The organism is Peptoclostridium sp. (assembly GCF_009881055.1).
Taxonomy (GTDB): Bacteria; Bacillota; Clostridia; order Peptostreptococcales; family Peptostreptococcaceae; genus Peptoclostridium_A.
Genome location: NZ_WXFG01000033.1, coordinates 1 through 57,671, shown reverse-complemented (window position 1 = coordinate 57,671; position 57,671 = coordinate 1). Strand labels below are relative to the sequence as shown.

The window sequence follows — 57,671 nt, the reverse complement described above, 5'->3', positions numbered from 1 at the left end:
CCTGTTTTTGCCTAGGCTTGAGATTCATGTTGGCTGCAACGGTGTCGCAGAACCTGTCCGGCTCTTCGATGTCAGAAATTGTAAGCAAAATTTCAGGAGTCACCTTGCTTCCCACATTCACATACTCCTCGAAGGCGTCCATTACGCTTCTCATAAGAGCCTCTGTTTCCTTGTCAGGCTCGACTTCCTCGAGGTAATCAACCTCTTCAAGTACCGCCTTGAAGTAAGGCTCTTCCTGTATGACTTCCTTAACTCTTGCCCTTGCTATACCCTCTACAAGCACTCTTATAGTGTCCCCTGGTAGCTTGAGCATCTGCTTTATCTTGCATATTGTTCCCACATGGTAGAAGTCATCAACTGTAGGTATGTCTATTTCGGCTTCCTTCTGGGATGTCAGGAAAATAAGCTGCTCGCTTACCATAGCCTCTTCAAGCGCATTTATAGACTTTTCTCTTCCAACATCAAAGTGAAGAACCATGTATGGAAATATCGCCAGACCCCGAAGGGGTATTAGCGTCATTGTATGCTCTCTGAATACAATATTTTCGTTCATTTAATCACTCCTAACTGCCATATAATAGCCGTAGCTGTAAATCCCCTACTATTATATATTTAGTAAATTTATTTTTCAATAATTATATATCCTATTAATAATACACTATATGCCGCAATCTTTAAACATTTATATGCAAATACTATTGTATGGTATAATCTATAATTAATACGAATGCCGTAAGAAAGGAGGCTTTTCCGTGTTCAAGCTTTTATTGTCGTTTTTCAAAATAGGCTTCTTTACCTTCGGCGGCGGCTACGCCATGATTCCTCTCATAGAGGAGGAGCTTGTGGCAAAACAGGGCATAATCGACTCACACGATTTCGTCGACATGATTTCAGTGGCCCAGAGCTTTCCAGGACCTATAGCAGTCAACCTTTCGCTCCTCATTGGCTACAGGCTTTACGGCCATATCGGAAGCCTCATCTGCTGCTTTGGCGCTGTTTTTCCTTCGTTCATATCGATACTCCTGCTAGCCTGGATATACAGTATCGGCAAAAGCCTGGATGTGCTTGATGGATTCTTTTATGGCGTAAGACCTGTCATGGTGTCTCTGCTGGCATGTTCCTTCCTTGCGCTTTTCAAAAAGATGAACAGATCCCACAAGAATATTGCACTGCTCGCTATATCGTTTTTGCTTGTGACTCTGCTTGATGTCAATCCAATATTCATTATAATCGCAGGAGGTGTAATGAGCATATGGACAAACTGATATCTCTTTACATAACCTTCTTCAAGATTGGGATGTTCACTTTCGGGGGAGGCTATGCCATGCTGCCGCTCATTGAAAAGGAGATAATAGACAGGCATGGGTGGCTTACAAGCACAGAATTTCTGGATCTTCTGGTGCTTTCACAGAGCTCTCCCGGTCCTATAGCCACAAACAGCGCCACATTCATAGGCTTCAAATACTACGGCATCGCCGGCAGCATAGTAGCCACTGTCGCCGTCACATCATTTTCAATAATTTCGCTTGGTCTATTCTCACCCATAATTGAAAAATACAAGGATTCCAAGTATCTAAGAGCTCTTTTTAGCAATCTTAGACCCCTTACGATAGGTTTCATCTTATCAGCTGTGTTCTCGGTATCACTCAAGGGAAGCCTTGATCCAGTTTCAATTGTAATAACTGTCGTATCCTTCCTGCTGCTCTACAGCGGCAAGCTAAGTTCCATAGCCGCCATAGGAGTTTTCGGCATTGTCGGGATAATATTAAAAGGGGCTCTATAGCCCCTTTTGTTTGTTACGCTATTTCACCAGGTTCCTGGCTTTCATCTGTTTTTCCTTTGCTGCTTTTGAAAATCACAAGCGGAGCCTTTGCCTCAGATATGCACTCCTTTGTGATTATTACTTTCTCAATATCGTCCCTTGACGGAATCTCAAACATAACGTCTGTCATAGTCTTTTCAAGTATGCTTCTAAGGCCCCTTGCGCCCGTTTTTCTTTCAATGGCTTTTCTGGCAGTATAGATTAGAGCTTCCTTTTCTATCTCAAGCTCCACATTGTCTATTGCGAATATCTTCTTATACTGCTTCACAAGCGCATTCTTAGGCTCTGTGAGTATCCTTATCAGCGCATCCTCGTCAAGAAGGTCAAGTGTCACTATAGCAGGAAGCCTTCCTATGAACTCAGGTATGAGTCCGAATTTGAGAAGATCCTCAGGCTCAACCTGCTCATAGAGCCTGCTTATGTCCTCAGCCTTGTTGCTTTCTATCTCGGCTCCAAAGCCTATCGACTTGTGTCCTGTCCTCTTTTGGATTATCTTGTCTATACCGTCGAATGCTCCTCCGACTACAAAGAGTATCTTGCTTGTGTCAATCTGCAGGAACTCCTGATGAGGGTGCTTTCTTCCTCCCTGAGGCGGAACATTCGCAGTAGTGCCTTCAAGTATCTTTAGCAGCGCCTGCTGAACTCCTTCACCGCTTACATCCCTTGTAATAGATGGATTGTCAGATTTTCTGGCTATCTTGTCTATCTCGTCGATGTATATTATTCCTCTCTCGGCCTTTTCGATATCGTAGTCTGCCGCCTGTATCAACTTGAGCAGTATGTTCTCGACGTCTTCACCCACATAGCCAGCCTCTGTAAGCGATGTGGCATCAGCTATGGCAAAAGGCACATTGAGTATCCTTGCAAGAGTCTGCGCAAGCAGAGTCTTTCCAGAACCCGTAGGTCCAAGCATAAGGATGTTGCTCTTTTGGAGCTCCACATCATCCTTTGTCTCGGAGCCCGAATTGAATATTCTCTTGTAATGATTGTATACGGCAACCGCAAGCGTCTTTTTCGCAACCTCCTGGCCTATTACATACTCATCAAGTATCTTCTTGATGTCCTTTGGCTTTGGAAGTCCGGTTATTTCATTCTCAACCGCATCCTCGAACTCTTCCTTAATAATCTCCTGACAAAGCTCTACGCACTCGTCACATATATATACGTTCGGACCTGCTATGAGCCTTCTTACCTGGTCTTGTGATTTTCCGCAAAAAGAGCATTTAAGATGCTTTTTGTCATCAAATCTTGACATTTTTTCACCTCTTCATATATTTGGCTACGCCTTATACCCTCTTTTCCAGTATTTCATCTATTATACCATATTCCTTGGCTTCCTGCGCACTCATGAAATAATCTCTCTCAGTGTCGGCTTTTATCTTATCGATGCTCTGGCCTGTTCTCTCAGAGAGTATCTGGTTTAGCTTTTCCTTCATTTTGATTATTCTTTCAGCGTGTATTTGTATATCTGTAGCCTGGCCTCTTGTTCCTCCTAGAGGCTGGTGAATCATTATCTCACTGTTTGGCAGCGCCATTCTCTTGCCCTTGGCTCCGGCTCCAAGCAGGAAGGCTCCCATAGAAGCCGCCATTCCTACGCATACAGTAGCAACATCAGGCTTGATGAACTGCATTGTGTCGAATATTGCCATGCCTGCAGTTATGCTGCCTCCTGGTGAATTTATATAAAGATATATGTCCTTATCTGGATCTTCTGATTCCAGGAACAGCAGCTGAGCCACTATAAGCGATGCTGTTGTATCATTAACCTCTTCTCCAAGGAAAATGATTCTGTCCTTAAGAAGCCTCGAGTAAATGTCGTAGCTTCTTTCTCCTCTTCCGGTTTGTTCTACTACTATTGGTACGAGTGACATTGTAAATACCCCCTTGTTATGACTTTTGTTTGTATAATGCCATACATCTATTATATACCAATAAGGGCGCCAATAAACAAGAGATTTGAAAAAAAACAGCGGCAGTGCTGCCGCTGTCATTGTTCACTATGCTATTTTGGCGTTCTGATAAAGCATTTCTACAGTCTTTTTAACAAGCATGCTTTCCTTTATGCTAGTGATATCCTGAGGTCTAAGAGTCTTCTTAACCTTTTCAAGATCCATGCTGTAAAGCTTTGCCATTTCCTCGAGCTCCTTGTCGAACTCTTCTTCGTTTATTTCTATCCCTTCAGTCTTGTATATCTTCTCAAGCACTAGAGATCTCTTAACGTTCTTAAGAGCCTGCTCCTTCATTTCGTCTTTCATCTCATCTCTATTTTTGCCTACGAACTTGACATATGTATCCATGTCAAGGCCTTGGTATCTAAGCTGCATTTCGAAATCCTTCATCATAGCCTCAGCTTCAGCATCAACCATAACCTCTGGAACCTCAACAGTTGCAGCCTCCACAACCTTTTCAACCATGGCATTCTTCATTTCGGATTCAACCTTCTTGTTTGCATCCTCCTGAAGCTTGCTTTTTATATCGGCTTTAAGCTCGTCAAGAGTGTCGAATTCGCTTACATCCTTTGCAAACTCGTCGTCAAGCTCTGGAAGCTCCTTGTACTTGATTTCGTTTATTTTTACTTTGAAAAGCGCAGGCTTGCCTGCAAGCTCCTCTGACTGGTAGTCAGCAGGGAACTCCACGTTCACGTCAACATCAGAACCAAGAGCTGCTCCTATAAGCTGCTCCTCGAAGCCTGGTATGAATGTGTTAGAGCCTACAACAAGGCTGTAGTTCTCGGCAGATCCTCCCTGGAACTCAGCTCCGTCTACAAAGCCCTTGAAGTCTATAGCAAGCATGTCTCCGTCCTGAACTCCTCTGTCAGAAACATTTACATATCTTGCGTTGTTTTCTCTTTTTATCTCAAGGTCTTTAAGAACCTCTTCATCTCCTACAGCTGCCTCTTTCTTTTCAACCTCTATTCCCTTGTACTCGCCAAGCTCAACTTCTGGCTTAACAGTAACGTTAACAAGCATTACAAGATCCTGTCCGTCTCCTATTTGCTCAACCTCGTCTATTTCAGGCATTGCAACCGGATCAAGTCCAAGCTCCTTAACTGCCGCATCGTATGCAGCCGGGAACACTATGTTTATGGCATCTTCATAGAATATACCCTTGCCATAGTTCAATTCTATTATCTGCTTAGGGGCCTTTCCCTTTCTGAAGCCTGGTATGTGGAATCTTCCCCTTAGCTTGTTGTACGCCTTGTCAACTCCAGCTTGGAAATCTTTGCTCTCTACCACAAGTTTTATTACTACGTTGCTTTTTTCTTTTTTTACTAGTTCTGAACTCATTGATATTCCTCCTTACATTTATTCTATTTGGCCGGTTATTCGCCATTACTTGCAGTTGGTAATCTTCTAACCATTTCAATATTATATCATACAATGCAGCATAAAGAACAAGTTAATTAATCATTTGCACCAAAAAAGCCGCCTTAACGGCAGCTTTTTGCCTCATATCACTGTTATTGTTGCATTTATTGCCTCGTTTTGTATCTCCAAAAAACCTATTGTATGCATGTCGCCCATTCTTGGCCTCGCGGCGCTTCCTGGATTGAAAAAAAGAGTGCCGCCCTCTGTTTCGCAAAGAGCCACGTGGGTGTGCCCAAACACCACAACATCTGCTTTTTCTGCCACCGCCCTTGCTTTAAGGCTTCTCATTCCGAACTTGACACCGTATGCGTGGCCATGGCAGAGCATTATCCGCTTGCCTGAAGCTTCGAATATGATCTCCTCCTCGACATCGTCGTGGTCGCAGTTGCCCTTGACTGCTAATACGTCAATCCCCGTTCCGCGGTGAATAATCACCGAATCCCTGAAATTGTCGCCCGTGTGGAGTATCATATCGCAGCCCTCGAGCATCTTCGAGGCCTTTTCAATCCAGCTTTCGCTGCCGTGAGTATCCCCTACTACTCCTATTTTCATACTAACCCAGCCTTTTTCTGAATTCCTTTTTCATGTTGTCAAGAGCCTTGGCCCTGTGGCTTATCCTGTTCTTGAGCTCAGGCTTTATCTGCGCGAACGTCTGTGACTGTCCGGTTGCTATAAAAAGCGGATCGTATCCAAAGCCGCCTTCTCCCTGAGGGCTCGTTACTATCCTGCCGTTGCATTTTCCTTTCACCGTGAACTCTTCGCCGCCCGGGTATACAACCGCAATCACAGATACGAACTTGGCGCTTCTCTCGTCTTCGCCTGCATTGGCCATCAGCTCCAACAGCTTCCTGTTGTTATCTTCGTCAGTCGCGTCTTCGCCTGCAAACCTTGCAGAATAGACTCCAGGCTGGCCTCCCAGAAAATCAACCATAAGCCCCGAATCATCGGCAATAGCAATCTTTCCTGTGCGCCTTGCAACCTCTCTGGCCTTTATTAGGGCGTTCTCCTCGAAGGTAGCGCCTGTCTCCTCTATCTCCAGATTTGCAAGACCGGCATCTGCCATTGAAAGGAGCTCGAAATTGAAGTCCTCGAGTATCCTTGAAAACTCTGAAAGCTTGCCCTTGTTCTGGGTGGCTATCACAACCTCCATTTTCTTTCTCATTATGAGGTTTGTTATCTCTTCGCCGAGTATTTCCTTTTGAATGTGTATTAGCTCCCTCACGCCTTTTTCGCCGAGGCTGAGCATTTCAAAGAGTTGCTTTTTCTCGAAGGGGTGAGTTTCAGCAGTACCTTGTAGCTCTACAAATTCTCCCTTGTCTGTCATTATTATGTTCATGTCAACCTGGGCCGAGGAATCCTCTTCGTAGCAAAGATCGAGCACTTCGTTTTCTCCTACTATGCCTACGCTGACCGCCGCTATGAACGACTTAAGGGGCATCTCCTGAATCATGCCTTCTGCGTACAGCTTGTAGAAGGCGTCTGCCAGTGCTACGTAGGCGCCTGTTATCGAGGCTGTCCTCGTACCGCCGTCCGCCTGAAGCACGTCGCAGTCTACCCATACTGTCCTTTCGCCGAGCTTTGAAAGGTCGACTACTGATCTGAGGCATCTGCCTATCAGCCTTTGTATCTCCTGGGTCCTGCCCTCTACCTTGCCTCTTGAAGATTCTCTTATCTTTCTTTGGCCTGTAGCCCTTGGCAGCATGGAGTATTCTGATGTTATCCAGCCTGTGCCTGAATTTTTGAGGAATGGCGGCACTTTCTCCTCGATTGAAGCGGTGCAAAGCACTTTAGTGTCTCCTATTTCTATAAGAATCGAGCCTTCAGCGTATTTTGTAAAGTTTCTCGTTATTTTCACTTTTCTTATCTGGTCAAATTTCCTGCCGTCGCTTCTCACTTGCATCATCCTTTCACTTTCTTCCATAAGTTACGCACATTATATATTAACATAAAACAGGCTATTTAATGTATCTATTTTGCTTCGCGCCAGTAGTTTACTTTGTAGGATTTTACTTTCGACGATTCATCTTTTACTGCTTCGCCTGGAGTATCTGTGTTCTCTTGATTGTCTTCATTGACAATATAGAAATCGGACAGTTTCTCGTATTCATTCATCTTCTTATACGTTATATGCTTCACGCCTTCACCATAGAAAAATATGTTTCCTCCTGCTATTAAGCTACCATCAAAACTAAAATTCCCCGTTACAAAGATGTTCCCTGTTGTAAATATTGTTCCTTCGATATTGTTAGGAAGCTCTTTGCTCACAGCAGAGTCGCCTTCCCTTATATACAACTTATTCTTGTCACCCTCATAAATGTATATATCATTTTCTTTTATATATGTGACTTTTCCCTGTCCTTTACCGTTGCTGAACACTATTGATTCTGTTTCCTTGACTTTTTCATTGTCAAATTGATTGAATATGTCATTGTCCCTTGTGCCAACGAGCATCTCTCCCCCCACGTTTATCTTTGCATCACCATTTGTAACAGGTCCCTCTGCACGTGTTGAGATGTTCCCTTTGACTACATGCAACAATACATTGCCATTGTTTCCGTTGTTTCCTTTATTGGCAGGCAGTTCAAGATACTCCATCACAGTGTTAATTTCATCTTCTGCTATATATTTATTTTGCTTTATAATCTTTTCTAGTTTATCTTTGTCATAGCCTACAACTATGCCTCCTATGTATTCCTTTACAGCTTCATCACTTACCTGTGATGTACCATATGTATATATGTCTCCTTCCTGTATTTGGACATTAGCCCCAGTCACAAATATATCGCCCCGAGACAAAAGGGTTTTTGAATATATGTCATTTTTGCTTACGATTTTACCTGTATATTCATATTTCGGCAGGGTTATATCGAGTGATGCCTCAAGTGTTTTTCTAATCTTATTGTAGGATCCTTCGGATTCTATCGAAACAGCTACGCTGCCGCCATTCTCATCCTTGTTATCTGAAATAACATAGTCTGATTTCATGGATATTTTTCTTAGCTTGCCGCTTTCTTCGCCAAATTCCGATTCATATTTGAAATTCTGGATTCTATCCGATATAGCCACAGATATGGATTCATCTTCTAATACGTCTTCTTCAAAGCTTTTATACGCTTCAAGTGTCTTGCTAGGATCAAGCTTTTCGCCTGTTTTTACTCTTTTGCCGTTTTCATCCAAGCTATAGACAGGCTCGTATTTAAGCAGGCTATCATCCAGTAAATTGTCGAGTCCCAATAAAGTTCCAAAGTATACCCTCTTGAACTCGGCTTCTACTATGGCATTTGCTTTCTCTTCGCTTATATCCTCTCCGCTAAGCTTGCCGACAAATTTTCCATCAACCCATTCTCTCGCCTTTTTTTCAGCTTTTGCAGTTTCGTCATCTATGACCCACATGGCGTGCTCCACTGCTGCGTCTGCTGCGTAGAATGCCTTGTTCTTGTCTGAGGCGAGCCTTCCCATCTTAAAGTTGCTCATTGAAAGTCCGATAATAGACGCCCCTAGCATGGTAAGTACAAATACTATGAGCAAGCTGTATAAAAGCATGGAGCCGTTTTCACTATTTATTATTTTTTTTATGCTGCCCATGATATCACCTGCCTTGCATAGTTTTGGCCTATTTTTTTGATTTTCTCGCAAGCGAACTTAGCTCCGCTTCTTTTTCTTCGTTGAAGTATACACTGACATTAATCTCAAGCAACGTTTCAAGCGCAGGGCTTTCTTCGGGATTTTCTTTGTAAGCCTCTGGCTCTGTGTTTGACTCATATTTGGAGTATTCAACCTTGGCAATGTAGCCTCTGGTGTCGCTTATTTGTGAAACCTGGGATGTTACGTCATCTCCAGATTCGTCAAAATATTTTGGTATGCTTTTTCCCTCTCCATCCTCTTGAAAATCAATCTTTTCTGCTCTCTTCGCTTTTTCAGACTCCATTACGTTTTGTGCTACATAGTTTGCCTTTACATGTCTTTTCGTATCGTTGTCATTTTTTACTGATGTTGAAAATACTCTTAGCGTGGCTGCCCCCATGAGTGTTATTATAAATACCGCCACCACCACTTCCACTAAAGTAAATCCTCTGTTTGACTTCATTTAATGAACCTCCGAAAGGCTTGTCGTCTTTAACTGCCCCTTAAAAATCAGACTCCTCAAGGAGCTTGTCCTCTGATGAACTCCTGCTGCTTTGATTGTTCGAGCCGGAGCTACGCGAATAATTCAGCAGGCTTAGTCTTCCTGTCATGAATGGGTCGCTGTTGCCGTAGTTTGACTTTATGTTCCATTCGATTTCAGTCTGCTGTCCGTTTTCATAGTAATATGGGAATTCAAGCTCTATCGTACCTTCAATGTTTCGCTCCGTATTTTTTATAGCTACACTCTTTATGATTATTTTCCTCGTGCTCTTTTCCATCTCCAAAAGCGCTTTTTTTAGGTCTGCGTAGTTTCCTGAAAATGATATTTTAGCACTTAACGCATCTACAAAACGATCCTCTTCTTTTTCCGATTTTTCATCGTCATCGTTTTTAACATTGTCAGCTTCTCCACTTTTTTTGTCAAGCGAATACTCCTGTATGTCTATTTTCTTTCCTTCCTGGAGGAACTTGTCATACTCAGCCATAACCTGCTCGACGGAATAAGTCTCCTCCGTGACTCTCGGTTTTTCGGTTTCATCGCTCGTATCCGAAAAGCTTATCGAGCTAGTCTTTATGCTGCTATCCTTGAATATATTTTCTATGTACACAATTATCTGTTCCTGGTGAGCCAGCTGAGGAATCGCCTGTTGTATCTCCCTGTTCGCCAGCTTCAAAGCCTCCACCCTTTTGGAAAGACTGTCCTTCTGCGCAATTTCGCTGTTAAGGCTGCTTTTGAGCTTCAGGTTTGATTCATAGCGCGCCTTTTGCTCTCTTAGCTCCATGAGCCTTGGCATGAATATGAAGTTGTATATTGCGTATGCAGCTACTATTGCAGCTAGTCCGCCAACCATTATTTTTTCTCTGCTGGAAAGTTTCAATATATCTACCTCCCGAAGCTGCATGTCAGCGTGAAGCTGCAGCCGGAATTTTCTGATGAATCCCTTTCTATGCTTGATACAAAAACCTTTTCAAAATAACCGTCGTCCTTTAGGTTGTGTACAAACTCTGCCACTGAAACCTCGCTGCCCGCTGTACCCTTTATTACTATTTCGCCTTCCGAGCTGCTCGTTACATTTATAAAGCCTATATCAGTCGGAAGGTTTTCCTCAAGTGAAGAAAACATTGACGTGAAGGATTCGTTTTCTTCCTCTATGCGCTGAAGTATCTTTCGTTTCTCTTCCACACGCTTTTCAACCGAATCCAGGAATGCCTGATGCTCGCTAGCAAGCTCCAATGTTCCGGAACTCTCCTCCATATCCGCATTCAGCTTATCAAGACGGCTTATCTCTCTTCCAATTCCTATATACACGCCGCTTGCAAATCCAAGGATTATTATTGCTGCAATCCCGGCTGCGACATAATTCTTCCCAGATTTTCTTCTTCTTAATATCTCTTCGGGGAGAAGGTTTATCTGTTTGCTCTTTAGTTTTTTTATGTTGTGGGGTTTCTTGTCCCCCTTCTTCTTCAATAACATGCTTTATTCTCCCCTTAGTACTGCGCCTATTGCAGGTATTAGCATCGAATAGTCCGAAATCCTTTTTTCATTTTCAACTGAAAGTTTTTCAAAATCATGAGGCACGTTTAATTTTCTCACCGCCGCATTGGTTGTCTCCTCAAGATATTTTTCTATTCCCTCAGCATTTGAAGCCCCGCCTGTTAATACGATGGTGTCTATTTTCGATCCGAATTTTCTTGTCCTGTAATAGTCCATAACACGCCTTACTTCCTGCGATAATCTTTCAAGCGATTCCCGGGAATCGACACTTACTGAGGCAATTTCGATTTCTGCAAAATAATCCATTCCGCTGAACACGACAAACCGCGTATGTTTTCCGCCCATATCGACAAATAGAGTATTCCTCCCATCTTCCAGGACAGCGCTTCTGGCATAGTTCGAAATGCAGCTTGAGTGGATGTCAACCGAATTAACCCTGAGGCCGCACTCTTCTGCAAGATTCAGGTAGCTTTCCACTACCCTTTGAGGCACGGCCGCCACAAGGCATTTAAGCATCGGAATCCCTTCTTCGATAACCTCATCGATTATTCTGTAGTCTATTATGTAGTCTTCTCCCTGACCAAGCAGGAAGCTGTGGGCTTCCATTTTCACTATGTTGCCAATCTCCTTGTTGCCAGCCAGCGGAAATTTTCTTTCTCTTATTATGAGGGCACTTGATGAAAGGCTTATAAAGCATTCGCTATTTTTGCAGCCCAGCTTTGCCACAGCTTTTGAAAGCTCATCTTCGAAAGGGTTGCTCCCAAAGAAGGCATCCATATTGAGAGTTCCGTCTTCTTGAAAAGCTCCATTTGGAGTTTTTATTATCTCGTATCCGTCCGCTTCGAACTTGCCCTTGTTTATCCTGCCAGCCACAAGCTTAATGTTGCGGCTTCCTATGTCAATTCCCACAAGCTTTTTGCGCATGTTTTCCTCCGTTAAATCCTTAATCTTTTCTCAGATTAACCATTGTTGAAATCTCGTAGTCATTAATTCTCTTGCCTTTGACTGATATTGTATATTTTATGCTTTCCAGCTCTTTGCCGATTATTTCAGGATTCCCCCCCGCTTCCGCAGGCTCATCGACTATGTTTTCGAAGCTGAGAAGTATTTTCAGTTCGACCTTTTCAAAGTCCTTGCTTAATTCCGGAGCAAACAATTCTTCATTATCTGTCGAAATAGTATTATCATCTATTTTTATCGTATTAACTTCCACTTTATTTGAGTTTTGATTGTGAGGTCCAGCATCAATCTGCGACAGCTCAGCCATCCTTGTAATGTCAACGATTTTCTCCATAGCGCCTCTTGCAAGCCGCATTGCCTTTATGTTCTCGTCCTCCTTGTGGAAGACCTTGTATCCCGAGCTGAATGTCCCTGCAAGCGGGAGCATTATGACACCTATTACTGCAACAACGCAAAGCAGCTCTATGAGTGTAAATCCTTGTTTTTCTTTTAAAAAACTCATCCGCTTCACCGCAATGCCCCCATTCAAATCGACTTCAAAAAATATAATTCGTTACATCAGATACCACCTTAATATCTCATCGAAGAAAAGTCCTGAAATGAGAACCCCCGCCGCGAGAAACGGTCCGAAGGGTATGTAGTCCTTCCTTCCCTTGATCTTGAAAATAAGAAGTAAAAGTGATACGAAACCGCCTATCATGAAACCTATGAAAAGCGCGAGGAGTATTGGTCCGTTGCCGATAAATATACCCATTGCGGCCATAAGCTTTATGTCTCCGCCTCCCATGGCTCCTTTTGTTATTACCGCCATCAAGAGGAGTATTCCGCTGGCGCTGAAAAATCCTATGAGAGCCGAAAGAAGTGTCACATCCCTTGCAATAAGATTGAGCAGTATGCCCGCCCCTATTGAAAAAACAACTATCTCATCGGGTATTATCTTGTGCTCAAGGTCTATGAAGGATATCGCAAGCAGTATGCACATCATCACTGAATACTTCAGGAAAACTGTCGAAAATCCGAGCATCGAAAAAAGCCATACAAAAGATATACCTGTAAGCAGCTCCACTATCGGATACCTTATGGATATGCTGCCCTGGCAGCCTTTGCATTTGCCATTTTGCAGCATATAGCTCAAGAGTGGCATGTTTTCAAGCGCCGAAAGCTTCCTTCCGCATTTCGGGCAGCGCGAAGGAGGGAATACTATGGACTCATCCCTTGGAATCCTGTATATGCATACATTGAGAAAGCTTCCAATAACAAGTCCGAGTATGAATATGAAACTGTATGAAATGAAATCTGTGTTAGACATTTTTTTCTCCGTTATGTTGTATTTGGAGCGGCAAAGAACATAAAATCATGCACATTGCCGCTCCGATTATGTAATAAATGTTATTCACTAAAAACTCCATCTGAAAATTTTGCCTCATCTCCAGAAGGAAGTACCAACTTTTTGTTGTCGACTTTATAACTGCCTGCCTTAATCATATCATTATCCTCTAAAAAATCAGCTACTTCTGCTGCTGTAGTACCTTCAACTTCTTCACCTGTTTCTGCTTTGTATCTTTCAACTGCCTCATTCAATACAGCAATTGTCTGCTTGTCAGAAGCATCCTTTGCATCTTTTGTTATGCCTCCAATTTTCGGTATTGCCACAACAGCTATCATCCCAAGAACTGCTATGACAACAACAAGCTCAATAAGAGTAAAACCTTTCTTGCTTTTAAGGATTTTATTAATTGTCTTCATCGTTTTCACCTCCTTCCACAAAAACATGATGAGTCTATATGCAGAAGACTATCTGTTCCATTAGGTCTGAACAAATAATCATAGTGCAATCAAATTAACTTCCCAGATACTGATACATGTCGAACATTGGCATTACTATTGCCATTACTATCGTCCCTACTATCACAGCCATTACTACTATGAGTATAGGTTCGAGCAATGCCGTCATCCGTGTTATGGAATCCTCTACTTCCATGTCGTAGTAATCTGCAGATTTTGAAAGCATTTCGCTAAGTGTTCCGGATTCCTCTCCCACCTTGACCATGGATATTAGCATAGGCGGGAATATTTTGACTTCCGAAAGTGACTGTGCAAAACCCTCGCCTCTTTTTATATCGCTCATTACAGCATCCATGCCCTTGGCCACGACCGTGTTGCCCATTATCTTCTTGACTATCCCCATGGCCTGTATTATCGGAATTCCACTTGCAAGAAGCGTAGAAAGAGTCCTTGAAAACCGCGATGACATTATCTTTATGTTCATTTCCCTTACAACGGGGATTGCTATTTTAAGCATGTCGAGCCTGTGCCTGCCCCGCGTGCTCGTCATGTATTTCCCGGCTCCGAACATGGCAAGCATGAGCAAGGCAAACACCATGTACCAATAGTTGCTCATTATTTCTCCGCCTTTTAGAAGCATCCTTGTCAGCAACGGAAGCTGCGCTCCAGAACCCTCGAACATGTCAATGAACGTAGGAAGCACGAACACCATGAGAAAAGACACCACCATGAAGGATACCGCCACTATTATCGCCGGATACGTCATAGCTGTCTTTATCTTCCTGCTCAGCGCATTTTCCTTTTCAAAGTGCCCAGCCATCCTCTGCATCACGACATCCATCTGGCCTGATGTTTCCCCCGCTTCTATCATATTTATAAGTATTTCAGGGTATGTATTTTTCTCCAGCTTCATTGCTATGGAGAGAGTCTGACCCTTTTGGAGCTTCTGGTAGACATTGCCCAGCGACTTTGCTAGAGTTTTGTTTTCTGTCTGCCTCCGCAGGACATCTACGCATTCAAGTATTGATATTCCCGAATCAAGCATGGCGTGGAACTGCCTGCACATCATAGCAATGTCCTTTATTCTTATCTTTCTCCTGATTTCCAGCTTTATGTCCCTGTTTGCCAGTGTCTGCGGCTTGACGCTTATTGGGTATATGTCTTTTTCCCGAAGTTTTCTTATTGCTTCGAACTCACTGTTTGACTCTATGACTCCTCGAAGCTTCTTCCCATTGGCACCAAGCGCTTCGTATATGTAGTTTTCCAAAAAATCACCTTCTTATACGTATCGTGTAAGGGCTTCCTTGTCAAATGCGCAGCTGAGTGCGTCATCGTAGCTTATTGTCCCTTCCCTGTAGAGTCTTGCCAGGGAGCTGTCCATAGTGTGCATATTCTGCTTGGCACCTGTTTGTATTGCGCTCACTATCTGGTGAGTTTTGCCTTCCCTTATGTGATTTCTTATGGCCGAATTGCATGCCATAATTTCCGTTGCGACAACCCGGCCCTCGCCGTCAGCTCTGTTTACAAGCTGCTGGGAAACTACGCCCTGAAGTACAGTGGCCAGCTGGACCTTTATCTGGTTTTGCTGGGATGGCGGGAACACGTCTATTATCCTTTCTATAGTCGACATCGAATCCATTGTATGGAGAGTCGAAAGCACCAAGTGTCCAGTTTCGGCTGCCGTAAGGGCTATCGCAATAGTCTCGAGATCCCTCATCTCTCCAATCAGAATTACGTCAGGGTCCTGCCTTAGCGCCGCCCTTAGCGCATCCTGGTATGAATGGCTGTCGCTGCCTATCTCTCGTTGGTTGACTATGCTCATCTTATGCCTGTGAAGATATTCTATAGGTTCCTCAAGCGTAAGTATGTGACAGCTTCTTGTCCTGTTTATCTCATCTACTATTGATGCTAGCGTTGTTGTCTTGCCCGAACCTGTCGGTCCGGTGACGAGCACCAGGCCTCTTTTTTTGTCTGCAAATTCCTTGACTGCCAAGGGCAATCCCAGTTCGTCTATTGTTGGAACTTTGAGGGATACCACCCTCATGGCCACGCAGTAACTGCCTCTTTGCTTGAATACGTTCACCCTGAACCTTCCTACTCCGACCTCAGAGTAAGACAGGTCGGTTTCGCCTTTTTCGTGCAGCATTTCTATATGCCTTTCACTTAGAAACTCCATGGCCGTCTCTTCAATGGATGAAGGAGTGCATGGGTCATGCCCCTCAAGCTTTTGAAGCTTTCCGTCTATTCGCACAATAGGCGGCACTCCTACACTAAGGTGAAGGTCCGAAGCGTTGAGCTCCACAATCAGTTTTGCCAATTCTCGCAATGTCATATTTTGCCCCCTATATCGTCTGCTGTTTTGTCTAAAGATACATTACCCTCATGTATTCTTCCGTAGTTGTGGTTCCGTCTAGTATGAGAGCCTTGCAGCTGTCCTGTAGTGTAACCATTCCGTTTCTGAGCGCGTAGTCCTTAATAGCCTCTATCTTACTCTCGTCGAATATCATCTTCCTTATTTCATTGTTTATCAGGAGTATCTCGTGCACAGCAACCCTTCCCTTGTAGCCAGTGTTGTTGCAGTATTTGCAGCCTCTGCCCCTTTTCAGCGTCTTTCCCGAAAATTCATCCGTGTCCGCGCCTATAAGCAACAGCTCGTCCTGTACCGGCAAGTAATCCTCTATGCAGTGCTGGCAGACTTTTCTTACAAGCCTTTGGGCAACTATGCCCTTGAGTGACGAGGAAACAAGATACGGCTTTATCTCCATGTCCAAAAGCCTTGTTATTGACGATACAGCATCATTCGTGTGCAGCGTCGAGAGTACAAGGTGGCCGGTTATGGCGGCTCTTATTGCAATCTCCGCAGTTTCTGTATCCCTTATCTCCCCTATCATTATTATGTCTGGGTCCTGCCTGAGTATTGACCTTAAGCCAGTTGAAAATGTAAGGCCGGTCTTTGGATTCACCTGAATCTGGTTTATGCCGCTCATCCTGTACTCGACGGGATCCTCAACCGTAACTATGTTTTTTCTCGAATCGTTAAGGTCTGCAAGAGCGGCATAGAGCGTAGTGCTCTTTCCACTTCCCGTCGGTCCAGTTACCAGAAGTATGCCATTTTTAAACCTGAGCAGCTCATCGAATCTATTCCTGTTGCCGCCCGACAGACCGAGATTATCTTTAGTCTTTAGAAAACTTTGGTTGTCCATGACCCTTATTACAACCTTTTCGCCGTATATGGTCGGTATTGTTGAAATCCTCAGGTCTAGATTACCCCTGCTGTCGTTTACCTCTATCCGCCCATCCTGCGGCACTCTTTTTTCCGCTATGTTCAGCTTTGACATTATCTTTATCCTTGTGACTATTGACCCGTGAGCATTCATGTCGGGGTGCATTACGTCAACAAGCTCGCCGTCAATCCGAAACCTTATCCTGAGGCTCTCCGGAGACGGCTCTATATGTATGTCGCTTGCCCTGTTTTGGACAGCCTGCATTATTATTGAATCCACAAGCCGAACTATAGGAGCGTTAGTCACATCATCATTCAAACTGACTTCAAGCTCCCTGTCTATAAGATTGAACTCCTGCTTGAATTCTGCCACGGCTTTTTCTACCTTCTGCGTACTGAAGTACCTCTGTATGGCCCTTTCAATCTCTCCCCTGCTTGCGATTGCCGGTACTACATTGTAGCCGAGCATCCTCTCAATCTGGCTTATCACTATTATATTGAAGGGGTCGCTCATGGCAACAGTAAGCTCACCTCCATGGAGCTTCACAGGAATGATCTGATTTTCACTCGCGTAGCTTTCACTTATAAGCTTTGGTACGCTAGGTTCTATGTAGCAGGTATCCAGCTCGATGTGCTGTATTCCCAGCTGGTGCTCAAGCACCTCTATTATGTCCTTGTCAGTGACATACCCAAGCTCTATTAGCACTTCTCCGAGTTTTTTCTTGAGCTTTTTTTGGACATCCAGAGCATTTTCAAGTTCTTCGGCTGTTATCTTTCCAAACTTCAAGAGTATGTCCCCGAGCCTGACATTATTGTTCATAGCTCCATCCGCCTTCCCTTATATGTAGATACATTATTAGATATTGATATTTTACTACATGACATTACTCAATATACAAACTCGAAAAAATTTAACACAAATATTCGCAGCATTCATATATATACCAAAACCTGCGGCAAATATGCATCGCCGCAGGTTTTAGATTAAAAAAACTATTCGATTTCAAAGAATTTAACGAAGCTCTTGTATATCATATGGTGATCCTTCACTCCGCCGAGCTCTCTCAGCGAATGCATTGCAAGCACAGGGCTTCCAACGTCCACCGAAGGAATGTCAAGCTGAGTCGCCGATATCGGCCCTATTGTCGAACCTCCCGGCTCATCTGACCTGTTTGCAAATCTTTGGAATTCTATGCCCGCAGCCCTGCAAATCTGCTCATACACGCCGACCGAATGACTGTCCGAGGTGTATTTCTGGTTTGCACTAGCCTTAATGACAGGACCCTTATTGATTATCGGCTTATTTGTCGGATCGCTCTTTTCAGGCCTGTTAGGATGAAGCGCATGAGCCAGGTCTGAAGATATCAGAAACGAGCTGTATATCGCCCTGATGAAATCCTCCCTGTCCTTTGAAAGCGAAATGGCTATCCTCTCAAGCACGTTCCTAAGCATGGGACTGTCGGCTCCCTGCTTTGTGGACGAGCCCACTTCCTCGTTGTCAAAGACTACCTTCACGCTTATTCCCTTGCCGCCCCTTGAATCGAGAAGAGCCCTGATTCCAGCATGCACCATCGAAAGATTGTCGAGTCTTGACGAAGATATGAACTCACCGTCGAGCCCTGTTATGCAGCCCTTTTCATACTCGTAGAGCGACAACTCGTAGTCCAGTATATCCTCTGGCTGTGCAGACAGCTCGTCGGCTATGAGCGATTTTATACTATGCTCCTTGGGAAGCTGCCCTTCAAGCACTGACAGGAGCGCCGCCATTTCTGTCTGTCTGTTGAGCTCCACGCCCTTATTGACATCTCTGTTCATGTGTATGGCCAGGTTTGGTATTACGGCCAAAGGCCTTTTGAAATTTACGAGCGCTTCACCTGGTCTGAAAGGGCTGTCTGATATCAGCGTGACCCTTCCTGCCATTCCAAGCGGTCTGTCGAGCCAGGTGTTGAGTATCGGCCCCCCGTATATTTCCGTGTTGAGCCTGTAATAAGAGCCTTGCTCTGACATCTCGGGCTGCGGCTTTAGCTTTATTGCCGGAGAATCCGAGTGCGAGGCTATTATTCTGAAGCCCTCTTTTTCTATGTCGGTTGAATTAATGCAAAACGCTATGATTGCAGATGAATTTTTATCAACGAAATATCTGCCGCCTTCTTTTAGACTCCACTTGCCGCTCAGCTCAAGCCTTTCAAAACCGCTTTCAATAAGAAGCCTGCTACATTCAGCCGCGCAGTGGAAAGGCGTAGGGCTTTCGTATATGAAGTCTATAAGTTCCTGTGCAAAGACTTTTTCTTCGCTTCCAATGTTCATAAGTCTCATCTCCAAACCGTATGCTCTTTATACTGATTAAGCTCTGCCTGGAGCCTTATGCGAGCTCCAGCTTTATATAATCCAGGTTTATTATCTTTACTCCCTTGTTTTCAAAAGCTATAGTTACATTGCTGCCATCCTTGGCAACTACAGTGCCGCCTCCAAACCTAGGGTGAACTATCTTGCTTCCAAGGCCTATGTCGCTGTTGTCTATGCCGCTTCTAGTGTCTTCCGCCGAGACATTTTTGGAAGAGTAAACACCAAAGCTTGCCGCATCAAGCGCAAAATTCTGCTTTATGCTCTCATCAAGCTTGTTTCTGCTCGACTGAGCCTGCCTCTTGTCGTTTCTGGCTGCCACGTTTAGGCTTTCAGTCAGGTCCTTAGGTATTTCGTTGATGAACCTGGATGCAACCCCGTAGTTTCTCCTGCCATATATAGTCCTCTCATGCGCGTATGTCATGAAGAGGTTCTCCTTGGCCCTTGTTATTCCAACATAGCAGAGTCTTCTTTCCTCCTCGAGCTGTGTCTCGTCGAGTATGGCCCTGTTTATAGGGAAAATGCCCTCCTCCATGCCTGCAAGGAACACAGTCTTGAATTCAAGACCCTTGGCGCTGTGCAGCGTCATGAGGGAAACATACTCCTCATCCTCGTCCATTGCATCTATGTCCGACACAAGCGAAATGGACGCGAGGAATGTCTCCAGATCCTTGTCCTCGCTTATCTGCTCGAATTCGATGGCACTTGATATGAACTCTCTTAAGTTTTCTATCCTTGTCTGGCTCTCCACAGTGTTTTCTGCCTTGAGCTCGGCTATATAACCCGTATTTTCAAGAACCTTTTCTATAAGCTCGGATACTTTCATGACCTCTTTCATCGCCATGAAGGTGCCAAGCTGCGAAACAAAGTCGCTTAGCTTTGACTTGCTTCTTGTAGATACGTAGTCGGCATGCTCTATGTCAAGCAGCACCGAGTATACGCTGTCTCCCCTCTCAAGCGAGACATCCTCGAGCTTTTCTACAGTCTTAGCCCCTATTCCCCTTTTGGGAACGTTTATTATCCTCTTGAGGCTTATGTTGTCTACCGGGTTTTGTATCAGCCTAAGGTACGCGATTATGTCCCTTATCTCTTTCCTGTCGTAGAACTTCATTCCGCCGTAAATTTTGTAGGATACGTTCTGCCTCATCAGGGCTTCCTCTATCGCCCTTGACTGCGCATTGGTCCTGTACAGCACCGCAAAATCGCTGTTGCTTCTTTCCCCTTTTGCCACGAGGTCTTTTATCTGGCGGGCGATGAAGTCACCTTCCTCCCTCTCGTCGCTGGCCTTGAAAAGCTTAATCTTGTCGCCGCCGTCCTTTTGCGTCCACAGGCGCTTTAGCTTTCTTTCCATGTTGTTTTTTATTACGTGGTTTGCCGAATCAAGTATCACCGAGGTAGATCTGTAGTTTTGCTCAAGCTTTACCACGGAGGCATCCTCGTAATCATCCTCGAAATTGAGTATGTTTGATATGTCAGCGCCTCTCCAGCCGTATATTGACTGGTCGTCGTCTCCCACCGCGCACAGATTCCTGTGGTGTCCCGAAAGCAGGCTTATGAGCTTATACTGCGCCTTGTTGGTGTCCTGATACTCGTCCACCATTACATACCTGAACTTCCTCTGGTAAAAATTCAAAACATCCGGATGACTTTCAAAGAGCTCGACAGTCTTGACTATTATGTCGTCAAAGTCCAAGGCGTTGTTTTCTCTGAGCTTTTTCTGATACACCTTGTATATCTGGGCTATCTTGGACATTTTGAAGTCGTCCCTATATATGCCGTCAAACTCCTCCGGTGTTATCAGCTTGTCCTTGGCGTCCGATATATGGTTTATGACCATCTTGGGCTCATAGAGCTTTTCGTTTATGTTGAGCTCCTTTATCGTATCCTTAAGTAGTATGAGCTGGTCGGCCCTGTCGTATATTACAAACGAGCTCGTGTAACCGAGCTTGTCTATGTCCCTTCTTAGCATTCTCACGCAGCACGAGTGGAAGGTGCCTATCCATATTCCTTCTGCACTCTCTCCAAGCAGCCTTTCAACCCTTTCCTTCATCTCCCTTGCCGCCTTGTTGGTGAACGTTATGGCGAGTATGTTTGAAGGAAAAATGTCCCTTGTGGCAAGGATGTAGTGTATCCTGTTTACCAGCACAGTTGTCTTGCCAGAGCCCGCTCCTGCAAGTATTAGCAGCGGCCCTTCCGCGGTCATTACTGCCTTTCTTTGCATCTCATTCAGATGTGAATACTTGTTTTCTATGTCATTGTTCACTATCAATCACCTGTTTCTAATATATTTAGAATGCTGTGGCTTCCTAAAACAAAAAAGAGGTGTTCGCCTCTTTTTGCACTCCACATATTACATTATACCCTATATTTTATGACTAGTCCAAGATTGCTGGCCTAGTATTCTCCGCCATTCTTCTTGTCATGTATGGCGTAAAGATCCGTCCTTCTGTGGATAAGCAGCGGCAGCTCGCTTCTTACTTTATCCACAAAATCCATGTCCAGCTCTGAATAGATTATCTGCTCCTTCTCATCTGCCTGGACGGCAACCTCTCCCCAAGGCGTTGTAACCATTGAATGGCCGTAAGCTGTATAGCTCGATTCCATGCTCCTTGCAGGTGATGCGGCTACAAAGTATACCTGGTTGTCGAGTGCCCTTGCCCTGGCTGTAAGCTCCCAGTGGGCAGGACCTGTCGTCATGTTGAAGGCGGCAGGTATTACTACAACCCTGGCTCCGCCTTCAACGGCCATTAGCCTAATAAGTTCAGGGAATCTCATGTCGTAGCATATTGCCACTCCAATTTTGCAAAACTCCGTGTCGAACACGGTAATGTCTTCGCCCCTGCCGAGAACGTCCGACTCCTTGAAGGTTATCTTGCCCTTTACATCTATGTCGAAGAGGTGTATCTTCCTGTGCCTTCCCAGAAGTTCTCCTTTTCTTCCGAATATGTAGGCTGTGTTATATATGCTCTCACCGTCCTTTTCCGGTATCGAGCCACCTACTATGTATATTCCGAGTTCTGCCGCTATTGACGAGAGGAAGTCTGTTGTCATGCCGGGGTATTCTTCCGCGTATTCAGGGAAGTATTTGTTGTCGTAGGGACAGTTGAACATCTCAGGGAGTGCTACTATGTCGGCTCCATTTGAGGCCGCTTCCCTTAGCATGCGCTCGGCTGTTTTTATGTTGAGTTCCTTTCCTTCTGTTACGTTCATTTGGCATATTGCTATTTTCATGGGATCAGCTCCTTTGAATTCTTCTTTGTTATTTGTAGGGGAATCCGTGGAATTGCCTCGCCTTAACATTTCGTTTTGTGATTTCCTTTGACTTGAGCATTTGTGAAATTGGATATTCTGAAAACTCGCTTCGCTCAAACAATTCAAAATATCATCAATTTCACTCACGCTCTTCGTCTGGAAATCATTCAAAACTCATTTAACTAAGGCTTCGCCAGTTCCTTCGGATCCCTATTAGTGCAACTACCCAATTGAACATTTCGAAACGCATGTGCATGAGTCCGGCGTCATTGTGATGTGTGCTCCGCACACGGGAAGATATTACAAGCCGATTATTCCATCGGATTCCATAGCTCTTTAGTCTTTTTAATCTTACCCGCAAAGAATCCGACGAAAATAAGAAGGCATGTTTTAAGTGAGTTTTTTAGATTTCCTGGCGATGTCGTGCAGCGAAATTCATAGAATTTTGAGTGTCTGAGCGCAGTGAGTTCTCAAAATTCTTAATTTCGCAAACGTAGGAGCCACTAGGAAATCCTAAAACGAAACGTACATGCCGATTATTTTCTCGGATTCCCATCACCCCACCAACGCCTCCCATCCTTCTCAATCAGCCTTTCCGCCTCCTTAGGCCCGCCGCTGCCGGCGCTGTAGAAATGCAGGCTATCGCTGTTTTCTTTGCAGCAATCGAGTATGGATTCTACAATCCGCCAGGAGTTTTCAATTTCCTCCCACCCCGCATAACGTGTGGAATCGCCCTTGATTGCGTCGAATATGAGCCTTTCATAGGTCTCAGGATTTTTGTTCTTAAGCTCTGCTTTTTTGAAGAAGGACATTCCGAAGGGCTCCAGCCTGTCGAGCCTTCCCGGCTGCTTCATGTTAAGTTGAAGGGATATGCTCTCCTGGGGCAGTATGTTTATCAAGAGTACGCTCGGCTGGGTTTCCGCGAACGCATCCTTGTCGTAAGTGGCCAAAGGATTTTTAAACTCTATTGCAATGTTCAGGAGCTTCCTGTCAAGCCTCTTGCCCGTTCTTATGTATACTGGCACTCCGCTCCATCTGGAGTTGGGTACAAAAAGCCTCAGCGCCGCGAATGTTTCCGTGGTGGAGTCCGAAAGAATGCCTTTTTCGCTCCTGTAGCCCTTGGCCATTTCGCCCTTTATCAAGCCTTCCCCGTACTGGCCCAGGACTACATTTTCTCCTATGTCCTCTGGGGTGATGTCGCGTATGCTCCTTATGACCTCGAGCTTCTCCTTTCTTATGTCTCCTGGCGCAAGGCTGGCCGGAGGCTCCATCATTACAAGGGACATGAGCTGGAGTATGTGGTTTTGAACCATGTCGCGGAGCACCCCGCTGCTTTCGTAGTACTCCTCCCTGCCTTCAACTCCCGCCTCCTCCAGTATGGAAATCTGTATGTTGTCTATGTAATCCCGGTCCCATACAGGCCCCAATATGGAGTTTGAAAACCTCAGGCTGAGTATGTTCTGTATCATCTCATTTCCAAGATAGTGGTCAATCCTGTATATGTCCTCCTCCGCAAATACGCCTCTTATTTCGTCGTTCAGCCTTCTGGCACTTTCAAGGCTCCTGCCGAAGGGCTTTTCAACGACAAGTCTTCTGAAGGCGCCCTTGGAATCGGCCATGCCCGAAGCCCTGAGCCTTTTGACTATGGGGCTGAAGAATTCGTGGGATGTTGCAAGGTAAAAGAGCCTTCCGAGGGGATTTTTGCACTCCCTTTCCATTTCCGAAAGCTCCGCCTCGAGCGCCCTGTACCCTTCTATGTCGTTGAAATCAAACTGCCTGTAGGAAACCAGCTTTTCAAAGCCCTGCCAGGCATCCTCGTCAAAGCCGAATCTCGAATATTTGGAGATGGAGTCCTTCACCGACTCCTTGTATTCCTCCTGTGTCCTTATCGACCTTCCTACAGTGAATACCCTGCACTCCGGCGGAAGGTTGTTGTCAACGTACAGATTGTATATGTCGGGTATTAGCTTTTTCCTGCCAAGATCTCCAGTCCCTCCGAACACAACTATTATGCTCATGCGTCACCTCCACGCTAACCTCAATATTCGCCAGCTTGAAGCTCAAGCTGCAAGACCGGCGCCTGTTCGCGAAATCCTGTTTGAATCGGATTTTAGCTCATTTTTTATTTATACCCCAAAAAAGTAAAACAAAGCCGCCAGAGTTTTCCGGCGGCTCCTGTAGATACAGATCTCTATTCATGTTACTTGGTAAAATATTGTTATGCTGCTATTGCTATATTCTCTCAAGCTTGAAGCTTGCATCGTGGCCGTTCAGATTCTGAACCTCCATGCCTTCAAGTTCTGCAACCTCGATTGATTCAGCAAGAGTCTCGCTCATGATGTAATCGCTGTGTACTCCAACCGCCTTTGTTATCTCTTCTCCGGCCTTGTAGAATATCTTTATCTTGTCCAGCATGTCGTAGCCGTTTGACTTTCTCATCTGCTGAACCTTTGATATGAACTCTCTCGCGTAGCCCTCGTCTATTAGCTCCTGAGTAAGGTTTGTGTCTAGTATTACAAACAGATTGTTTTCCATTGCCACGTTGAAGCCTTCCTTGGCTGATATTGTAGTCAGCACGTGCTCCTTGGCAAAGCTGAAGCTTTCTCCGTCCAGCTCCACTTCAACGCTCTCTCCTGCTTCAAGCTTAGGAACTACTACTGAAGCGTCAAGTCCTGCAAGCACGCCTCCGAATGTCTTGACCTTGTTTCCGAGCACTGAGCCCACAACCTTGAAGTTAGGCTTGAGGCTGAAGTTCATGAAGCTGCTCAGATCCTTTTCGAACACGACTTCCTTCACGTTAAGCTCTTCGCTTATAAGCGGCACAAGGTCCCCTATGACGCTCTCGTATTTTCCGTCTATTAGAACCTTCTGTATAGGCTGACGAACCTTTATTCTTACAGCCTCTCTAGAAGCTCTTCCCAGAGTTACAAGTCCTCTTGCTATCTCCATCTTCTCTTCAAGCTTTGCGTCTATCAATTCTTCCTTGCCTCTTGGATAGTAGCTTGTGTGAACCGAAAGCTCTCCCGTGAGGTTCTTGAAGGCCTCCTCTGATGTGTATGGAGCTATTGGAGCTATAAGCTGCGCAAGCTCTACCAATATCTCGTAAGTTGTGTTGTATACAGCCTTCTTGTCCTCGTTCAGTTCAGTCTCCCAGAATCTTCTTCTCGACCTTCTTATATACCAGTTCGAGAAGTCCTCATTTATGAAATCCTGCACCTTTCTTACTACCTTTGTAAGGTCGAATACTTCCCACTCTGCCTCTACTTCCTTCTTGAGGCTGTTGAATCTTGAAAGTATCCATCTGTCTATTTCAGGTCTTTCGCTGTACTCTACAAAGAAGTCTCTTGCATCTATGTCGTCTGTGTTTGCGTACAGCGTAAAGAAGTTGTACACGTTCTTGAAGGTTCCAAAGAACTTGCTTTGAACCTCTCTAAGTCCGTCCAGGTCGAACTTCGTAGGCTGCCAAGCCGGAGACACGTACATCAGATACCATCTTAGGGCGTCAGCTCCGTACTCGTCGAAAAGCTCGAAAGGATTTACAGTGTTTCCTCTCGACTTGGACATCTTCTTGCCTTCCTTGTCTAGTATAAGGTCGTTTACAAGTACATTCTTGTAAGGCGCTCTGCCCTTCATGAACACAGATATAGCAAGCAGCGAGTAGAACCAGCCTCTTGTCTGGTCTATACCCTCGCATATGAAGTCCGCAGGGAACAGCTCAGAGTCGAAGTTCTCGGCATTTTCAAACGGATAGTGGTGCTGAGCATATGGCATTGCTCCAGAGTCGAACCAGCAGTCTATAACGTCTGGAACTCTTGTCATTGTGCCACCGCACTTTTCGCATTTTATGTGCACATCGTCAACATACGGCCTGTGGAGCTCTATGGACATGTCTATGTCCTCCACGGCTCTTTCTACAAGCTCCTGCCTTGAGCCTATAGTATCAAGCTCGCCGCACTCGCATCTCCATATGTTAAGAGGCGTTCCCCAGTATCTGCTTCTTGAAAGCGCCCAGTCGTTCACGTTTTCAAGCCAGTTTCCAAAACGCTTTTCTCCGACATAGCCAGGGAACCAGTTGACCTCGTTGTTGCTTCTCACAAGGTCGTCCTTGAGCTTTGTCATTTCTATATACCAGCTTGGCTTTGCGTAGTAGAGCAGAGGCGTTCCGCATCTCCAGCAGTGAGGGTAGTTGTGCTCCATCTTCTCCTTCTTGAAAAGCTTGCCCTCGGCCTTTAGCCATTTTATTATGTCAAGGTTGGCATCCATTACGAACATGCCCTTCCATGGAGTCTCAACGAACTGTCCTGTCTCGTCTACAGGCTGAAGCACCGGAAGGTCATAGGCTCTTCCAAGGTTGTAGTCGTCCTCTCCAAAGGCCGGCGCAGTATGGACTATTCCAGTACCATCTTCAGTAGTTACGTAGTCGCCGCATGTAACGAAGAAAGCCTTCTTGTCAGCCTTCACAAAAGGCATAAGCTGCTCATACTCCATGTACTCAAGGTCTTTTCCCTTAAGCTCCTGCAGCACTTCAAAATCTTCTCCGACAACCTTCTTTGAAAGGTTCTTTTCAACGTAGAACACGTTGCCCTGAGCAAGCACCTTCAGGTAGGTCTCGTTAGGATTAACTGTAAGCGCCACGTTTGAAGGGAGTGTCCAAGGAGTAGTCGTCCACACAAGGAAGTACTCGTCCATGTCCTTTCTCTTGAATGCAACTATTACTGTGTCAGTCTTGACTTCCCTGTAGCCTTGTGCAACCTCGTGCGATGCAAGTCCTGTTCCGCATCTTGAGCAGTATGGAAGTATTTTGTGACCTTCGTATATAAGCCCTTCCTTGAAGAACTTGTCAAGTATGTGCCATTCGCTTTCTATATAGTTGTTGTCGAGAGTTATATAAGGATTGTCAAGGTCTATGAGGTAGGCCATGCGCTCGGTCATCTCTCTCCACTGTTTTTCGTAAGTGAATACAGACTCCCTGCATTTTTCGTTGAACTCTTTTATTCCGTACGCCTCTATCTCCTGCTTGCTTGAAAGGTTGAGCTGCTTTTCAACCTCGATCTCAACAGGAAGTCCGTGAGTGTCCCAGCCAGCCTTTCTCTTAACCTGGTAGCCGCTCATTGTCTTGTATCTGCACACAGAGTCTTTAAGAGTCCTGGCCATTACGTGGTGTATTCCAGGGTTTCCGTTTGCAGTAGGAGGTCCCTCGTAGAATACGAAAGGAGTCTTGCCCTCTCTTGCCTTTATGCTCTCGTTTAGTATGTCAACTTCTTTCCAAAACTGTGTTATCTTCTTTTCGGTCTCGTTGACCGTATTGCACAGCGAATCGAACTTGCTCATAAAATCACCTTTCCTTTTTTATATTTCATTTTTAAAATAAAAAATCCCAAGTCATAACGACTTGGGACGAATATTCTCGCGGTACCACCCAAATGAACAGAGCAAGCTATGCACTTTAATCAAATGCACCTTGTTCTGACACTTTATGCGGATTTAACGCATCCACTCTCGCAAAGGCTTATTCTCACAAGGATTTCAGCCTCCGGGCTCATAGGTGATATTCATGCACTTCTTGCTGGCAGCCTTCCACCATGCGGCCACCTCTCTAAAAGCAAATCTAATGCACTACTGTCCTAATCGAAGCCTTTTGAATATTAGGTATAAAAAAAATACTATTCCTATAAATAATATTTAATATTTGGGGGTTTGTCAAGTGCACAGACGCTACTATTATATGATATGTTTATTAAATTTCTTTGAAATGGGTATCTATTAACTGTGAAAGGAAGCATTCATTTAATTCAAGGAGGTTGATTTTATGAACTGGCTTACACCATTAGACAAGAGAAGGGACAGCCTTAGAAAGTATATTGACGAGATGCTTGGCGATGACTTCCTCAAACTTCCGGCAAAGGACTTTTTCCCTGAAACCCGAATGAGAACTGATATAAGAGAAACCGACAAGGAGTATATACTCGAAGCAGAGCTTCCCGGATTTAAAAAGGAAGAGATAAAGATAAATATCAAGGAAAACTATCTGATTATTTCGGCAGAGAAAAAAGAAGAGGTTGAGGAAAAAACGGAAGACTTTATAAGAAGGGAAAGAAGCTATGGCAGCTTGAGACGTTCCTTCTATCTTGAAAACATTAGAGAAGGTGAGATAAAGGCAAAATTTGACAATGGCATTCTGACCGTTGTCCTTCCAAAGTCTGACGAGATTAAAAAAGAAGAAAAAATAATAGATATCGAATAAACCACTCTAAAAAACGACTGTTGCGGAATTTGATGTGACCCCAATAAGTTAGACTTTTTAGCGTAGCAGTTTTATGGCTGCTACGCCATTTTTATGCCGCCAAGAGGTTAAGCCTGTATTCCACAGGGCTCATCCACCCTAGTTTCTCTTTAATTCGTTTCTCGTTATAATACTTTATGTATTTGTCTATTGCCTCTTTCAGCTGCTCATAGCTATAATAAACCACACCATAATACATCTCTTGTTTCATAATTCCAAAGAAGTTTTCCATTACAGAATTATCATGGCAGTTTCCTTTCCGGGACATACTTTGGAAGATTTTATTTTCTTTCAGCTTATAACTATAAGCCTTCATCTGATAAGCCCATCCTTGATCTGAATGAAATGTACGCCTGTATTTACAATCGCTTGTAATTTTTATGGCTTCATTTAAAGCATTTATTATACTTTCAGCAGATGGTCGTTGTGAAATACCATAACTAATTATTTCTCTACTGCACATATCCATAAATGGATCCAGATAAAGTTTCTTGATAATCATTCGTCCTTTGTCATCTATATCATAATACTTAAATTCAGAGGTGTCTGTTGCAATCTTTTGGTGTGGGATATGAGTTTTAAACCTCCTGTGAATTCTATTAGGAGCAACCTTACCTACCTTGCCTTTATAGGAACTATACTTTCGACTTTTTCTAGTAAACGAAGTAACTTGAAGACCAAGCTTCTGAACAATTCGTTGAACACGTTTCTTGTTTACAGCGAGTCCTTGTTTTCTTAATTCACCATAAATTCGACGATAGCCGAAATCTTTGTTTTCTTTTCTAATTTCAAGGATTCTTTGCTCAAGATCCTCATTTGGATTTTGTCTATCAAAGCGTTTTTGCCAGTACATATATGTTGCTTTAGGAAAACCTGTGAATGCGAGAATATCTTTTAGTTTGAAGTCTCCTCGGAGGCTGTGGATGATTCTCGCTGTTTTTTCAGAAGAGTTTCCTCCTCTAAACGCAGCCTCCTCAGTTCTTTTAAATAGGCATTCTCTATTCTTAACTTGAGATTTTCATCCTCAAGTTGTTTTAAATACTCTGAATTATTGCTAACAGTTTCAATATTTGTAGATTTGCTTTCCTTTGGTTTAGACACTTTGGAACACCGCCCCTTTCGTTTGGGTCGTAAAGCATCAGGGCCAGCAATCCTAAAATCATTTACCCACTTAGTAATTAATGGTGGATTGTTTACGCCGACGGATAGAGCCAAATCCTGATAAGAGACCTCTGTTGATAAATATAACTCTACCACATGAAGTTTGAATTCAAAAGTATATGTTTCGTTTTTTCTAGAACGCATCAATCCTTCTGCACCAAACGCTTTAAAAGCATTTATCCATTTCATTACATCGCTAGAAGATTTTACACCATATTTATTTGCTAAAACTTTTTTCCGCCTTCACCATTCATGTATGCATCTACAATTTTTTTCTTGAATTCATAATTATATTTTGCCATAAAAAACCGACCTCCAATTGTTAGATTTTTAGGTCTAACTTTTGGGGGTCGGTTCAATGTCATTGAGAGCCGTTTTACATATATTATTGTTCATCAGAGGTAGGGGCTGCTATCTGTTCATGCAGTCCGGTCTCGGTCGAACTTTTCAGAAAAATTGCAAGCATTGCAGCCAGCAAGGGGACTAAAAACAAAAGCTGCATCGCTGCATCAATGCCAAAGGCGTCAGCATATCGCCCAATGATAGATACTCCAAGGCCGCCTATTCCGACAGCAAAACCCATGCTAAGGCCCGAGGCCAGTGCTGTGTTCTCTGGGATGAGCTCTTGAGCCAGAATGACAGTTACTGAAAATGAAGACAATAGAGCCATCGTGCCAAAACCCAGCAGTATAAAGGAAACCGGTCCTGAAAGTGTGAAAAAGCCATAAAATGAAGCAGACGCCAGGAGCATGGAGCAGAAAACAAGTGGCTTGCTTCCGAAGCGGTCTGATATATAGCCTCCTATAATACCGCCCACTGAGCCGGCGGTAAGGGCTGCAAATATCAGGGAGCCTGTGAACTGCGCTGAAAAATCTCTGGAAAGAAAATATATTGGAAGCAAAGTCATAAGTCCTGTATGGACTACTGAGCGAAGGACCACAATGACAATGAGCTTGAACAGCTCGGAATTAGAGGAGTTTCCGATGCTTTTTAGAAGCTGACTCAGCTTTGGTGAATCCTGTTTTGCAGGTATACTGATTCTCGGGGCATAAAAATATAGAAGCAAAGCCGCAAGCAAGCCTGGAAATATAGCTACCCAGGTATACTCGACGCCATAGTTGCGGAAAAGAGGCAGTAGCAGAACTGGGCTGATGGCAAGGCCAAGATTGCCCATTGCAATGAAGGAAGACATTACAAGGCCCTTGTTTTTTTTGCTCGACATGCCTACCATTGAGGCTGCCTGCGGATGGAAGGCTGCGGTACCCATTCCGGCTGCTGCGGCAATCAGCATTAATAGCGCCGCGCTGGATATGTAGCCGGTCATACTCAGCAGCACAGCCATCCAAAGTGTTCCAACGTGCACGAACCAGCGTTGGTCCTTTTGATCTATTAGATATCCGAAAATTGGTTGCGCAATCGATGAGCTTATCGTAAACACAGCTATTATAAGAGTTCCTGCTGACACAGACAGCTTGTCGCCAAGTATTAGCACAGCTGTAAGCTGGGGCAGGAAATTTGCGTACATGTCGTTCATCATGTGAGCGAAAAAAAGTATTGCAACAGAGGCTATGCCCATATTTTTGGTGTCCATAATATCTCCTTAGAGCTCAATAGTGGTTGATAAGTATGTGTTGCTTTAAAAAAATTGTACTACACATAATCGAAATTGGATATAAAAATTCAGAGATATGCTATATAGAGATGAAACGTGGGACTCTCAAGGACTCTGAGCTGATATCTGCAAGTGTTTAAATATAAAAATATTTTATGATATAAAAATATTCCATAGAATAAAATCATACTTGGCGCAACTTGTTTACTATAAGTAAAGATTTTGATACCCTATACTAGGTATACTGTTTCAAGGTTTTCAAAATACATAGCAGAGGAGAATGCAAACAATGAAAAAAGCAAAAAGACACATTCTTTTGCTTGCCGCAATCATACTTGGGATGCTGACATTCGCAGCATGCGCCAAGGAAGAACCGCAGCAGGAGACAAATGGTCCGGCAAAGCTTATATCGACAGAAGATCTTAAGGAAAAAATGAAGGATGATTCGTATGTTATAGTGGATACTCGTATAAACGACGCCTTCAACGGCTGGAAGCTTGACGGCGTAAGCAGGGGCGGCCACATAGAGGGCGCTGTCGATTTTTCGGCAAACTGGCTGAAGGTTGAGGCCGAAGACAAGGACAAGGTGCTTGATGAGGCTCTAAAGACTAAAGGGATAAGCTCCGACAAAAACATAGTACTTTACGATGCAAACGGCAAGGACGCTCTAGACGTTGCCAATTATCTGAGTGAGAAGGGATACAAGAACCTTTATGCTTACGATGTCAAGGAGTGGGCGAAGGATGACAGCCTGCCTATGGTTAAATACGACAACTATCAGATGATAGTTCCGGCAAGCGTAGTTAAGGATATAGTTGATGGAAAGACGCCTGAAAGCTTCGAGGAAGGCAAGAAAGTCAAAATAGTTGAAGCAAGCTGGGGCGAGGAGGATACATCCTATGCCAAGGGACACGTTCCTACAGCATTCCACATCAACACTGACCTTATTGAGCCGCCTCCAGCATGGATGCTTGCAAGCGACGAGCAGCTGACTCAGTTTGCGAAGGACTACGGCTTTACAAAGAACGACACAGTCATAGTTACAAGCGAAGCTCAAATGGCAGCATACCGCGTGGCCCTTGTGCTCCGTTACATGGGAGTTGAGGATGTAAGAGTACTCAATGGCGGACTTGGAGCCTGGACTTCTGCCGGCTATGATGTTGAAACTGCAAGCAACAAGCCGACTCCGGCGAGCGATTTTGGCGCTGTGATACCTGCTAATCCTGATCTTGTAGACACTATGGATGAGACAAAAGCTGGACTTGCAACTCCGGACAAATTCACGCTTGTTGACAACAGAACATGGGAAGAGCACATAGGAAAGACTTCTGGATACAGCTACCATGACAAGATGGGCCGTATACCAGGAGCAGTTTATGGCTATGCAGGCATAGGCGATTCAAACTCGCTTCAGTACTACCGCAACATTGACAATACAATGAGAAACGCCGATGAAATTGCGGCTATGTGGAAGGATGCAGGCATAGATACAAGCAAGCACCTTTCGTTCCACTGCGGCAGCGGCTGGCGTGTTGCTGAAATACTTGCATATGCGAACACAATGGGACTAGATAACGTTTCAATATACAGCAACGGCTGGATAGAGTGGAGCAACAATCCAAGCAATCCAATAGAAACAGGAGAGCCTGCAAAATAGATTGAAAGATGTGAGAGCATGAAAAGTAGCAAAGTTATAAAAGCAGCCTATGCCATAGCTGCCTTAATACAGTTAGCTCTAGTGGCGGCTGTAGTTCAGTTAAACAGCTTGACGACTAAGAAAGCCGGTGTAATGCATCATGTGTATTACATGAAGGATAAGTATGCCCAGGGGATATACTCCCCGGCAAATCTCAGGCTGCAGAGCATAGCGATTATTGCTGTTACAGTATTAGCTGCAGGAATTCTGGCCTTTGCTGTCAGGCGAAAAAAAAGTAGATTTTTAAAAATTCAAGCAGGCATTGCAATGGTAATTGGACTTGTCACGTGGTATATAATCAACAGTGGATTTTTCAAGAGCTTGCTAGCCTATCCGTATTTTATAATGGCATTTGAGATCGTCTTGGCAATACAAATGCTGATACTTATTGGTGTAAAATTTACAGCAAGAGACAGATATAAATAAAATGAGCAGCATCACTCTCTTTTGTTGGGAGTGATGCTGCTCATTTTGATTTTTGTATTTAGATTCATCGAATTTGAGAAGTCAGGCTCTAAGCAGAATGCTCAGTTACAAATTCATCTTTGTCGCTGTATGCAATAGCTTTTTTCCCAAACAAGCCTATCACAAAACCTGTGGCTCTGCCTGCAATGAACGCTATCACAACTGTTGTAAGTATTCCGATTATTTGAATGCCAGGGCTTCCAGCAACAAAAATAGCTGTCAGGCCACCCAAAATGCCCGGCATTCCGTGAAGATTGTTGATTCCGCAGGTATCCGTGCCTTTTATAATTTTTTCAAGCTTTAAAGAGAGTATGCTGTATCCGACTGTGCTGAGTGTGCCAGCTCCAATCCCTATAAGCATAGCGTATCCCGGCGTTGTCATATCGCAGAGTGATCCTATGGCCACACCGCCGGCCAGCGCAGCGTTAGCGATGTCTTCAATCACAACCTTGCCGCGTATGATTGTTGAGAATATATATGTAGCCAATGTTGAGCCGCAAAGCGCAAATACCGTGTTGATTGCCGTAAGAACCACTTTGTCAGGAGTGACAATTGCGCTTGTGAATGACGGCCAGAAAAGCCACAGTATCATGCTACCCAAAAGGCAGAACTGGTTGCTTGTGGAATCATTTTCACAAATGGGGTCGTTTTTGAATTTATGTATTGTATTTGCAATTACGCCGATTCCAAAATATGCACCGAACGCATGGATTACGACTGAACCACCGGTGTCGAAAAATCCTTTGAAATAGCCACTTTCAAGAATAAGCCACTCGTTGAATATGTATGCCGGTATGAACAGCAGGCCCATCAACATATATTGGTCCATCCTGAGGCGTCCAAGAGGAGCTCCCATTGCAATCAAAAGACTGGCTGCAGCAAATTCAGCGAATAGAAAGGTTTTTATGTCCACGGTCGGCATAGCAAAGCCTTCGCCGCCGAAGCTTTTGATTAGCATATATGAAGGGATTGCAACGCTTACAGCAAGGAATGTCGCTGTGATTGAGCTGTAGCCGTGCTTGCGTATGAAAGCCATAAGAAAACCGAAGCCCACCAACAGCATTGCAAGAATGTGGATTGAACGCCCATACTGCAATGTGTCAAGTATCGTTCCGTATTCAGATGGTGAGTCGGATGCATTTGCGCCAGCGGCATTAATGTCGACTGCCTCCTGGACAAGGTTTTCATTGAAAGACGGAAGAAAAGCAACGGCAATGGCAATAATTATGAACAGAAAAAAAGCCAGGAGTGCTTTGCTTGGTGAATAGGCCTGTTTTGATGTAAGATGTTGCACTTCATGTTGAGGTTCTGATTTTGCTGCCTGAGACATTTGATTACCTCCCATAAATTTAATTTAATCAACCCTGCAAACAAATATAAAATGTCAGAAAATTAACCAAAATAAAGCGGCTTTGATTATCGGAACGCCTGAAATATACAGATGCATGCAAAGTCGTAAGGACAAACAGGGACTAAAATAAAATAATAATGTGATATATTTAACATAAACCGATATGTAATAATATTACCACCTATGCCAATAAAAAGGAATACAAATTTGAAAATAAATAGTTGCATATGCATGTCACTGCTTCTTACTTTAGAAAACTTATTGGTTAAGGCTGTCTTGCAATATGATAGAATATAACTATAAAAATCAAATTACAAAGGAATGATTATTTATGTTGAATATATGTTTGAACCTGCAGAGTGTGCTTAAGAGGGAGATATATGTGCAGTAACTTATGCAGTCTCCCTTGAAACTTGGATTTATAAGAATCTGGAGGGCGATATATAGATGAAAAGTATAGATTTAAAAGATATAGGGCTAACGGAGGAATATATTCAGGAAGCTTCAATGTATGATGTAAACCTTCACATAGCAAGAGTATCCGTGCAGCACAAGGATATTTACAAGGTCATCACAGAGGACGGTGAGTGCTTCGCCGAGATATCAGGCAAGATGCACTACGATGCGGAGTATTCTAGCGACTATCCTGCAGTAGGCGACTGGGTACTTGTGGACCGCACTAGCGACGAGCATGGCCATGCTATAATCCACCACATACTCAAGCGAAAAAGCTGCTTTGAGAGAAAGATGGCAGGTACAGCGAAGGACTATCAGGTAGTGGCCTCCAATATAGATACCGTGTTCATTTGCATGTCTCTTAATAAAGATTTCAATCTGCGCCGACTTGAACGCTATATTTCAATAGCCTGGGACAGCATGGCCACACCCGTTGTGGTTTTGACAAAGGCCGACATTTGCGACGACGTCCAAGGAATGCTAATTAAAGCGCAGAGCGTTGCACTAGGAGTAGATATAATTACTACATCCAGCATGTCCGAAGATGGCTATCTTGATGTAAAAAAATATATTGCAAGGGGCAAGACTGTAGCTTTCATAGGGTCCTCTGGCGTCGGCAAGTCGACACTTATAAACAGGCTGATGGGCGAAGAGCTTCTTGTGACTAAGGGATTGCGGGATGATGACAAGGGCAGGCATGCCACCACATTCAGGCAGCTGTTGATGATTCCAAGTGGAGGGGTGGTAATAGACACTCCTGGGATGAGGGAACTTCAGCTGGCTGCAGCCGACCTTGACAGGACGTTTTCAGACATAGAGGACCTAGCACAGAATTGCCGCTTCAAGGACTGCCGCCATGAAGAGGAGCCCGGATGCGCCGTTAGAGAGGCAATCGAGCTGGGAAGGCTTGATGAAAAGCGCCTTGAAAGCTTCAAGAAGCTGCAAAAGGAGCTCAAGTACCAGGAGTTAGACAGCAAACAGCGTGAGAATGAGAAGATAATGAACATGTTTGGTGGAAAAGGGGCAATGAAGGAAGCGCGTGATTTTGTAAAGCGCAAGAACAAGCGCTAACAATATCCTCTGACACTTTGAACACAAAAGCCGGGGAAACCCGGCTTTTTCTTATGTTTGCAAAATGTTTGCATTTGTGATGAGCATAAAAAAATCAAGGCCCCTGAAAGCCTTGATTTTGCTGGTGCAGGAAAAGGGAGTCGAACCCTCACGATATTGCTACCGCTAGAACCTGAATCTAGTGCGTCTGCCAATTCCGCCATCCCTGCGTATTAAAATTTTAACAGTAAAATTTTATCAAAATAATCATCATATGTCAACGCAAAGAATAACTGGATGCACTTGATTCAAATATGCAATCAAAGTACTCGAACTCTATATCCAGTTCACAGTCCTCTCCCGTTGCAAATGATCTATTACCGAGGAGTTCAAGAAATCTCCTGTGACCTCGACTCGCTTCTGCGCCCAAAGTGAATTCTCCATATATACTAAGAGTTTCACGGATTGCATCGTCAAATATTTCGACGAATGAAGAGGTGAATTCAGCTGAATTGTCCCAGGGAAGACACCAGCTCGCTTTTTTTAGATTGAGGTAGTCAAGGCTGTCGCTTATTTCCTGAGGATAAATGATACTTGAAACCAGAGGATGGCTCCCTTTCATATGCTCGAGTTTTGAAATCAGAAGTCTCTTAAGCCCGGATGGATCATCAAGCCTTCGCTGAATAGAGTGCATGTCATTAATAGCTGTAACTATCTGCGAGACTGTGATATTGTCGCCGTGTACATTTCTTATTACATGCTCGAACATACCGGCTATGACTTTTGATTCGGATTCAGATACTTTTATGATTTTCGGGACATTCAGTCGGTGCGGAGTCAGGTTCATTATCTTTTTCAACATTAAGATATCTATAGTAGTTTCAAATAGCCTATGGTAATAGACATACTTAAGAGCGTCATCCTTCTCACTCCTGGCAAACCCCGTTTTATAATAAACGTATGGATGTGCATGTACATCGAGAATGTAGTGACATATGAAGCCAAGCATATATGCAGATAATATGTCTCTTTCTGGGGCGTTTTGGCTTTTAACATATTCAAGCATTTGAGAAAATGTGGCTTTGATTTTTTTTCTGTGCAGCTTTTTTCCTATATAGGGGATATCTTCACTGTCTGCCAAAGGCCAGGCCCTGTAGTAGAACAAGAAATCGGGTCCCTGCGTTCCAAGATTAAATACGCTATGGCGCTTTGATGCAATCGCTTTGACATACTGTGATTTTGTTTGCTTAATGGCCTCAAGGCCGCATAGATAGTGCGTAATTAAGCCTGGCATGATATCCTGTCCTTTCGCTTTGTATAAATACTTAAAATACTGTCTTATTAAGCTGCTTAAGCTGCCTTGATAAAGGCTACATATACATTATACAGCTTGGCGGGTAATTTGCATCCCAAAATGCCGAATAAGTACTTGGAAACCTGTTTTAGGGCCCGGATGAGGACTATGAAAAAGGCTTCGCATAGTATGAAAAATGTACATGAAATAATATTTACTTTAGACTCGAATTATGTGATAATAATACCTTGTTGTGATAAAATTTAATTAATGTGTATTAAATAACATAGAGTGAGCGGAGGGTTCGAAATGAAGATGGGATTTGATCCAAAGAAATATCTTGAAGAGCAGTCCAAGTACATTTTGGAAAGAGTGCATAACTATGACAAGCTATATCTGGAATTTGGAGGAAAGCTCTTGTTTGACCTTCATGCAAAGAGGGTTCTGCCAGGTTTCGACGAAAATGCTAAAATCAAGCTTCTTCACAAGCTCAAGGAGAAGGTTGAGATAATTATCTGCGTTTATGCCGGAGACATAGAAAGAAACAAGATCAGAGGAGACTTTGGAATTACATATGACATGGACGTGCTAAGACTCATAGACGATCTTGCCGCATATGAGCTTGATGTCAACAGTGTTGTAATCACAAGATACGAAGGACAGCCAGCCACTACTGTCTTCATGAACAAGCTTGAGCGCAGGGGTATAAAGGTATATACGCACAAGGCTACAAAGGGATATCCAACTGATGTTGACACAATAGTAAGCGACGAGGGCTACGGCCAGAATCCATACATTGAGACTACTAAGCCGATAGTAGTAGTAACAGCGCCAGGACCTGGAAGCGGAAAGCTCGCAACTTGCCTTAGCCAGCTCTATCACGAATATAGACGCGGAAAGGTAGCGGGGTACTCCAAGTTCGAGACATTCCCTGTATGGAACGTGCCGCTAAAGCACCCGCTTAACATTGCATATGAGGCTGCGACTGTAGACCTAAAGGATGTCAACATGATTGACTCCTTCCACTTTGATGCCTACAACGAAATAACTGTAAACTACAACCGCGACATAGAGATGTTCCCTGTCCTAAAGAGGATAATCGAGAAGATAACAGGCCAGGAGTCTGTATACAAGTCTCCTACAGATATGGGCGTAAACAGGGTAGGCTTTGGGATAATAGACGACGAGGTTGTTAAAGAGGCTTCAAGGCAGGAGATCATAAGGAGATACTTCAAGACTGTCTGCGAATACAAGAAGGGCTACATTGATTATGAGACATCTCAGAGGATGAAGCTCATAATGGAGGAGCTCAATCTTAAGGAGCAGGACAGGAAAGTAGTTATGCCTGCAAGGGAGTATTCGGCAAGGCTAAAGCAAAATTCCGCCAAGAATGACGCATGTCCGGCAATGGCAATCGAGCTGGATGACGGGACTATCATAACCGGAAGAACATCTGATGTTATGAATGCCACAGCTGCCGTGCTGCTCAACGCAGTAAAACATATGGCCAACATGGCTGATGAAATTCACCTTATCTCTCCAGTAATACTAGAGCCGATAATTGACCTTAAGACCAAAAAACTCGGCAATAGAAGCTCGGTTCTTGACTGCGAGGAGATACTGATAGCGCTTAGCATATGTGCTGCAACCAATCCTATGGCGCAGGCTGCCATAGAAAAGCTGCCTATGCTAAAAGGCTGCAAGGCCCATTCAACGACAATACTTAGCCTGAGCGACGAGCAGATATACAGGAAGCTTGACATTGATGTTACATCAGACGCTGAGTACCCGTCAGAGAACCTATACTACAATTTATAACAAACCATAATATTGAATTGAAGCGCCGCACTTGCAATAAGGCAAATGCGGCGCTTCTCGTTTTTTGTATATAAGCTATCCATTAAGTAAAAAGCATACCTCTGCGAATGGCGCAAGGCATGCTTTGGTTATGGTGTTAAAGTTGGAATTTTCCCATCTGCGCAGCCAGTTCTCGCGTCATGTGTGCAAGTACTTTGGCAGATGATGAGACTTCTTCTGTGGATGCGTTCATTTCCTCGGAGGATGAGGCAATCTCTTCCGAGGAAGCCGAAACTTCCTGAGAGACTGAGGACGCGCACTCTATTTTTTCGATTATGGAGTTTTTTTCGCACAGTATGGCGGATGTGACGGAGCCAATGGCTTCAATACGCGGAACGGCATCATCCACACCGGAGATTATCCTGCTGAATGAATCCATGGCTGTGTTGATGACCCTTACCTGGTCATCAAGTTCGTTGCTCATGGTATCAGTCATTTTTGTCATTGTCGACGCCTCAAGAGTGACTCCTGCAATCAGGGAGTTTATATTCTCTGCGGAATTCTTGGATTGCTCTGCAAGCTTTCGGATCTCTTCGGCAACGACAGCAAAGCCACTTCCAGCTTCGCCGGCCCGCGCTGATTCTATTGATGCATTTAAAGCCAGGAGGCTGGTCTGGCTTGCAATGCCATTGATTATTTCAGTTATTTTGTTTATCTGACTGAGTCTGTCTCCAAGAACGGATATCTTGCTAGTGAATTCATTGAATGATTTCCCGACGGAATCCACTGAGTTTGAGAGCTCACGCATATCTATGCTGCCCTTGCTTGCATTGCATTGTATACTCTTTGAACCGGAGCCGATATCTTCTATTGAATTCCCCATATCCTCAATGTGTCGGCTGAATCTATTGAGTATCTCGGTGATGTTGGTCAGATCATTAGCTTGTGCGCCAGTTCCGACCGCCACTTCCTGTATAGCATCGGATATCGTTGCTGTTGCAGATGCCATCTGCCCAGCTACAGCAGAGAGCCCTGCCGCCTGGTTATCGATTTCGCCTGAAGAGCTTCTTATAATATGCACCATATTGCTTAGCGTGTCTCTCATCTGTGTAAGCGATTTGGCCATAACTCCTGTCTCGTCGCTGTTTTTCGAAAGCTCGCTGTAGCTTTCATCGTACGATAAGTCGAGTACTGCTATTTTGTTAATGAGGCTCGTTGTCTTAACTATGGGTTTTGATATTTTTCTCGAAATGAATATGGCTATTGCTGAAGCTATGGCCATTGAAAGCATGGCGATTAGTATTATCTTTGTGCGCATTTCAATGAGGGCGTCATATTCAGCTGCTACGTCATAGTCTGCTCCTATTAATCCCACGATGGAGCCTGAGCTGTCCTTAAGAGGGTAGAGGGATGATACGAGCTTGCCCCACTCCGAAACCTCGATTTTATCAGCTATGTATGGAGAGCCTGAGTATGCAAGATCGAATTTGCCGTTTATATTTTCGGCGATGTCGCCCAGATGCGAAATATCCTCTGAAGAGTAGTCGAGACCGTCAACGATGTATACGTAGTTTCCGCTGCTGTCCCTTTTCATTGTGAACAGAAATTTTGCACCGCTAATTTCTCTGATGGCGTTTAGCTTTTCCCTAATTGTATTATAGGATTCCGTTTTTTCATCCTCTGGAGTATTAAGCTTTTTGAAATCTTCAATATCAATTTCATTAGCTCCTGTCTTTGCAATCGTAAGACTTTTGTTGCCGAGGCTGCTTACGAAAAGATCATAACTCTGCTTGTACATACTGAATGAAATCGATCCTATAGCCAGGAGCACGGTAGCTAGGAATGTTGCCACTATTTTGGTTCCTATCCTGTTTTTAAAGCTGACATTATCGGACATAATATCCCTCCATGAAAAAATTATTTTTTAGTATACTGTATACGGTGGAGTTTGATTTTTTCATATTATGTCGATGCTTTAATGTCAAATCGTGTGCTTAATACTGCAACAAAGCGCTGCTCATTAGGTGTGGAATAGGTGTATATTTAGTCTAGTATATTATATACCAACTATTAAGACATGCACACAAAAACCTGCTTTAATTAATAAAATATTAACAAAATAAGCTGTATTGCAATAAAAATTGAGATGTCTGAGGAGTTGAGACGCAAAATAGGTAATTTCTAGAAGTAAAGAATCGAAAAAAGGATTTCCCGTGTGTTGGATAAATAATCGTGATTACCGGATTGGGCACGTGGAAAAGCGCCATGCATAAAAAACACATGGCGCCTATTGGGCATTTTTGAATTTTTTCAAAGCTACTTTCTTATATCAACTATCTTTCCACTGTTTGCTTCCTGAAGGACTTTAGGCGAAATCTTTACGAGCGAAAACTGTGAGCCGCCTCCAGTGAACACGCAGTCGCTTTCCATGACTCTAGAATCTATGATGAATGTGGCAGGGTAGCTAAATGAGGGGACGCCTCCGCAGATGTAGCCAGTCTTTTCGAGTATCTGTTCAGGAGTTGCTGTTTTTAGTTTTTTAATGCTGAGAAATTCTGTGATTTTTTTCAAGTCAAACTTGTCATCGCCCTTTAGTATTGCGACTATAAGATTTCCTTCAGGGTCAACAAGACATATGTTCTTTACTATGTTTTCGAGCGTAGTGCCCGCAGCAACTGCAGCATCCTCAGCTGAATGGCAGATGTCTTCGTAGACAAATTGCTCTGCGTCGATAGAGTTTTCTAAAATGTACTTGCGAAGCTTTTCCTCATATTCCCTCATAATCATCCCTCCGTAGATAGTGATATACATTATATAGATTATAGCACTTGATGGCAGCCATAGTAGATGTATTTTTTTGAGCGGTAGAATGTTATCCAATATACAGTGCATTTAAAAGAGTCATTAGTTGAAGGTATGGGTATAGTAAAAATAGAAAATCAGACAAGAGTAGTGCGATGTCGGATGAAACAGTCGGTCTTATTAAAGAGGAGGCAAGCAATATGAGACACTTCAACATTCTAATTGGCGGCTCTGCAGGGCAAGGAATAGACACGCTTTCAAGCAGTATAGAAAAAACACTACACAAAATGGGTTATTATATATTTTCCAACAAGGATTATGAATCACGCGTTAGAGGTGGGCATAATTTCACGCAGATTAGGTTCGGGAATTTGCCGTTATATATACATTCTGACAATCTGGATATGTTAGTTGCATTGAACGAGGAAGCAATAGAAACCCACAAAGAGAGACTCTCAGAAGGCGGAATTATTCTTTGTGATGAAGGCATTGCATCTGAAGAGGCTACAGTCGTTCCACTGCCGCTTCGCCGCATAGCAAAACAAATCGGTAATGCAATGGTGGCCAATACGGTTGCTTTTGGCACGGTTTGTAAATTGGTTGGGCTCGATATTGAAATTGCAAAAGACATAATAAGTGCCAACTTCGGCGAGGAATATGCAGAGGTCAATCTAGAGGCATTCGAGGAAGGCTATGGCATGCTTCAGCAAAGGTTCAACCTTGAAGAGCCGCCTGAAAAGAATCAGATGCTGTTAAACTCCAATCAGGCCATTGCTCTTGGGGCGCTTGCCGGAGGAGTCATGTTTTATGCGGCATATCCCATGACTCCGTCGACTGGAATACTCACATATCTTGCGGCAAAGACGATGGAAACAGATCTGATTGTAGAGCAGGCAGAGGATGAGATTGCAGCCATCCAGATGGCGCTTGGAGCCTCGTATGCAGGAGTCAGAGCCATGACGGGAACATCAGGCGGAGGATTTGCGCTGATGGTGGAGGCTCTAAGCCTTGCAGGAATGATAGAGACTCCCATTGTCATTGTAGATTCTCAGCGGCCTGGGCCCGCTACAGGGTTTCCGACCAGGACAGAGCAGGGTGACCTCTCATTCGTTTTGAATGCAGGCCATGGGGAGTTTCCACGGATGGTAATAGCGGTGAGAAATCCGGAGGATGCGTTTTATCAGACTGTACGTGCGCTGAACCTTGCAGACGAGTTCCAAATACCTGTAATAATTTTGACTGACCAGCATCTTGCCGATTCAAATCAGACAGTTGATAAATTCGATATGTCCAGAGTAAGAATAGAACGTCACATTTCAGATTTTGCAGTTCTGGCTGAATATGGCGATTACAGAAGATACAGGCTGACGGAGACTGGCGTATCACCAAGGATTATACCGGGCAAATATGAAAATCAGACTGTGCTGGTTGACAGTGACGAGCATGATGAACTGGGCCACATAGTGGAAGATGCCGATACCAGGATTAAGATGGTCAACAAGAGACTCGGGAAAATGGCCCTTCTGAAGAAAAAGGTCATGGAGCCCAATTATTACGGCACAGATTCTCCAGAAATATTGCTGATTGGCTGGGGATCGACAGAGGGAGCCTTGCGGGAGGCTGTCGAGATTATAAATGGGCAGGGAGGACAATCTGGAGCTCTGGTATTTGGCGACATATGGCCGCTGCCAACTAGTATGCTTGAAAAATATTCGAAAGACGCAAAGATAGTTGTGAATGTTGAGCAGAATGCCACCGGCCAGCTGGGAAGGCTTATAAGGCAGGAAACGGGATTTTTGATGGATCGCAGCATTTTAAAATATGACGGCAGACAGCTGAATGCGGAAGAAATAGTAAAGCGTCTGAATGAGGAGGTGCTGTAATGAGTACGGACAAAGTTGTAGATGCTAAAATATTCGACTCTGTGGAAACTGCATGGTGCCCTGGCTGCGGAAACTTCGCAATACAGGCCGCACTAAAACAGGCGCTGGCTGAGCTGGGGCTTTTGCCTCATGAAGTCGTTATAACGTCAGGTATAGGGCAGGCGGCCAAGATGCCGCATTATGTACGAACCAACGGTTTTAACGGATTGCACGGAAGGGCTCTGCCTCCGGCATTTGGCATTCATGTTGCAAACAAGAATCTAAAGGTGATAGTCAGCACGGGTGACGGGGACACCTTTGGCGAAGGCGGAAACCACGTGATGCACAACATGAGGCGAAACATAGATATTGCGCATTTTGTGCATGACAACCAAATATACGGCCTTACAAAGGGTCAGGCATCGCCGACAACATCAAAGGGGCACAAAACCTCAGTCCAGGTAGAGGGCGTAATAAACAAGCCCCTCAATCCCATAGCGCTTTCAATAGTGTCAGGAGCCACTTTTGTCGCTAGAGCCTATGCTGGAAACAGGAATCACCTTGTATCCATAATGAAGGAAGCCATACAGCACAAGGGCTATGCCATGGTGGATATAATGCAGCCTTGTGTGACATTCAACAAAATAAACACATATGAATGGTTCAACGAGAGAGTTTATATGATTCCTGAGGATCATGACAGGACAAACAAGCTTGCAGCTTTGGAGAAATCTTTTGAGTGGGAGATGGGTGAAAAGGTTGCACTTGGAATATTCTATCAAGTTGACGAGCCTACTTATATTGACAAAATTCCTAAACTTGCAAATGGAAAGCCTTTGGTTGACAGGGAATTCGATATAGGAAAAATCGAACAGTTCATAAAGGAATTCATTTAAATTTTAAAAGCCTCACTCTTTTGGGCTGAGAGGTGTTCAAATGGTGAATCTCTGGTTGTCCTGCTTATTGGGAATAGGAGCATTATTAATGTATGAGATGCATTTTGTTAACAGATGTCCTGGAATGCGATGATTATGGAGGTTGCGATTATGAAAAGATTTTTTTCGTTAATCACATTATTATTGTTCATATTGTCCGTGGTTTCGTGCAACAGTAAATCGAGAGAAAACGTACCAGGAGATGTGGACGTCATATCCAAGGCGACTGAAAATCGGTTCAGCGAATTGGAGATACGGGATTATAAGGGAATCAAGCTGGATCCTTCCGTTGGACCGAGAGATAATTCGATTAAAGGTATTCAGAATGTCGATATCAACAATTATATTTTGAAAATATCAGGACTTGTGAAATCTCCAGTTTCATTGACCTATGACAACGTCCTCGCTCTCACTGCCTATGAAAAGGTGATCACTTTGCATTGTGTCGAGGGATGGGATGCGACAGTGCTCTGGAAAGGAGCCCTGTTAAAAGACATAATTGATATTGCCGGAGCAGATGAAAAGGCTGACACTGTCATTTTCCACTGTGTTGACGGCTATTCAACATCGATTCTGTTGCAGGATATCATAGATAAAAATATGATCCTTGCCTATTCCTCAAACGGGATAAAGTTGCCGCCAGCAATGGGTTATCCCTTCATCGTAGTCGCAGAAGATAAGCTTGGCTATAAATGGGCCAGGTGGGTAAGCGAAATTGAATTATCAGATAATCCTGAATATAAAGGTTATTGGGAGAGCAGAGGCTACGATAATGAAGCGAATGTGCCGGCCGCAGAAAAAAAATAATATATGTAATGGTAAACCAATATAACAAGATGAACCAAAAATATGAACCAAAAATCAAAACCTTACAATGCATTGATACCCGAAGAAACATAAATCCTCGATGATTTGATAGCTTGCGATGCAAATTGCCGAGGTCTTGGCATAAAAGTCGTGGAGCTGCGTGAGACTCACATTTTGCATGTTGAAGTGATATCGCTCATGTATTGAGTGAAGAGCCGTTTAATATTATTTAAGAGAGCAGGTTCTTGGAATTTGCTCTTTTAATTCAAGTTTGACTATTCTTTAAATGTATGTTTAAGGAATAGTGGTAGCGGAATTTTGAGAGGCCACTTTATTGCGACCTCTCAAGTCAATATTAATTATAATCATATAATATCACTTCCATTTTCTTTTCAGTGAAAATGTATCTTAGGGTGCTTTCGATGATGGCCTCCTCGTTCCATGCGGCAATCATCACTGTAACTTCGTTTCTTGGATATTCGACCTTGAATTTGGGCTGCCTGTCCATTAGAAGGCTGCTGACAAGCATCGCATTCAAATATCCAGGGATATACGCTATGCCTGCGATTATCAACAATGCAAAAGGCATTGTGACCACCCCTGCCAAGTCAACAAGCCATGGCAACGAAATCAATACTGAAAATATAACCCATAAAGATGCCACAGCATGCCCTATGTAAAATTTCAGTTTTACAGGAATGTAAAACTCTCTTATGGATGCGATATTCTTTGATATGGTTTTAATAATGTATTCCAATGTGTTCCACCCCAATATCCATTATATTAATTACAGAGCAGTTTTTCGTAGCATACAAATGGGGCTTCAGTGCCAGGGAAATGCACTTCTCCAGTAACATTATAGCCACGCTTTTTGAAAAGCGAATCCATCTTGACGTTCAGCGAATTAGTGTCCGTCTTAATATGGTTTAGTCGTCTTTCAAGCGCAAACGTCTCGGCAAAATCCAGCAGTCTGGTTGCTATCCCCTGCTTTCTAAATTCAGGATTGACAGCAAGTCTGTGCACGACTATGGATTTTTCATCAGATGCCCATTTCAATTTTGAGTACTCAGGGGCTTCAACGCTGTTTATGCATATGAAACCAAGCATGTGATCGCCATTTTTGTACACATAGAGGTCTCCGTTTTCTATGTCCCTTGTAAAATCAGATGCTTGGGGATAACTATCAGTCCATTGGTAGTTGCCGTATGCATTCATCTCTGGCACAGTGAGCCTGACTATTTCCATTATTTGATTTATATCGCTAAAATCTGCCTTCATAAACATAACTATACCTCTCCTTTTTATATTAATCAGTACTGCAATCTTTGAAGTAGTATCTCACATAAAAAGACGGACTTTCAACATATATTTCGAAAAAAAGAAAAATCGAAATATCAATGTGTTGAAAGTCCGGTTGGTGGGCATTATTTATATTTTGCAATCATGAGGTTTCCGTGATATTGCAGTGTATACTTTGCAATTATTTTGGCTTTTCGTTTGTATTTTCAGTGCTGCTTTTGTCAGAATCATAATGATTTCAAAAGTCTTCATGCGCTCTCCCTACGTTGCCAAACACTGATTTTACCGCGTCAGCCTTTTCTTGAGTCAGTATGTCGTCTTCAACCATCTGCTCAAGCATGCCAACAGGTTTTTCACTGCTGCTTCTCTTATCTTCAAAATAAGCCTTTCTCTCATCTTCGCTCATGTTCTTAATCTTATCCATCTCGGCTTCTCTTTCTTCCCTTTGAGCACTCATATACTCAATTATCTTGTCTACATCTCCTGATGTGAGCGTACCCTTGTCAACTAATGCTTGTAACTGTTCTTTTTGCTTATCAAGCATAGCTTGCTCATTGGAGTCTTTTATCTTATCAACCTGAGCTTGAGTAAGTATGCCCTCTGAAACAAGCTGTTCAAGTATACTGTCAGGCTTCTCACCGTTGTTATTTTTCTCCTCAAAATAAGCCTTTCTTTCGTCAGCTGTCATGTTCTTGAACTTTTCCAACTCTGATTGCCTTTCTGTCCTTTGCGCTTCGATGAAGCTGGTTATCTTGTCGGCTGTTGACTGGCTTATAATCTCATTTGAAACAAGCGCATCCAGCGAGGCTTTAGCATTAGGACCAAATAGTCCCATATCTGCTTCATGCCCTCCTCTACCATATCCCATTCCAGGCATTCCGTCAGATTTTTGAACGTGGGCAGCCGCAACCGTGGTAGAAGCTTTTGTATCCGTTGAAGTTGAATCACTTGCTGCGAAAGCCATGGCTCCTGATGAAAGCATTAGCCCTGCAATCACAGTTCCTAGCACCGCTTTGGTCTTAAAATCAATAGTTTTGAATTGCATAATTATCTCTCCTTGTAAATGAACTCTTAAATACGTTATACCGTCAATATAAATGATACAGTCATTAAGTGAGCATTTTGTGATGCCGCTGTTTAAAAATGGTGAGGAGAATGTGTGTCGCAAATTTTACCGTCGCGTATGACTACTATTCTGTCGGCCTCTCTTGCAACATCCTCTGAGTGTGTTATAAGGATTATTGTAATACCTTTTGAGTTGAGCTCCTTAAAAAGCTTCATTACATCCGCCTCTGATTTTGAGTCGAGATTGCCTGTTGGTTCGTCTGCAAGCAGCACAGCGGGTTTGCCTACGAGCGCTCTTGCTATTGCTACTCTTTGCTGCTGTCCCCCCGAGAGCTCCATTGGCTTGTGCTTCATTCTGTCTGCAAGCCCAACGGCCTCCAGCTGCTCTACGGCATGAGGCCTTGCCTCATTACGGGCATAGCCTCTTATGAGCAATGGCATCTCAACGTTTTCGAGGGCATTGAACTTTGGCAGCAGGTTGAATTTTTGGAATATGAAGCCGATTGCCTTGTTTCTTAATCCAGCCAGTTTGAAGTCGTCCTCGAAGCTTATCATTTTCCCATTGAATGTGTACGTCCCGGAGGTGGGCCTGTCTATCATTCCGAGTATGTTCATCAGCGTAGACTTGCCGCTTCCGGACGGGCCAAGGATTGCAAGGAATTCGCCTTCATGTATTTCGAGACTTATGCCCTGTAATATTTCAAGTTCATGCTTGCCTACGTAATAGCTTTTTCGTAAGTTATCAAGCCGTATTAGTGCGTCTGTTTTCATTGCATCCTCCTATTCATACCTGAGCGCGTCAATTGTATCAAGCTGTGCAGCCTGCAAAGCCGGATAGTAGCCGAACAGCGTGCCTGTTATTAGCGAGAATGCCAAGGCCTTTATATAAGCGCTGGCGTCAAGCAGCAGCTCCATTTCAAACACCTCGAGAACGGGCGCAATCAGCACAGTGGCTAGGGATCCTATAACTCCCCCTATGAAGCTTATGATAAGAGACTCAAAGAGGAATTGAAGCAGTATATCGCGCTTGGTAGCCCCAAGGGCCTTGAGCGTGCCTATCTCCTTTGTCCTCTCCCTCACAGATACGAACAGTACGTTCATTATCCCTATGCCACCGACAACTAGTACTATGGCTCCTATGGAAGCAAGCAGTATGGCAATTGTATTGGCTGAATCCTGAGCGGCATCGAGTATGCTGCCAACATCCCTTATTTGGAATGAGTCTGAATCGTATTTCATTGAAAGGAGGCCTTTCATTTCCGTTTGCAATTCGCTGACTTCATCAGTAGATTTAGCTAGCGCCGTTATCTGATTTGATGCGCTTGAGCCGCCCAGATAGAATTTCACAACGTCATATGGAATGTAAAGTCCTAGGTCAACGTTGCTGTTTCCGTTGCGCTCGAGTATTCCCACAATTGTAAATTTGGAGCCGTTTATCAGGATATCGCTCCCAAGTGCGCTCCCTGTTGCAAACAGTTCTGTGGCAATGTCGTTTCCGACTACAACATTCTTGACCTTGCCACTTATGTCCAGGCTTGAAAGCAGACGGCCCGATTCTACTGTAAGGTTGTTTATTGAAAAGTAATCCTCGTATACGCCCCTTATCATGGCAGTTGAGGATTCTGTCTTGTATGAAGCAGTGCCGCTTGATGAGTTGCTGAGAGTTATGCCGCTGGACAATTCTGAATATTTCTTCAGGAACTCTACATCATCAAGAGTCAGATTTGTCGTGGAATTCCGGCTACTGCTGACTGTGACGCACTGCGCGTTCAGTTCCTTGAACCTGTCTGCGACATCCTGCTTTGACTGGTTGCCTATGCCTATAACAAGTATTATAGTGGCACAGCCGACTATTATTCCAAGCGTAGTCAGGATGACTCTTGTCTTGTTTTGAAAGATGTTTATGAGCACGCTTCTTAGGATTTCACTTATTCTCATATTGTGCGCTCCTTCCCTTGTTATTGCGGCGGGCCTCCTGCTCCCGCAGGAGGTGCTCCTCCGCCCATGCCAGGCCCCATCATCATTTTATCCTGATTGGAGTCTTCAAGTGTGATTTTCACCTTTACTTTGTCACCCTGCTCCAGGCCGCTTATTATTTCTGCATTAAGGCTGTCCATGAGCCCAACATCGACCTGCTGCTGTTTCTCGCCGCTGTCGCTGACGACTATTACCGAGTAGGAGCCGCTTTCATTGGATTTGGCAAGCGCCTTTTTGGGAACTACAAGCACGTTCTCCTTCTGGTTGCTTACAAACTCGACAGTGCAACTCATGCTGTCTTTTATCATCGGATCGTCCGTGTCAAGCAAAATGGTGACAGGATATGTCACTGAGCCGCTGTTTGTGGTCGTTGCAATTGCGTCAATGTACTCGACGGTACCCTCGTATGTCTTGCCGTCTATGGAGCTGAATGTTATCTGGGCATTCATGCCCACCTTGACTTTTGTGACATCAAGCTCCGAAACGTCCGTTGTGACCTTGAGGCCCTTTTCGCTTGCTATTCTGATGAAGGTTGTCTCCTCTGAGACCCTTTCCCCTTCCTTGAAGGCTATCTCGACTATCGTTCCGGATACAGGCGAATACATAGTCGATTTTTTCAGGTCGTCCCGGGCCTGCTTAAGGCTCTCCTGGGCTTTTTCAACCGAAAGGGAATCTAGCTGGCTGTCAATAGAGCTGCTGTTTTGCTTGTAACTGCTTAAGGCTAGATTGTAGTCCGATTGGGCTTTTTCGAGCGCTTGCCGCTTCTGCTCAATTTCATTTTGAGAATATGTATCTGGCAGAGTTGAAACAAGCTCGTATTCAGACTTCGCGTTAGATAAGGTGTTCTTGGCCGATTGCAGCTGGCTTTCGAGGCTTTCTATGTTCTGAGCTCTTGTCTGTGCGTTTTTAGAAGCACTCAGACGAGCCTGTCTTAGATTGTTTTCCTGATTTATGACCGAGCTTTCATATTCGTCGTCAGTGAGTGAGGCTATGAGAGTTCCAGCTTCAATGTAGTCTCCTTCCTTTACGTTAAGCTTTTCCACTATCCCTGCCCTTTCAAAGGATATGTCATAGGTCGAGAGCTCGACGCAACCATCCGAAGTGAAAGAATCCTTTATGTCTCCGGTTTCGACAGCAAAGTCCTTGGTGAATGTTTCCGATTCTGTATTGTCTTTGCCCTCTCCGCCAAACTTCATTAAAGTGACGACTGATGCTACAGCTATAAATGCAAGCATAACAACGACGCCCTTCCTGCCCAACTTTATCCTTTTCATTAGTTTATCAAACTGCTCGTTCATGGCATTTCTCCCTCCTGTGGCTGCATATCATTATAATACTCATGAGTCAATTTTAAGGAAGAAATGTGATGTAACTGTGATGGAAAAAGGAGTAAAAAGGCAATAAAAAATCCCGCCATATACATATAATGGCGGGACTGCAAATGCTTTAAGGTTTGCGCAGAGGAGCCTTTATATACACAAGCGTCCCTTTTCCCATCTCGCTGTCTATCTCATACTCAAAGCCGTGCATATCGAGTATGTCCTTGGCAATAGTCATACCCAGGCCTGTGCCCTGGACTCCCTTCGTCCTTGACCTATCGGCCTTGTAGAAGCGCTCCCATACGTGCGATAGGTCCTCTGGGGAGATGCCGCTTCCCTCGTCTTTTATGCTTATTGTGACTGTCGCCGAATCGGAGGAGGCTAAAAGATACACGCTTTTGCCAGGCGGAGTGTAGTTTATGCTGTTGACAACGAAATTGAGAATGCATCTGAATATCTTTTCGGTGTCTGCCAGTATTCCGATATCTTCGCCGCACTGGGTTTCAATCTTGACGCCCTTGCTGTTTACAAGGTGCGAAACCCTGCTTTTGATGCCCTCGAAGAGGTCTGCTACTCTAACAGGTTCCAGGCTGAGCATTCCGCTTTCGGACTGTATGCGGGAAAGATATATGATCTCGCCTACCATAGAGCTGAGCCTGTCGGTTTCATCGAGTATGACATTAGTGTCCTGTATGATTGCATCTTTATCGTCAATGTCCACGTCGTTTATCATCTCGGCATACGTCTTTATTACGCTAAGCGGCGTCTTGAACTCATGAGTTACGTTGGCAATTAGGTCCTTTCTTAGTCCCTCAATCTTTGAAAGCTCGGCAGACATCCTGTTTATGCTGCCGGCTAGCAGTCCTATTTCGTCCTTGTTGCTCACATCCACAGTAACTCCGTACTTACCCCGGGCTATCTCGTCAGAGGCCGCCTTTATGCCAAGTATTGGTTTTGTGAAGTACTTGGCCAGAAAAAACGCGAACAGTGAGGAGGCTAGAATAGATATAAGCGTAATTATCCCAAACTGCTTCTTGAGCACCAGCGTAGTCATCGATATGCTGGAAGAAAGGGAATGCAGCAGCAAGAAGCCTGCCGGCTTACCGTTCTTTTCTACAGGAACACCTACAAGCAGTGTGCTAACCTTGTCCTGTCCGTTTTCCCTAAAGGTTATGAGACGGCTGAATCTATCGCCTCCTAGCATGCTCTCCTCTATAGCTGCGATGTTCTGTGCGATAAAGCCAGGGATCTTGCTATCCTTGTTATTCCGGGAAATGGCTGATATGTCCTGGAGAGAGATATAATAGAGCATTTCCGGCGGGTGACGTTCCATGCGGTCTCTGCCTTCGTTCCTGATGTCTTCACGCTTTTCCTCTGAGGACGAATCTTCATCGATATTAGGATCAGGCCGGATCTCAAGCAGTATGTCCTGGCTGAGATTGAGACTTTCAAGATCTTGCGATTCCAGAACCTTGGATATTGCCTCGCCCTTTTCATAAAGAGACTGCACCCTGCTATCCAAGTAGAACCTGTCGAGCAGATATATGTTGAAAAACCAGAAGGTTATCAGTATAACCACTACAAGAGTCGTAATCCAAAGCCACAGCTTTGCCAGGATGTTTTTCAAGTTAATCACCCACCTTGAACTTGTAGCCCTTGCCCCAGACTGTCTTTATCAGGTCCTTACTCTCGCCCAGCTTGTCGCGCAGCTGCTTGATATGCGTATCTACAGTGCGAAGGTCTCCGTAGAAGTCATAGCCCCAGACCTGGCTGAGCAGCTGCTGTCTTGAGAACACAACATCCTTGTTCTTGCAAAGGAAAAGCAGCAGATCGTACTCCTTTGGAGTCAGGCGCAGTTCCTCACCGCGCAGAATCACATCATTGGAGAGCTCATTGATTTCAAGCTCCTCGAAAGCCAGCATTCCTTTGGAGCCTGCAGGAGATACTCTGCTGAGCACAGCCTTTATTCTGGCAATAAGCTCCTTGGGTCTGAAAGGCTTAACCATGTAGTCGTCGACTCCAAGCTCAAAACCGAAAAGCTTGTCGTATTCTTCGCCTCTTGCAGAAAGCATTATGACTGGAACCATGGAGGTGCTCCTTATGTTGCGCATCACAGACCAGCCATCCACCCTGGGCAGCATTATGTCAAGCAGCACAAAGTTAAAATCACAATTATTGAACATATCGATGGCCTGCTCCCCATCAGAGGCCTCGTATACCTCATAGCCTTCCTTTTCAAGATATTTCTTGACCGCTGCTCTTAAAAGATCTTCGTCCTCCACAACAAGTATTTTAAGCTTATCCATGCAAATGCCTCCGTTTGATTCGTAATGGTCTATTAGAATAATCTTATAAGGCAAATATAGCACAAATGACGGCCGCTTTAAACGAAAAAGCCCATCATTCACAAAAACCTCACATTTACGGCACATTTCAATAATACATGAACAGTAATATTTTAGGTATATACTGTTTCACACCAAAATAAATCAACAGGGAGTGCAAATCTATGATATTAAGAAGAATTGATATAAAAAAAGCTATAGTAGGCCTTCTGGCATTGACAATTGTATCCCTCATTACTGCAATAAGCCCTGCGCATGCGCAGGAAGCCGTTCAGTCTGTAACGGTATCAAGTGATGATGCCGCTTTGGATAAATCTCTATCCGACAACCCCAGCATTATACTCGCACACCTCGAGCTGGAAAAGAGCAAGTTAGAGCTGGAAAAGAAAAAGAGGGAGCTGAAAAAGTTAAAGGATGCTGACGAGTCCGACGAGCGCGACATTGAAATTCTTGAAAAACAGATATACTACAGCGAGCTGCTCGCTGGGCTTGCATATGAGGATTCGGTAAAGTCCGAGAAGATTAAGCTTAGCAAGGCTATATACGACTATGCGTACAGCGGACAGATGCTTGCTCTAAAGCGGGAGGCAAGCGAGTACTATTCAAGGCTTTCGGAAGAGGCAAGAAAAAAACTCGAGCTTGGATATGTCTCAAGGCTTGACTACTCAGATGTGCTGCTAAGCCACAGCCAGAAGGTCAGCGAGCTTGCAGATGCTCAAATAAGCTTTGACAGTGCGATGCATGAGCTCAACATTATCCTGGGGAATTCTCTGGATACCCAGATTTCAGCTGTTGAAGGCTTTGCTATAAGCAATTATGATATTGACGCAATAGATGCCGCAGCTGTAACAGCAAGGGCTCAAAGAGCAGATTCGAGCATTGCAAATCTTGAAAGCTCGGCCGAGACATCGAGGCTCGAATACGAAAAACAGGTAGCATACTATACAGAAATAAACCTTAATGCAAAAATACTTAAGGCCACCTACGACAAGAACCTTGAAAGCCTCGAGCAGGCTAAAAAAGAGATAGAAAAGGATGTCGTTGAAAGCGTTGCAAGCCTTAAGAATTCCAGGCAGCAGCTTGCACTGCAAAAGGAAAGCATAGATAACCAGAAAAAGAGGTTTGAAGCCAAGAGTAAGGAATTCGAGCTGGGACATGCCAGCCTTAACGAGCTTCAGGAGCAGTACCTGAGCCTTCAGGAGAAGATGCTTTCATACTACCAGAGCATATACCAATACAACATAGACATTATGAATTTCGTAAGCACGTATGGAGGCTGATTTTCAAGCGTCGGATTATATGGCTTATCCTATGGGTATCAAAAAATCAGCGGAGTAAATTAAGGTCAAATTTAAGTCTTCACTCTGTGAATATTAAGTATAGGGGTTGAGCGGCATGATTATAAAAAGCAAAGCGTTTGAAGACAAAGGACCGATACCTTCAAGATACACATGCGACGGTGAAAATATATCTCCAGGGCTGAGCTGGAGTGACTTTCCCGAAGGGACAAAGAGCTTTGCCCTAATAGCTGAAGATCCCGATGCTCCATCTGGGACATGGGTTCACTGGGTATTATACGACATTCCTGAGAATGTCACAGAGCTTCACGAGGGTGTTCTGGATGATGAGATTCTGCCAAATGGCGCAAGGCAGGGACTGAACGACTTCAAGGAGATAGGATATGGCGGACCCTGCCCGCCTAAAGGTGTCCACAGATACTTTTTCAAGCTATACGCCTTGGATGAAAAGCCCGGCCTCAAGAGCGGGCTTTCAAAGAAATCGCTTCTGGACAAGATAAAAGGCCACGTCATTGCCGAATCGGAAATATACGGTACATACAGCAGAAGATAAGCGAACGCAAAATACCAGGCGGCTTGCTTTTATAGTATAATATATACTATAAAAGCAGGTCGTTATTTTTGGATTTATTGAATATTGGAGGCAGCTATGAAATTTGTAACATTCGAATTCAAAGAAAAGCAGCATGTCGGAGTGTTGACTGAATATGGAGTTGTGGCGACGATTGACATATTCGAAGCACTCGGAAAAGATGAATATCCAAAGGACATGAACGGCTTTATAGGCATGTGCAGCGAAAGCCTTCTGGCTGATATTTCGCGCACTTTAAATTCGCTTGAGCTGAGGCAAATCGGCCTGGATGATGTCAGAATATGCGCGCCAATCCCCTATCCACGTAGAAATGTAATATGCATAGGCAAGAACTACTTCGACCATGTAAAGGAAATGGAAAGCGGACCGACAGCAATAGGCGCCGACAGTCCAGAAAGCCCCGTATACTTTACCAAATCGGCATGTCCAGCTATTGGTGACGGCGATGAAATATGCTCGCATGAGGAGCTTACAAGCCAGCTTGACTACGAGGCGGAGCTGGCAGTTATAATAGGCAAAGGGGGCAGGGACATACCGGCCGAAAATGCGCACAAGCACATATTCGGCTACACCATTGTAAATGACATATCCGCAAGAGACCTGCAATCCTCAAGAAGGCAGTGGTTCAAGGGAAAAAGTCTCGATACGTTCACACCGATGGGCCCATGCATACTCCACAGAGACAGCATACCCTTCCCGCCAGACCTATCTATAGAGTCTCATGTCAACGGTGAGAGGCGGCAATCGTCGCGCACAGCTAACATGATATTCGGAATCCCTGAGATTATAAGCGACATATCCAGGGGGTTCACTCTGATAGAGGGTGACATAATCTGTACCGGGACTCCTAGCGGCGTAGGCGCAGGCTTTAAGCCACAGAGATTCCTAACAAAAGGCGATGTGGTCAGGCTGTGTATTGAGGAGATAGGGACTCTCACAAACTATGTGAAGTAATGTTGCTAATAAGCATATACTCCAAGGCTTTTATTCCGCCTAATACCAATGATATACGGAGATGATAATTTGAAATTGAACTACCAGAGGCTTCTTGATGAGAAGCTCTCAAAAATAAAAGAAACGGGAGCAAGGCCCAGGCTTCTGCTCCACAGCTGCTGCGCCCCTTGCAGCAGCCATGTAATTGAATACCTTTCAAGTTATTTCGATATAACGGTGTACTTCTACAATCCCAACATACATCCAGAGGATGAGTACGGTAAAAGGGCCATAGAGCAGAAGGAGTTCATAGAAAGATTCCCACCTGCGCAGAGCGTACTATTTGCCGAAGGGGAATACGACGCAGAAAGATTTTTTGAGCTCTCCAGAGGACTTGAGAATGAGCCTGAGAAGGGCGAAAGATGCACTGTTTGCTTTAAAATGAGACTTGAAAAAGCGGCGCAATATGCTTTCGAGCACGGCTTCGACTACTTTACAACTACCCTTTCAATAAGCCCGCACAAGGACGCCACTCTGCTCAACGAGCTGGGTGAAGAAATAGAAAAAGAAAAGGGCGTTGAATACCTCCATTCCGACTTCAAGAAGAAAAACGGCTACAAAAGGTCATCGGAGCTAAGCTCAGAGTATGGACTGTACAGGCAGGACTACTGCGGCTGCGTATTTTCAAGGCTGGAGAGCGATAAAAGAAACTCCATGAATAACAAACCGGAGTAAAAAGTGAAAAGCCCATGATATCAGCTTATGCGACTGCTCGCATCAAACCGATATCAGAGTGTGTAAAATAAAGTGTGTATCTTCCTTAGAATTGATATAATCAAACTATCATTCAAGGAGGTACGCACTTTTTCTATGGGAATTTTAAGTAAAGACCAAATCAG

General features: G+C 44.1%; 51 protein-coding genes, 1 tRNA gene and 1 other annotated feature (1 of these 53 running past the window's edge). Of the genes, 14 read left to right on the top strand and 38 right to left on the bottom strand.

Going from position 1 to position 57,671, the window contains the following annotated elements:
• Positions 1-553, bottom strand: the beginning of a protein-coding gene (lon, locus tag GT589_RS09700; RefSeq protein ID WP_293398485.1) for an endopeptidase La. The gene continues 1,811 nt to the left of window position 1, outside the view; 553 of the gene's 2,364 nt are visible here — the first part of the coding sequence; the start codon lies at positions 551-553; its stop codon lies off the left edge, out of view.
• Positions 554-752: 199 nt separating this feature from the next.
• Here lon and GT589_RS09695 point away from each other — a divergent pair, with 199 nt between their 5' ends.
• Positions 753-1,265: a chromate transporter gene (locus GT589_RS09695; RefSeq protein WP_293398484.1), complete on the top strand. Its 513-nt coding sequence runs from the start codon at positions 753-755 to the stop codon at positions 1,263-1,265.
• Positions 1,253-1,783 (top strand): chromate transporter, encoded by a 531-nt coding sequence (locus tag GT589_RS09690; protein WP_293398483.1) that lies wholly within the window; start codon positions 1,253-1,255, stop codon positions 1,781-1,783. The genes GT589_RS09695 and GT589_RS09690 overlap by 13 nt, the downstream gene beginning before the upstream one ends.
• 13 nt (positions 1,784-1,796) lie before the next feature.
• On the opposite strand, the gene clpX is transcribed toward GT589_RS09690, so the two are convergent.
• From clpX to ileS, 21 genes are all read right to left on the bottom strand, one after another.
• Positions 1,797-3,077 carry an ATP-dependent Clp protease ATP-binding subunit ClpX gene (clpX, locus tag GT589_RS09685; RefSeq protein WP_293398482.1) on the bottom strand — a complete coding sequence of 427 codons (1,281 nt, stop codon included), beginning with the start codon at positions 3,075-3,077 and terminating at the stop codon, positions 1,797-1,799.
• A 31-nt stretch (positions 3,078-3,108) separates the two neighbouring features.
• On the bottom strand, positions 3,109-3,693 hold the full coding sequence (gene clpP / locus GT589_RS09680; protein WP_293398481.1) for an ATP-dependent Clp endopeptidase proteolytic subunit ClpP: 585 nt from the start codon (positions 3,691-3,693) through the stop codon (positions 3,109-3,111).
• A gap of 126 nt (positions 3,694-3,819) precedes the next feature.
• Positions 3,820-5,109, bottom strand: a complete 1,290-nt coding sequence (tig, locus tag GT589_RS09675) for a trigger factor (RefSeq protein WP_293398480.1) — start codon at positions 5,107-5,109, stop codon at positions 3,820-3,822.
• A gap of 162 nt (positions 5,110-5,271) precedes the next feature.
• Positions 5,272-5,742 carry a metallophosphoesterase family protein gene (locus GT589_RS09670; protein ID WP_293398479.1) on the bottom strand — a complete coding sequence of 157 codons (471 nt, stop codon included), beginning with the start codon at positions 5,740-5,742 and terminating at the stop codon, positions 5,272-5,274.
• A 1-nt stretch (position 5,743) separates the two neighbouring features.
• On the bottom strand, positions 5,744-7,111 hold the full coding sequence (rph, locus tag GT589_RS09665) for a ribonuclease PH (protein WP_293398478.1): 1,368 nt from the start codon (positions 7,109-7,111) through the stop codon (positions 5,744-5,746).
• 47 nt (positions 7,112-7,158) lie between these two features.
• The gene (locus GT589_RS09660) at positions 7,159-8,775 is read right to left on the bottom strand and encodes a pilus assembly PilX family protein (RefSeq protein WP_293398477.1); all 1,617 of its coding nucleotides are present in this window, start codon (positions 8,773-8,775) and stop codon (positions 7,159-7,161) included.
• Between the two features lie 28 nt (positions 8,776-8,803).
• Positions 8,804-9,277, bottom strand: a complete 474-nt coding sequence (locus GT589_RS09655) for a type IV pilus modification PilV family protein (protein WP_293398476.1) — start codon at positions 9,275-9,277, stop codon at positions 8,804-8,806.
• A 40-nt stretch (positions 9,278-9,317) separates the two neighbouring features.
• The gene (locus GT589_RS09650) at positions 9,318-10,193 is read right to left on the bottom strand and encodes a hypothetical protein (protein WP_293398475.1); all 876 of its coding nucleotides are present in this window, start codon (positions 10,191-10,193) and stop codon (positions 9,318-9,320) included.
• Positions 10,194-10,198: 5 nt separating this feature from the next.
• Entirely contained in the window at positions 10,199-10,789 is a 591-nt protein-coding gene (locus GT589_RS09645) for a PilN domain-containing protein (RefSeq protein WP_293398474.1), read from the bottom strand.
• A gap of 3 nt (positions 10,790-10,792) precedes the next feature.
• Complete coding sequence (gene pilM / locus GT589_RS09640; protein WP_293398473.1) at positions 10,793-11,734, bottom strand: type IV pilus biogenesis protein PilM; 942 nt, start codon at positions 11,732-11,734, stop codon at positions 10,793-10,795.
• A 19-nt stretch (positions 11,735-11,753) separates the two neighbouring features.
• Entirely contained in the window at positions 11,754-12,272 is a 519-nt protein-coding gene (locus tag GT589_RS09635; RefSeq protein ID WP_293398472.1) for a type II secretion system protein, read from the bottom strand.
• Positions 12,273-12,323: 51 nt separating this feature from the next.
• Positions 12,324-13,079 (bottom strand): prepilin peptidase, encoded by a 756-nt coding sequence (locus GT589_RS09630; RefSeq protein ID WP_293398471.1) that lies wholly within the window; start codon positions 13,077-13,079, stop codon positions 12,324-12,326.
• A gap of 80 nt (positions 13,080-13,159) precedes the next feature.
• Positions 13,160-13,516 (bottom strand): type II secretion system protein, encoded by a 357-nt coding sequence (locus tag GT589_RS09625; protein ID WP_293398470.1) that lies wholly within the window; start codon positions 13,514-13,516, stop codon positions 13,160-13,162.
• Between the two features lie 94 nt (positions 13,517-13,610).
• The gene (locus tag GT589_RS09620; RefSeq protein ID WP_293398469.1) at positions 13,611-14,822 is read right to left on the bottom strand and encodes a type II secretion system F family protein; all 1,212 of its coding nucleotides are present in this window, start codon (positions 14,820-14,822) and stop codon (positions 13,611-13,613) included.
• A 12-nt stretch (positions 14,823-14,834) separates the two neighbouring features.
• Complete coding sequence (locus GT589_RS09615; protein WP_293398468.1) at positions 14,835-15,887, bottom strand: type IV pilus twitching motility protein PilT; 1,053 nt, start codon at positions 15,885-15,887, stop codon at positions 14,835-14,837.
• Between the two features lie 31 nt (positions 15,888-15,918).
• Positions 15,919-17,598: a GspE/PulE family protein gene (locus GT589_RS09610; protein WP_293398467.1), complete on the bottom strand. Its 1,680-nt coding sequence runs from the start codon at positions 17,596-17,598 to the stop codon at positions 15,919-15,921.
• A 173-nt stretch (positions 17,599-17,771) separates the two neighbouring features.
• Entirely contained in the window at positions 17,772-19,085 is a 1,314-nt protein-coding gene (locus GT589_RS09605; protein ID WP_293398466.1) for a M18 family aminopeptidase, read from the bottom strand.
• Between the two features lie 55 nt (positions 19,086-19,140).
• Complete coding sequence (pcrA, locus tag GT589_RS09600; RefSeq protein WP_442952084.1) at positions 19,141-21,390, bottom strand: DNA helicase PcrA; 2,250 nt, start codon at positions 21,388-21,390, stop codon at positions 19,141-19,143.
• Positions 21,391-21,515: 125 nt separating this feature from the next.
• Positions 21,516-22,352 carry a carbon-nitrogen hydrolase family protein gene (locus GT589_RS09595; protein WP_293398464.1) on the bottom strand — a complete coding sequence of 279 codons (837 nt, stop codon included), beginning with the start codon at positions 22,350-22,352 and terminating at the stop codon, positions 21,516-21,518.
• Between the two features lie 557 nt (positions 22,353-22,909).
• Positions 22,910-24,391 (bottom strand): glucose-6-phosphate dehydrogenase, encoded by a 1,482-nt coding sequence (zwf, locus tag GT589_RS09590; RefSeq protein WP_293398463.1) that lies wholly within the window; start codon positions 24,389-24,391, stop codon positions 22,910-22,912.
• A 214-nt stretch (positions 24,392-24,605) separates the two neighbouring features.
• Entirely contained in the window at positions 24,606-27,704 is a 3,099-nt protein-coding gene (ileS, locus tag GT589_RS09585; RefSeq protein WP_293398462.1) for an isoleucine--tRNA ligase, read from the bottom strand.
• 59 nt (positions 27,705-27,763) lie between these two features.
• Positions 27,764-28,014: a binding site (T-box leader), on the bottom strand.
• Between the two features lie 168 nt (positions 28,015-28,182).
• Here ileS and GT589_RS09580 point away from each other — a divergent pair.
• Entirely contained in the window at positions 28,183-28,617 is a 435-nt protein-coding gene (locus tag GT589_RS09580) for an Hsp20/alpha crystallin family protein (RefSeq protein WP_293398461.1), read from the top strand.
• 91 nt (positions 28,618-28,708) lie between these two features.
• Here GT589_RS09580 and GT589_RS10125 read toward each other — a convergent pair whose 3' ends face one another.
• From GT589_RS10125 to GT589_RS09570, 3 genes are all read right to left on the bottom strand, one after another.
• Positions 28,709-29,584, bottom strand: coding sequence for an IS3 family transposase (locus tag GT589_RS10125; protein WP_442952086.1), 876 nt, complete (start codon positions 29,582-29,584; stop codon positions 28,709-28,711).
• Positions 29,551-30,006: a transposase gene (locus GT589_RS10120; RefSeq protein WP_442952083.1), complete on the bottom strand. Its 456-nt coding sequence runs from the start codon at positions 30,004-30,006 to the stop codon at positions 29,551-29,553. Before GT589_RS10120 ends, GT589_RS10125 begins: the two co-directional genes overlap by 34 nt.
• A 196-nt stretch (positions 30,007-30,202) precedes the next feature.
• Entirely contained in the window at positions 30,203-31,408 is a 1,206-nt protein-coding gene (locus GT589_RS09570; RefSeq protein WP_293398460.1) for an MFS transporter, read from the bottom strand.
• 310 nt (positions 31,409-31,718) lie between these two features.
• Between GT589_RS09570 and GT589_RS09565 the strand changes: the two genes are divergently transcribed.
• Both GT589_RS09565 and GT589_RS09560 read left to right on the top strand, forming a co-directional pair.
• Entirely contained in the window at positions 31,719-33,086 is a 1,368-nt protein-coding gene (locus GT589_RS09565) for a rhodanese-like domain-containing protein (protein WP_293398459.1), read from the top strand.
• Positions 33,087-33,104: 18 nt separating this feature from the next.
• Positions 33,105-33,551, top strand: coding sequence for a hypothetical protein (locus GT589_RS09560; RefSeq protein ID WP_293398458.1), 447 nt, complete (start codon positions 33,105-33,107; stop codon positions 33,549-33,551).
• Between the two features lie 88 nt (positions 33,552-33,639).
• Here GT589_RS09560 and GT589_RS09555 read toward each other — a convergent pair whose 3' ends face one another.
• On the bottom strand, positions 33,640-34,920 hold the full coding sequence (locus GT589_RS09555) for an ammonium transporter (protein ID WP_293398457.1): 1,281 nt from the start codon (positions 34,918-34,920) through the stop codon (positions 33,640-33,642).
• 468 nt (positions 34,921-35,388) lie between these two features.
• Here GT589_RS09555 and rsgA point away from each other — a divergent pair, with 468 nt between their 5' ends.
• A complete protein-coding gene (gene rsgA / locus GT589_RS09550; protein WP_293398456.1) occupies positions 35,389-36,468 on the top strand; it encodes a ribosome small subunit-dependent GTPase A in 1,080 nt (359 codons plus the stop codon).
• Between the two features lie 122 nt (positions 36,469-36,590).
• Here the strand turns inward: rsgA and GT589_RS09545 are convergent.
• Together GT589_RS09545 and GT589_RS09540 are read right to left on the bottom strand one after the other, a co-directional pair.
• A tRNA-Leu gene (locus GT589_RS09545) sits at positions 36,591-36,677 on the bottom strand.
• 47 nt (positions 36,678-36,724) lie between these two features.
• Positions 36,725-37,741 (bottom strand): zinc dependent phospholipase C family protein, encoded by a 1,017-nt coding sequence (locus GT589_RS09540; RefSeq protein ID WP_293398455.1) that lies wholly within the window; start codon positions 37,739-37,741, stop codon positions 36,725-36,727.
• A gap of 309 nt (positions 37,742-38,050) precedes the next feature.
• Here GT589_RS09540 and GT589_RS09535 point away from each other — a divergent pair, with 309 nt between their 5' ends.
• Positions 38,051-39,559 carry a DUF1846 domain-containing protein gene (locus tag GT589_RS09535; protein WP_293398454.1) on the top strand — a complete coding sequence of 503 codons (1,509 nt, stop codon included), beginning with the start codon at positions 38,051-38,053 and terminating at the stop codon, positions 39,557-39,559.
• A 136-nt stretch (positions 39,560-39,695) separates the two neighbouring features.
• Here GT589_RS09535 and GT589_RS09530 read toward each other — a convergent pair whose 3' ends face one another.
• A complete protein-coding gene (locus GT589_RS09530) occupies positions 39,696-41,435 on the bottom strand; it encodes a methyl-accepting chemotaxis protein (protein ID WP_293398453.1) in 1,740 nt (579 codons plus the stop codon).
• A 419-nt stretch (positions 41,436-41,854) separates the two neighbouring features.
• Positions 41,855-42,319 carry an aminoacyl-tRNA deacylase gene (locus GT589_RS09525; RefSeq protein ID WP_293398452.1) on the bottom strand — a complete coding sequence of 155 codons (465 nt, stop codon included), beginning with the start codon at positions 42,317-42,319 and terminating at the stop codon, positions 41,855-41,857.
• A 221-nt stretch (positions 42,320-42,540) separates the two neighbouring features.
• On the opposite strand from GT589_RS09525, the gene GT589_RS09520 reads away from it, so the two are divergent.
• From GT589_RS09520 to GT589_RS09510, 3 genes are all read left to right on the top strand, one after another.
• Positions 42,541-44,223: a 2-oxoacid:acceptor oxidoreductase subunit alpha gene (locus tag GT589_RS09520; RefSeq protein WP_293398451.1), complete on the top strand. Its 1,683-nt coding sequence runs from the start codon at positions 42,541-42,543 to the stop codon at positions 44,221-44,223.
• Complete coding sequence (locus GT589_RS09515; protein WP_293398450.1) at positions 44,223-45,098, top strand: 2-oxoacid:ferredoxin oxidoreductase subunit beta; 876 nt, start codon at positions 44,223-44,225, stop codon at positions 45,096-45,098. Before GT589_RS09520 ends, GT589_RS09515 begins: the two co-directional genes overlap by 1 nt.
• Before the next feature lie 150 nt (positions 45,099-45,248).
• A complete protein-coding gene (locus GT589_RS09510; RefSeq protein WP_293398449.1) occupies positions 45,249-45,944 on the top strand; it encodes a molybdopterin-dependent oxidoreductase in 696 nt (231 codons plus the stop codon).
• 355 nt (positions 45,945-46,299) lie between these two features.
• On the opposite strand, the gene GT589_RS09505 is transcribed toward GT589_RS09510, so the two are convergent.
• From GT589_RS09505 to GT589_RS09470, 8 genes are all read right to left on the bottom strand, one after another.
• On the bottom strand, positions 46,300-46,701 hold the full coding sequence (locus GT589_RS09505; RefSeq protein WP_293398448.1) for a hypothetical protein: 402 nt from the start codon (positions 46,699-46,701) through the stop codon (positions 46,300-46,302).
• Positions 46,702-46,727: 26 nt separating this feature from the next.
• The gene (locus GT589_RS09500) at positions 46,728-47,228 is read right to left on the bottom strand and encodes a GNAT family N-acetyltransferase (protein ID WP_293398447.1); all 501 of its coding nucleotides are present in this window, start codon (positions 47,226-47,228) and stop codon (positions 46,728-46,730) included.
• A gap of 253 nt (positions 47,229-47,481) precedes the next feature.
• Positions 47,482-48,288: a hypothetical protein gene (locus tag GT589_RS09495; RefSeq protein WP_293398446.1), complete on the bottom strand. Its 807-nt coding sequence runs from the start codon at positions 48,286-48,288 to the stop codon at positions 47,482-47,484.
• A 92-nt stretch (positions 48,289-48,380) separates the two neighbouring features.
• Positions 48,381-49,079, bottom strand: a complete 699-nt coding sequence (locus tag GT589_RS09490; RefSeq protein ID WP_293398445.1) for an ABC transporter ATP-binding protein — start codon at positions 49,077-49,079, stop codon at positions 48,381-48,383.
• A 9-nt stretch (positions 49,080-49,088) separates the two neighbouring features.
• Positions 49,089-50,246, bottom strand: a complete 1,158-nt coding sequence (locus GT589_RS09485) for an ABC transporter permease (protein ID WP_293398444.1) — start codon at positions 50,244-50,246, stop codon at positions 49,089-49,091.
• A gap of 20 nt (positions 50,247-50,266) precedes the next feature.
• Positions 50,267-51,583 (bottom strand): efflux RND transporter periplasmic adaptor subunit, encoded by a 1,317-nt coding sequence (locus tag GT589_RS09480; RefSeq protein ID WP_293398443.1) that lies wholly within the window; start codon positions 51,581-51,583, stop codon positions 50,267-50,269.
• Between the two features lie 148 nt (positions 51,584-51,731).
• Positions 51,732-53,231: a HAMP domain-containing sensor histidine kinase gene (locus tag GT589_RS09475; RefSeq protein WP_293398442.1), complete on the bottom strand. Its 1,500-nt coding sequence runs from the start codon at positions 53,229-53,231 to the stop codon at positions 51,732-51,734.
• 1 nt (position 53,232) lies between these two features.
• Positions 53,233-53,910, bottom strand: coding sequence for a response regulator transcription factor (locus tag GT589_RS09470; protein WP_293398441.1), 678 nt, complete (start codon positions 53,908-53,910; stop codon positions 53,233-53,235).
• A 203-nt stretch (positions 53,911-54,113) separates the two neighbouring features.
• Here GT589_RS09470 and GT589_RS09465 point away from each other — a divergent pair, with 203 nt between their 5' ends.
• From GT589_RS09465 to GT589_RS09450, 4 genes are all read left to right on the top strand, one after another.
• Positions 54,114-55,229 carry a TolC family protein gene (locus GT589_RS09465; RefSeq protein ID WP_293398440.1) on the top strand — a complete coding sequence of 372 codons (1,116 nt, stop codon included), beginning with the start codon at positions 54,114-54,116 and terminating at the stop codon, positions 55,227-55,229.
• Positions 55,230-55,344: 115 nt separating this feature from the next.
• The gene (locus tag GT589_RS09460; RefSeq protein WP_293398439.1) at positions 55,345-55,800 is read left to right on the top strand and encodes a YbhB/YbcL family Raf kinase inhibitor-like protein; all 456 of its coding nucleotides are present in this window, start codon (positions 55,345-55,347) and stop codon (positions 55,798-55,800) included.
• A gap of 96 nt (positions 55,801-55,896) precedes the next feature.
• Positions 55,897-56,793 (top strand): fumarylacetoacetate hydrolase family protein, encoded by an 897-nt coding sequence (locus GT589_RS09455; RefSeq protein WP_293398438.1) that lies wholly within the window; start codon positions 55,897-55,899, stop codon positions 56,791-56,793.
• 69 nt (positions 56,794-56,862) lie between these two features.
• Entirely contained in the window at positions 56,863-57,507 is a 645-nt protein-coding gene (locus GT589_RS09450) for an epoxyqueuosine reductase QueH (RefSeq protein ID WP_330582901.1), read from the top strand.
• The last annotated feature ends 164 nt before the right edge of the window (positions 57,508-57,671 follow it).

Coding starts and splice junctions, on each gene's coding strand:
- GT589_RS09690 (WP_293398483.1), top strand. CDS start 1,253: ATGGACAAACTGATATCTCTTTACATAACCTTCTTCAAGATTGGGATG.
- clpX (WP_293398482.1), bottom strand. CDS start 3,077: ATGTCAAGATTTGATGACAAAAAGCATCTTAAATGCTCTTTTTGCGGA.
- clpP (WP_293398481.1), bottom strand. CDS start 3,693: ATGTCACTCGTACCAATAGTAGTAGAACAAACCGGAAGAGGAGAAAGA.
- tig (WP_293398480.1), bottom strand. CDS start 5,109: ATGAGTTCAGAACTAGTAAAAAAAGAAAAAAGCAACGTAGTAATAAAA.
- GT589_RS09670 (WP_293398479.1), bottom strand. CDS start 5,742: ATGAAAATAGGAGTAGTAGGGGATACTCACGGCAGCGAAAGCTGGATT.
- rph (WP_293398478.1), bottom strand. CDS start 7,111: ATGGAAGAAAGTGAAAGGATGATGCAAGTGAGAAGCGACGGCAGGAAA.
- GT589_RS09660 (WP_293398477.1), bottom strand. CDS start 8,775: ATGGGCAGCATAAAAAAAATAATAAATAGTGAAAACGGCTCCATGCTT.
- GT589_RS09655 (WP_293398476.1), bottom strand. CDS start 9,277: ATGAAGTCAAACAGAGGATTTACTTTAGTGGAAGTGGTGGTGGCGGTA.
- GT589_RS09645 (WP_293398474.1), bottom strand. CDS start 10,789: ATGTTATTGAAGAAGAAGGGGGACAAGAAACCCCACAACATAAAAAAA.
- pilM (WP_293398473.1), bottom strand. CDS start 11,734: ATGCGCAAAAAGCTTGTGGGAATTGACATAGGAAGCCGCAACATTAAG.
- GT589_RS09635 (WP_293398472.1), bottom strand. CDS start 12,272: ATGAGTTTTTTAAAAGAAAAACAAGGATTTACACTCATAGAGCTGCTT.
- GT589_RS09630 (WP_293398471.1), bottom strand. CDS start 13,079: ATGTCTAACACAGATTTCATTTCATACAGTTTCATATTCATACTCGGA.
- GT589_RS09625 (WP_293398470.1), bottom strand. CDS start 13,516: ATGAAGACAATTAATAAAATCCTTAAAAGCAAGAAAGGTTTTACTCTT.
- GT589_RS09615 (WP_293398468.1), bottom strand. CDS start 15,887: ATGACATTGCGAGAATTGGCAAAACTGATTGTGGAGCTCAACGCTTCG.
- GT589_RS09610 (WP_293398467.1), bottom strand. CDS start 17,598: ATGAACAATAATGTCAGGCTCGGGGACATACTCTTGAAGTTTGGAAAG.
- GT589_RS09605 (WP_293398466.1), bottom strand. CDS start 19,085: ATGAACATTGGAAGCGAAGAAAAAGTCTTTGCACAGGAACTTATAGAC.
- GT589_RS09595 (WP_293398464.1), bottom strand. CDS start 22,352: ATGAAAATAGCAATATGCCAAATGAACGTAACAGAAGGAAAGGAACTC.
- zwf (WP_293398463.1), bottom strand. CDS start 24,391: ATGAGCATAATAGTTGTGTTCGGAGGGACTGGAGATCTTGGCAGGAAA.
- ileS (WP_293398462.1), bottom strand. CDS start 27,704: ATGAGCAAGTTCGATTCGCTGTGCAATACGGTCAACGAGACCGAAAAG.
- GT589_RS09580 (WP_293398461.1), top strand. CDS start 28,183: ATGAACTGGCTTACACCATTAGACAAGAGAAGGGACAGCCTTAGAAAG.
- GT589_RS10120 (WP_442952083.1), bottom strand. CDS start 30,006: ATGAAATGGATAAATGCTTTTAAAGCGTTTGGTGCAGAAGGATTGATG.
- GT589_RS09570 (WP_293398460.1), bottom strand. CDS start 31,408: ATGGACACCAAAAATATGGGCATAGCCTCTGTTGCAATACTTTTTTTC.
- GT589_RS09565 (WP_293398459.1), top strand. CDS start 31,719: ATGAAAAAAGCAAAAAGACACATTCTTTTGCTTGCCGCAATCATACTT.
- GT589_RS09560 (WP_293398458.1), top strand. CDS start 33,105: ATGAAAAGTAGCAAAGTTATAAAAGCAGCCTATGCCATAGCTGCCTTA.
- GT589_RS09555 (WP_293398457.1), bottom strand. CDS start 34,920: ATGTCTCAGGCAGCAAAATCAGAACCTCAACATGAAGTGCAACATCTT.
- rsgA (WP_293398456.1), top strand. CDS start 35,389: ATGAAAAGTATAGATTTAAAAGATATAGGGCTAACGGAGGAATATATT.
- GT589_RS09540 (WP_293398455.1), bottom strand. CDS start 37,741: ATGCCAGGCTTAATTACGCACTATCTATGCGGCCTTGAGGCCATTAAG.
- GT589_RS09535 (WP_293398454.1), top strand. CDS start 38,051: ATGAAGATGGGATTTGATCCAAAGAAATATCTTGAAGAGCAGTCCAAG.
- GT589_RS09530 (WP_293398453.1), bottom strand. CDS start 41,435: ATGTCCGATAATGTCAGCTTTAAAAACAGGATAGGAACCAAAATAGTG.
- GT589_RS09525 (WP_293398452.1), bottom strand. CDS start 42,319: ATGAGGGAATATGAGGAAAAGCTTCGCAAGTACATTTTAGAAAACTCT.
- GT589_RS09520 (WP_293398451.1), top strand. CDS start 42,541: ATGAGACACTTCAACATTCTAATTGGCGGCTCTGCAGGGCAAGGAATA.
- GT589_RS09515 (WP_293398450.1), top strand. CDS start 44,223: ATGAGTACGGACAAAGTTGTAGATGCTAAAATATTCGACTCTGTGGAA.
- GT589_RS09510 (WP_293398449.1), top strand. CDS start 45,249: ATGAAAAGATTTTTTTCGTTAATCACATTATTATTGTTCATATTGTCC.
- GT589_RS09500 (WP_293398447.1), bottom strand. CDS start 47,228: ATGTTTATGAAGGCAGATTTTAGCGATATAAATCAAATAATGGAAATA.
- GT589_RS09495 (WP_293398446.1), bottom strand. CDS start 48,288: ATGCAATTCAAAACTATTGATTTTAAGACCAAAGCGGTGCTAGGAACT.
- GT589_RS09490 (WP_293398445.1), bottom strand. CDS start 49,079: ATGAAAACAGACGCACTAATACGGCTTGATAACTTACGAAAAAGCTAT.
- GT589_RS09485 (WP_293398444.1), bottom strand. CDS start 50,246: ATGAGAATAAGTGAAATCCTAAGAAGCGTGCTCATAAACATCTTTCAA.
- GT589_RS09480 (WP_293398443.1), bottom strand. CDS start 51,583: ATGAACGAGCAGTTTGATAAACTAATGAAAAGGATAAAGTTGGGCAGG.
- GT589_RS09470 (WP_293398441.1), bottom strand. CDS start 53,910: ATGGATAAGCTTAAAATACTTGTTGTGGAGGACGAAGATCTTTTAAGA.
- GT589_RS09465 (WP_293398440.1), top strand. CDS start 54,114: ATGATATTAAGAAGAATTGATATAAAAAAAGCTATAGTAGGCCTTCTG.
- GT589_RS09460 (WP_293398439.1), top strand. CDS start 55,345: ATGATTATAAAAAGCAAAGCGTTTGAAGACAAAGGACCGATACCTTCA.
- GT589_RS09455 (WP_293398438.1), top strand. CDS start 55,897: ATGAAATTTGTAACATTCGAATTCAAAGAAAAGCAGCATGTCGGAGTG.